This window comes from Neolewinella aquimaris, assembly GCF_014197245.1.
GTDB lineage: Bacteria > Bacteroidota > Bacteroidia > Chitinophagales > Saprospiraceae > Neolewinella > Neolewinella aquimaris.
Window position 1 is genome coordinate 487819 of record NZ_JACIFF010000002.1, and the last position, 55249, is coordinate 543067.

Sequence of the window (55249 nt, forward strand, 5' to 3'; positions counted from 1 at the left end):
CGTAGTTTCGACATCCCCCTTGGTTCACCTCCCTCTCCCGCCGGGCGGACGGACATAATTCTAGGATTCAAGGCCGGACTAATCGTACCCCTTTACCACGGTGAGGGCAAGGAAATATATTACTGATTTGGAGTGGTTATACCGTACCGGTCTGGGATTTTACCACCGAGGCATTCGCGTAGCTGCCCGTCTCGGCAACGTGCGGGCGGCAAAGTGGGTCCGTGGGCGACGGCGTGATCCACAGCCGCAGATTGAACGGATTCGCCGGTCGGGCAGGCCCATCGTCTGGCTTCACGCAGCTAGCCTCGGAGAATACGAGCAGGGCCGGCCGGTACTGCAACACCTGCGGAACCTGCGCCCTGATCTCGCCGTCGTTCTAACGTTCTATAGCCCAAGTGGATACGAGCGGTGCCAGAGTACGGAACTCGCCGAAGTGGTCGCCTACCTCCCCGCCGATTCCGCCAGAAATGCCTCGGAATGGGTGGCCATGCTGCGCCCGGAATTCGCCATATTTGTCAAGTACGAATTCTGGTTTTACCACCTCTCCGCTCTGCGAAGGGCTGAGGTACCCACCTTTTTGGTAGCCGGCAGTTTCCACCCGAACCAACCATTCTTCCGGTGGTACGGCAACTGGTGGCGAGAAATGCTGGGCTGTTTCACCCACATCTGCGTGCAGACGAGTCAGGACAAACTGCTCCTGGCGGAGTACGGCGTTACTAACGTGACCGTAACCGGCGACCCGCGTATCGACCGTACCCTCGAACTGGTTGCAACTCCCTTCACGGACGAGCGGCTCGATCGCTTTACGGCGGGTCACCCTACCCTCATCGCGGGATCGGTCTGGCCACCTGACGTGGACGCCATTGCCCGGGCCTGGCCTAGCCTGCCGCAGGAGTGGCGCCTCATTCTGGCTCCCCACCAGCTGAGTGAGGAAGAAATAATGTCGTGGCAGTCCCGTTTCGACGCCGATCGGTATACCGGTACCGAGACCGGGCGACGCGTGCTTATTCTCGACGCCATCGGAATTCTGAGCCGGGTGTATCGATTGGGAAAGGTCGCCTACGTTGGGGGGGGCTTTAAAACGGGCCTACACAACACCCTTGAGCCAATGAGTTACGGCCTGCCCGTCATATTTGGTCCGCGCTATGCAAAGTTTCCTGAAGCACGGGAAGCCATCAGCCGGGGCGGGGCAACCAGTATTCGGGGTGCTGAGGATCTGACCAAGGTTCTGCAACACCTCAGGGAAGAGGAAACGTACGAACGAAGCAGTGAGGCCCAGCTAGCGTACGCAGCCGAAAACGCGGGGGCGGGACAACGAACCGCGCGGCTTATCCTGCAACTGCTGATGCTTTTGCTGGTCGTTAGTCCACTCGGCGCACAGTCGTGGTCGGCCGCCAATCGCCTTTCCGCTACACTCGATGCCCTCTACACCAAATGCAACCTAATGGTGGCCTTTTCGGGGTCCGAATGGCGCCCGGGAATGTGCATCGCCGCGGCCGAAGTAGCTACGGGCGCCACCGTCTCCCTTCAACTGAACCTACAGGCCGGACAGAAGTACACCTTCATTGCGTCGGGGGAAGGAGGTACGACCGACATTGATTTGGCCATTCGCGACGCTTACGGTAAGGTGGTAGCTTCGGACACGGAGGCCGATTTCACCCCCATTGTCGACCTCACCGTCGGCGCCGCCGCCACCTATACGCTACAGCTTCACTTAGTAGGAGGTCGGGATACGACCTCAATGACGGCAGTAGGCATGCTTATGACATCCGGCACCCCCATCAGGGATACCGACTTTCGTCAGGTGAACCGTCGCTTCAATGCGGCCGCAGGTGCTGTACGGGCCGCAGGAGGTGCGAATCGGTTCGCGGATGATGCTAACTCCTGGTGCCTCTTTGGCTACCTACTCGGAGAGGGCCGTGGAGCCACGATCGAAAATCTACTTCTCGGTCCGGGCAACCACTTCATCGCCGCCACCACGGCCGATGAGAAGCAGGACATCGACCTCTATCTGGCGGACGACCAGTTCACTTTACTATCCAGCGATACAGACGGCGACGCTTACCCCATGATCGAATACCGAAACACCGAACCCGGCCCCTATAAACTACGCTTAGAAGTAGAAAAGGCAAGGGAACCAAGTTTGGTGCTCCTCGGCCGTTTTATCAACTAATCCGGACGCGATCATCATCGGTCCCCAAATCTGCTCCTCCCATGGCCCATATTCTTAAAGTAATTGAAGTCCTCAGCGAAAGCGCCAACAGCTTCGAAGAAGCCGTAGCGTCCGCCGTAGAGGAAACAAGCAAGAGCGTTCGCAACATTCAGAGTGCCTACGTACGCGAACAGAGCGTAACCGTGAAGAACGGCAAGGTCGACAAGTACCGGGTAAACGTGAAGATCACTTTCGCGGTAGACATGAGCAACCCCGACAACGCCTAGCCACCGCGTTCGGAATTGACCGGCAAGTCTGTACCTTGACGGGATGCCGATCATCGTTACCCTACTGGCCGTTGCGGCCCTGCTCGTCCTCATTGTATTTCTTAAATGGCACCCCTTCATCGCCCTCGTCGTAGTGGCGGTAGCCGCCGGACTCGGCCTGGGAATGTCAGCCGAAGCCACCCTCGCCGCCATAACTTCCGGAGTAGGCGGAACCCTGGGTGGGTTGGCCCTTATTCTGGGCCTCGGTGCGGCCCTGGGCGGCGTTGTTGCCGAAACGGGTGCGGCCCGGGTAATTACGGATCGATTGGTAGCCGGACGCCGGGGTTCCTCGGTAGTCTGGGGACTCTGCTTGGTAGGATTTTTAATCGGCATCCCGCTTTTTTACTCCGTCGGCTTCGTCATGATGGCCCCGATCATTTTCGCAACCGCCAAGAAGACGGGGCTCCCCCTCGTGATGGTAGCGGTAGCTTCCGTAGCCTCCCTTTCGGTTACCCACGGCTTCCTGCCGCCCCACCCGGCACCCGTACTCATTGCCGACACCTTCGGGGCGGATATTGGTAAGACCCTTGTGTACGGACTGATCCTGGCAATTCCATCCGTCATCATTGCCGGCCCCCTGTTTGCACGAACGCTGCGCGACATGCCGCAGACAACCGGAGCAGCCGTACTGGACGACGCTGAGTTCCCTGACCGGCTCCCCACTTTTTCCAGTGCGGTCTTTTGCGCATTGTTACCGGTATTGTTACTCGCCGGAGTAGCGATCGTAAAAACGGTCGACGACACCTTCGTTTCTTCTCCCCTTCTTTTTGTGGTGGGTGATGCTACGGTAGCCCTACTGATCGGCGTGATCGTTTCAATGGTTGTCCTGGGCCGTCAGACCGGACAATCCATTCCTCACTTAATGTCGCGAGTTGGAGCGCAACTGGCCCCCATGGCTGCAGTCTTGCTCATCATCGCCGGTGGCGGGGGATTCAAGCAGGTACTCGTAGACAGCGGCACCAGCGACTTCATCGTAGCTACCCTCGAGGGGTTCAACGCCCATCCCCTGCTCATTGCCTGGCTCATTGCCGCGGCACTCCGGATCACCCTGGGCTCCGCCACCGTAGCGGCCATCACGGCGGCGGGCATCGCATTACCCCTCGCAAGCAACGGCACCGTAGCCCCCGAATTGCTCGTACTCGCCACCGGAGCGGGAAGCCTCACCTGTAGTCACGTCAACGACACCGGTTTCTGGCTCTTCAAGGAGTACTTTGGCCTCACGGTCACCCAAACCCTCCGCAGTTGGACGGTCATGGAAACCATCGTCAGCCTCGTCGGATTGGCCGGTTGCTTTGCGCTGGATCTGTTTGTTTAGGTGGTGGGTTGTTGGGTTAGGGAGTTGTTAAGTTGTTGAGTTAGTGGGTTGTTGGGTTTTGCACGCCGCAATTCACCAACCCAACAACTCACCAACCCAACAACTCTCCCCCACTACCGCACCAGCCCGCACAATTCCTTCACCTCCCGCACCGTCTCTTGGGCCCGTTGGCGAATTTCGTGACTGCTCTGCTTGATTTGGTTTTTAACGGCTTTCCGGTCACTCTTGAGTTCCTGGTAGCGCTCGCGGATGGGAGTCGATACCGTAACAAGTCCGTCGGCTACGGCTTCCTTTAGGTCTGCATACCGGAGGCTTCCGCTTTCGTAGTCCTGAAGGAGGGATGCATGGGCTTCGTCCTGGCCGGAAGCGTCGAGGAGGCTAAAAAGATTAGCGACTCCGGCGGACATGGCTCCCGCGTCCCCGCCCTCACTTTGTCCGGTATCCGTGACGGCAGAGCGAATTTGCTTGCGAATGCGCTTCTCATCGGCAAAGACGTCGATGTTGTGTTTATCGCCCAAGCTGGCGCTCATCTTGCGACTAGGGTCGGCGGTGCTCATAACCTTGGGGACCTTGGTGTAGAGCGCTTCTGGGATGGGGAAAAATTCCTTTCCGGCGAAGTTGTTGAACCGCTGGGCGATGTCGCGCGTCAGTTCGAGGTGCTGCTCCTGGTCCTTGCCGACAGGGACTGTAGTGGCCTTATAGATCAGGATATCCGCCGCCTGGAGGACGGGATAAGTGTACAGACCGGCGGAGATAAATTCCTCGTTCTGAGCGCTTTTGTCCTTGAACTGCGTCATGCGGCCGAGTTGACCGTAGCTTGTAAAGCAGTTCAGGATCCAGTTGAGTTCCGCGTGTTCCGGAATGAGGCTCTGGATAAAGAGGTTTTCGATCTTGATGCCGCAGGCGAGAATACTGAAGCACGCCTCCCAGCTGTTCTCAATCAGTTTTTTGGCCTGAAAGGGCATCGACATGGCATGATAATTCGCGATCATGTAGATGCAGTCGTACTCCTCCTGCAGCAGTTTCCAGTTCTTCACCGCACCGAAATAGCGGCCGAAGTGGATTTTTCCGGTAGGCTGGATACCCGAGAGGATGGTTTGGCGGTTGCTCATGCCGCGAAGGTAAAGTGGACGGGCCGAACCAAACAATCGGCGCCGCCAAACATTCCTTGGGTTAATGGTAAAATCACTACTCATCCTGATCGCGCTCGGGGTAGGCCTTTTGCTCCCCCAACTCGACGACTACACCTACACCCTCCGGCCCTTCCTGATGGTCCTCCTGTTCTTCTCGTTCCTGAATGTGAAGATCGACCGCAGCATCTTCGCTTGGCAACAGGTTGCGATCGCCGTGCTCATGCCGGTCGTCGGGCTACTCGTGTACTACCTCGGCAACCTGTACACGGAAGAACTCGGGCTGACGCTGCTGCTCATGGGCCTGGCACCTACGGCAGTGATTACCCCGGTACTGGCCGGGCTGATGCAACGGCGGGCGGGGTACATGGTCGGTGCGATCATCGTCACTCACGTGAGTTTCGCACTTGTGGTTCCGGTGGTGCTGCCGGCCCTGCTTGGGGTTGAGCTGTCGTGGCGTTCGCTCGGCGAACTCGTCTATACCATCGGAAGTACGGTGGCGGGGCCGCTGGTACTGGGTCAACTGGCAAGGCGCTACGGGGGTCGGGTACTGACCGGACTGCGCCGGGTGGGGCCCTACTCCTTCGTCTTGTTTCTGAGTAACATCGCGGTGGCCAGTGGGAGCCTTTCGCACTATTTGCGGTACGAAAGCAGCGTGCCCTGGCAGTTTATTGTCATCGCCGCGGGCTGCATCGGGGTGCTTTTGGTGGTGAACTTTGCGATGGGTAGCCGCCTCGCACCTCCCGGCCACTGGGTAGAGGGAAGCCTAGCATTCGGGCGTAAAAACACCATGCTCTCCATTTGGATTGCTCTCGAATACATCAACCCACTGGTGGTACTAGGCCCGATGCTCTACATATTGCTCCAGAACATCTTTGTGGCGGGGCAGATTGTGGCCGTTGATCGTCACGACAAACGGGCGGGGACGGTGCCCCTGAAGTCGGAATAATGCGCCGATGGTGTGACGGTATGGATAAGGTTGATTCTCGATCCGATTCTAACGGATTAGGCCCGCTCCAGCGCCTGGATGCTCTCCTCGTAGCCTTTGAGCGTACGCGCCTGAATTTCGGCGGTAGCGTTGAGCACCTTAAGTTCCTCGTTCAGTTTATTCTCCCGGACAGGATCTTCCTTGAAGAATCTTCGCTTTCGGTTAATTTCCAGTAACTGTTGGATGGTCTGACTGAGCGCGATCTTTGTTTTGAGGTATTTATACTTCAGGTGTTTTCTTGTGCTCATTCGCTTGTTTAGTTTTGCTGGACGTCTCTCCAGTTACGACGAGAAAAGTAGGGAAAAATTGTCTGGCCAACAAATATTAAGATCCAATTTTTTCAGGCCTGCCGACAAACTAATGAACCCTAAAATTGAGACACTGGTTGCCCGAAAAATCAATTCGTGACGCGAATTTAACCCGGCTCATTCCCCCCGTCGAAACGGGTTGCGTTGCACCCATCCCTTCGCTTCAAACACGGCTGGCACAAAACGGGGTACCAGGGCATTCACCACGGGCGAGCAGAGGCGCAGCTGGGTCGCGAATCGCCGGGGTTCTGCACCGATCGAGCTTTTAATTTCCGGGGCGGTACGACCATAGTCCAGTTCCCGGTAACCACCCGAGAGTGCATCCTCCAGCAGATCAAACAGCATGTTGTGATACAGGTGGTGGCTGTACTTATACGACTCCCGTAAGCCGAGGTAGTGCGCCTGGTACAACGGACCATTTGCAATCGCTGAGGTAAATCCGACCAGCTGCCCGTCCGGTGTAAAATATCCGTGCACCTCCCCCACCCTCACCAGCCAGCTGAGGTAGGCAGGGGTAAGCGCGGTCAGGTTGAAGGCCGCCCCGCTCGTCGTCTCGCGGTACAGGGCGTACATCGCTTCGAGTCGATCCTCAGCCTCCGAATGCTGTATTCGACGCCGCGTAAGTTTACCCAGCTTACTCCTTGCCCTCCGGTAGCGAACGCGGTATTTGCTGGTCAGGCTCAGCTGGTATTCCTCCACTGAATTCCACTCCTGAAGGTCGAGAACCATGACCGGATCGACGGGCAGGGTGGTGAAGCCGCGTCGCGAAAGTTCCCGTTCACCGACCGAATCAGCCCGACATACATCTTTGACCAGCACCGCACGGTAGCCGGGGCGCTCCGCAAGCAGGGTATCCGTCGTTGCAGACAGCAGGTGTGCCAGTTCCCGCCCAGACAGCCATTCCGTGCCTTCCTGCGCCAGATCTCCCGAAGTGAGCAGTTGCCCGATCACCAACACCTTGCTCGTCAGGGGCGCTAGAATTCGCCGGCGGAAATTCCACCGCGAGGTGAGTCCCTTCGCTGTTTCGCTGACTTGTGCCCCCAGCCGGAAATAAAAGGATTGTACCGACAGCAGAATGCGCCTCCCGCTTGGGGTATGAGTTAGTATGACTGCCTCGGTAGTCATCCCCTGGGGGTGCGAGTTGAGAAACGCGAGGGTCGGTGCCCGCAGCCAAAAGTTATCGAGGCGCCGTGGTTCGGGCCAGCTTAGGGTAATTTCCCGTACGTCGTCGTATAGGGTCAGTTGCCAATCGGATAGGTTTTCCAAAGACCGCACCCTGCGCTTCCCGGTACGGGTTGCGGAGGGCAAAGACGGGCAGAACATACTCATAGACGCGATGCGGGATTTGGGATACAACGCACGGCACGGCGCAAAGGTCATACCAAATCAAGTCGACGGGGGTGTATCTTCGTGCCAATTAGTGTATACACATGATCAACCGAATCCTTGTTCCCGTCGATTTCAGCATCGGTTCCGCAGCCGCCCTCCGGTATGCCGAAGCCATGGCCGTCTCCGTGGGTGCCCGCGAGGTCAGGGCCATCCACGTCTTCACGCCCCAGACGGTTTCCGGCGACGCAAGCCTGGTCGCTCCGGTCGGTGAGTTAATGGACGCCCGGGAAGAAGCCATGCACGAATTTCTCCGCAACATACCGTGCCCGACGGGCATCCGGCGTCGCAGCGAACTGGTCCTCGGCTTTCCGGGCGACAAGATCGTAGAAGAAAGCGCTGCTACTGACCTGGTAGTTCTCGGCGCAACGGGAGATTCCGACATCCTCGAACAGGTCTTCGGCAGCATCGCATCCTCCGTTGCCCAACGCGCTAAGTGTCCGGTCCTGCTCGTGCCCAGTAAGGCGGTATTCGAAGACTATCGCCACATCCTGTACGCCAGCAATAGCCTCTCCCTTAGCCGGCGGGCCGTACTGAAGTTGATGGACTTCAACGAGCTCTTCCGCGCCCGCATCCACTTCGTCCACGTCAACGACGACAACAGCGAGCACCGCCGCGAACGTGAAAAGCTATTTGCTCCGCTCTTCAACAATCCCGATCCCGAATTTGCCTTCGAGATCGTGGAAGTAACGGCCGAATCGGTGCAAAAAGGCCTGGTAGATTACCTCCGCGCCAATCCCGTCAAATTGGCCGTTATGGTCACCCAACACCGCGGCTTCTGGGAACGGCTGTTCCACCACAGCAGCACGAAGCAAATGATCCTGCACCCGGAAGTGCCGGTGTTGATCTTCCATTTAGAAGAGTAATAGTCAGCCTCGCCTGGGTAAACGCGCTAACTCTCCACCCGCAAGTTGTCGATGATGAAGTTCTGCCGCGTCGGCGTATTCTTCCCCATGTAGTAGCTGAGTAGATCCTCGATGTTGGTGTTGTCGGCCATGACGACGGGCTCCAGGCGGATGTCGTCACCAATGAAGTCCTTGAATTCATTCGGACTAATCTCCCCGAGACCCTTAAATCGGGTGATCTCCGCCTTGCCGCGAAGCTTTTCGATGGCCTCCTGCTTTTCCTCCTCGCTGTAGCAGTAGTAGGTTTTCTGCTTGTCGCGCACCCGGAACAGCGGCGTTTCCAGAATGTAGAGGTGGCCCTTCTCGACCATATCCGGAAAGAATTGCAGAAAAAAGGTCAGGAGCAACAGACGGATGTGCATCCCGTCGACGTCCGCATCGGTTGCGATCACGACCCGGTTGTAGCGGATCTCGTCGATGTCGTCTTCGATGTTGAGCGCATGCTGGAGCAGGTTGAATTCTTCGTTCTCGTAAACGACCTTTTTCGTGAGCCCGTAGCAATTCAGCGGCTTACCGCGCAGCGAAAAGACCGCCTGCGTCTGCACATCCCGCGCCACCGTGATCGACCCACTAGCGGAGTCTCCCTCGGTAATGAAAATGGTCGTGCCCAGGCGGGTTTCCTCATCTTTCGTCTTACCGTCACTAAAGTGAGCCCGGCAATCGCGCAGTTTTTTGTTGTGCAGGTTGGCCTTCTTGGCGCGCTGATTGGCCAGCTTTTTGATGCCGGCAATCTCCTTGCGCTCCCGCTCCGACTGCTTGATGCGCTTTTCCAGCGACTGGGCGATGGTCGGGTTCTTATGCAGAAAATTATCCAGGTGCTCCATCAGAAAATTCTTCAGGAAGGTCTGGACGGTCGGCCCCTTGGGGCCCATATCGGTACTGCCGAGCTTGGTCTTGGTCTGCGATTCGAATACAGGTTCCTCCACCTTGATAGCGATGGCCGCAATCACGCTGGCGAGTATATCCTTGCGGTCGTAATTTTTATTGTAGTGTTTCTGGACGGTTTCCACCAGCGCCTGCCGAAACGCGATCAGGTGAGTCCCCCCCTGGGTGGTGTGCTGGCCGTTGACGAAACTGAAGTAGGTTTCCCCGTACGCATTGCCGTGGGTTATGGCCAACTCGATGTCGTCGCCCTTCAGGTGAATGACGTCATAGCGGAGTTGCTCGACGTTGGTCTTACGCTCCAGCAAGTCGCGCAGCCCGTTCTTCGAAACCAGCGTCTTACCGTTGAAGTTGATCTTCAGTCCGGCGTTGAGGTAGGCGTAGTTCCAGAGCTGGTTCTCGACGAAGTCGGTTCGGAAACGATACTTCTTGAAGATGTTGCCGTCCGGCACGAAGCTGACAAAGGTGCCGTTCTGCTCGCCGGTCTTGGTTGCCTTATGTTCCTTCACCAGATTGCCTTCCGAAAAATCGGCCTGTACGAGTTTCCCCTCGCGTACCGCGTACACCCGGAAATCCTCCGAAAGGGCGTTGGTGGCCTTCAGTCCCACCCCGTTGAGGCCGACGGCCTTCTTAAAGGCCTTGCTGTCGTACTTGCCCCCGGTGTTGATCTTGGAAACCACGTCGACCACTTTCCCGAGTGGAATGCCCCGGCCGAAGTCCCGCACCTTTACCGTGCCGTCTTCAATAATCACTTCGATCTGCTTGCCGTGCCCCATGACGTACTCGTCGATGGAGTTGTCAATCACTTCCTTCAGTAGAATATAAATTCCATCGTCCGGACTGGAACCATCGCCCAGCTTACCGATGTACATACCGGGCCGCATGCGGATGTGCTCCTTCCAGTCGAGGGAGCGGATGTTGTCTTCAGTATAGGTCGCTTCTGCCATTTAACGCTGCTGTTCTTACCGGACAAACATACGAAAAACCGAGAATATTATCAAACAATTTGTTTTACGTGCCCCGTTTCCCCCATCCCCCCAGCAAACAAACAATACCCGCGTTTCAGACTTTTAGAAATGATGAACATTACCCCCACCCCACGCCATTCCCATGGCCGACCGTAGCATTCCTTTTCGCTGGTGGTACCTGCTGCTTTTGCTGCCGGTCCTCCTTTACTTCGGCGCACGCTGGTACGTAGGCTATCGTATCGAAGAAGCCATTGAAGCCGCAAATGAGGGGGAAAACTCCCTCGCGCTAGCCGACTACAGTTTCGGATTCTTCCCCATCGAGGCTTCGGTACGGGGGCTAACCTTCGACCAAACGCTCGATGCACTACAAACCACCGGACGGCTTAGCCAGGGCACGGTCAGCGGCCTGAACCTGTGGAGCCTGTTCGGCGACGACCCCATTGCCGTCAACCGCATCACCCTGCAAGGATTTGACGTAAAGCTCGTTCGCACGGGCCTGCGCGATCGCCAGGGCAGAAAGAGCAATTTCGCACTGGAAGTCGGGGACGTAAATCTCGACAGCGTGTTCTTGGAAATTGACGACCGGGCCGGAAGCCGCCACTTGACCGTCGCCAATCTGGATCTTGCCATGCAAACCTTCCAGTTGCCCTTTCGCCCCACCCAGATCAGCAACCTTAGCCTGTCCGCCGACTCCTCCCTGTACCGAAACTACCAGGACAGCATGTCCGTCCTGGCTACCGATATCGGGTACGACACGAACGCCGAGGCCATACTGGTATCCGAAGTGCGCTACCAACGCAGCGACAGTACCGACGTCCGCGCGGGCAAGGTGAGGCTCACCGGCCTGAACGGCCAGGACCTTGACGGCACGCTATCCATCGACAGCCTTTCAATTGCCACGCTGGGCGGCGGCGCGCGGGTGCAGGGAAAACGGCAGGAAGCAAGCGACTCTGGTGAATCCACCCCCATCCGCCTCGGTAAGTTGTCGCTTCCCGATGTCGACCTGAACGTATCCGGCGCATTCGGAACGATTCGCTTTGCGGGAGAGCTCACTGCTGACGAACTGCAGTACCAGGATAGCTTTAGCCTGCAATCCGCCCGGCTTTCCGGACAAACCGTCACTTACCATCGGGGCACCGATCTAGCCATCGAGACAACTGGCGCCCGCATCGAGCAGGGCCCGCTAACATTTCCACTCAAGAATGGGTTGCCGGGACTAACCTCCATCGACATTCCCGACTTCAAGCTCACTACCGACGGTCAATCCATCAACCTTACGGCTCTGGCCTACCGTAGCGATTCTGCAACCGTCACCGCGAATCAACTGGAGCTCGACGGCAGTAAAGTGAACGGTAGCATAGCCTCCCTCCGGATCACCGGCCTGGACCGGAACGCACTACTAGCCGGCGAACCACTCACCATCCCGGTCGCGGTACTTACCGATTCCAGGTTGAACGTGAGGCAGCAAAGTGGGGCTAACTACCAGCTAGATATTCCTACCGTTGAGTTCAACGACCTAGTGCGCAACGACGGCCTGCGTGTAGAAAGAACCAGAATTTCCAACGCCACGGTAACCCGCCGCACCGCCAGCGGAAAGGAGGACCTGGTAGCACGCGGAATCTATGTCGATCAGCGCGGTGTTTCTACTCCATTTTCCGCGAAAAACCTCGGGAAAAGTACGCTCCGGGCCTCCGAAGTAAGAATGATCGGCGACCGAGAACCCATCGACTACCACTATTCGAACCTGGCCTATAACAGTCGGGCCGGAACGCTCTCTCTCGATAGCCTCAATCGCATCAACCGACTATCACCGGGCGAGGTATTCTCTCAGAAAATAAGTAAATCGTGGCTGTCCTTCAGTTTTGATGGAATTCATGCAGAGGGTATCGATCACGGAGCGCTGGTAGCCGGAAAACTTATTCAGGTAGATTCGCTTTCCGCACGCGATTTTCGCCTGCGCGTGGTCGAGGATGTATCCTTAGAGCTGCCAAGTAAGGAGAAGTTGATGCCGATCGAGGCGCTACGCTCGATCGGTCCGCGAATCGTTCTCAACCGGGCCCAGCTATCTTCCACCGATATTGCCTACGGAGTCGTGGATTCCGTTCTACAGCCTAAAACGATCCACTTCAATTCGGGAACCGTGCGCTTTTCAGGTCTGGACACGGAAATCAGCACCACCGACTCCCTACTCGTCAGCCTGGATGCCACCTTCGAACAAACTACTCCGCTTCACGCCGAATTTGCCCTCTCCCGCGACAGCAGTGGACGCAACTACGCCGTGCGCGGACAAATGGGCAGCTACGACCTAAGCCGGATCAATCCCCTCATGGAAGTCGCCGCGAATGCCGTCGTCGAAACCGGCGTAATCGACAGTCTCAGCTACCACGGCCGCCTACAGGACGAGGTGCTCACCGGCCAAATGACCCTCCTCTACCATAACCTTGACCTGAAAATCGTCGGCAGTGGCGCCTGGATCAAAAACCTGCTCTCCGGCGTAGTCATGAAGGATTCCAACCTGCCCGGAGAAGATTTCCGCCAGGGCCAAATGTACCACGAGCATCCCTCCACCAAAAGCTTCTTCAATGCCTACTGGAAAGGCCTAGTCAGCGGCATGAAATCCTCCGCACTATCCGACATCGCCCTACAGAAGGAGTTGGATTAGAATTTCTTAGTCGTCGGACGAGCCTCGTGCCTCGGCCGGCCGACGACCGCGACCTACTATCCGCGAATAAATCTGCGTAATCTGCGGTGCAAGACGTACCTGAAGCCTACTTCGCCAGTATCTCTCCGGTGTCCTGATGCTTGCGTCCTCTCCGTTTCAGTTTGCGCGTATTGACGTCACCGTTTCGACTGAGCAGTATGGCAATCGGACGAGTTTCCGGAAACTGGGCACAAACGATGATGATGGCCACCGTAATGGGAACGCTAAGCAGCATCCCCACGATACCCCACAGCATCGACCAGAGGATAAGGGACAAGACAACCACTAAGGGACTGATATTGAGGGTGCTGCCCATCAACCGGGGCTCGATGATGTTTCCCACCAAGATTTGGATGACCGTTACCCCGAGAACCACTACCAGAAACGGAGTAAGGCTGTCGAACTGCACGAGGGCCAGCAGCGCGGGAAGGGCCGTAGCGGTGATGGATCCGATGGTAGGAACAAAGTTGAACAGGAAGATCAGAAAGGCCCAGAACAGCGCATAGTCCAGTCCAATGATGCGAAACACCACAAAGCTCAGCAGCGCGGTGGCAATACTGGTGAGGGTCTTGACGCCCAGATAGGTACGCATGGCGGTATTGATCTCCGCGAGGACGTAGGTGAAGCGAGTACTGCCCTCCATGTCGAGGCCCAGCGCCCGCATCTTCCGGGGAAAGCTTCCCTGCTCCACCAGGAAAAAAAGAACGTACAGCAACACAAGGGCTACCCCCTTCGCCGCACTCGTGACCCCGGCAAACACCAGGGCGAAATTGCCCAGTAGCTGCTGTCCCAGTTTCAGGTCCACAATACTCGGCGGGGGTCGGTCGATGTGGAATTGCTCGTACATCCGCGCGATCTGGGCTTCGATCCTCGGCAGGTAGATGTCGCTTTCCTGTACAAAGCCGTTCACGGTGTTGACGATCATATCGGAAATCGCGTACAGCGTCAGGCCAATGAAGATCAACGACATCAGCAGGGTGACGGAATTCGGTAGCCGGGTACCCACGAACGGCAGGTGGCGAAACTGGTCGTTGAGCGCATTGACCAGGTACCACAAAACGAGGGCGACGAAGATGGGCACCAGGTAGCTTTTGCCCACCACAATCAGGGTCAGGATCAGGCCGATAGTGACCAACCAGGCGGCGACTCGGAAAATGGACATGCGGTGCGTTGGCTGTTTACAGGGGTAACGAACAAGGTACACGGATTGTGTTGACTTGTCTCCTTAGTTTGTGCTTTGCTCCCGCGCGCCCGCCCACTTCTCCTTCGGCTTACGAATATTCGCTATTTTTGCCCGTCTGCCCATATTCGGGCCGACATCATGTAAAAATCAAGCACCTCTATGAGCGGATCTAAGATCACCATTGCCAACGGCAAACTCAACGTACCCAACGACCCCATCATCCCCTTCATCGAGGGCGACGGCATCGGACCCGATATCTGGGCCGCCGCCAGCCGCGTACTCGAAGCCGCCGTAGAAAAAGCCTACAACGGAGAGCGCTCCATCGTCTGGAAGGAAGTACTGGCCGGCCAGAAGGCCATGGACCAGACCGGCGAATGGCTGCCCCAGGCCACCCTGGACGGCATCGAGGAATACCTCGTCTCCATCAAAGGCCCCCTCACCACGCCCGTCGGCGGCGGCATCCGCTCCCTCAACGTGGCCCTGCGGCAGAAACTTGACCTATACGCCTGCGTGCGTCCCGTGCAGTACTTCACCGGCGTACCCAGCCCGGTCAAGAACCCCCAGGATGTGGACATGATCATCTTCCGGGAAAACACCGAAGACATCTACGCCGGCATTGAATTTGCGGAAGGAACCGACGAGAACAAGAAGTTCCTCAACTGGCTCAAGGAAAATTACCCCGACAAGCACGCCAAGGTGCGCTTCCCCGACACCACCGGCATTGGCATCAAGCCCGTGAGCCAGGAGGGTACCCGTCGACTCGTCAAGGCGGCCATCCAGTACGCCATCGACAACGGCAAGGATAGCGTGACCCTCGTCCACAAGGGCAACATCATGAAGTACACCGAGGGCAGCTTCCGCGACTGGGGCTACGAAACCGCGGCCAACGACTTCGGCGCTACCCCCCTCGACGGCGGCCCCTGGCACACCATCACCACCGACGACGGCAAGAAGATCACGATCAAGGACGTCATTGCCGACGCCATGCTCCAGCAGATCATCCTGCGCCCCAAGGAATACGGCATCATCGCCACCTTGAACCTGAACGGCGATTACATCTCCGACGCCCTGGCCGCCCAGGTCGGTGGTATCGGGATCGCACCCGGTGCAAACATCAACTACACTACGGGAATTTCGATCTTCGAAGCGACCCACGGTACCGCGCCGAAGTATGCCGGCCAGGACAAGGTCAACCCCAGCTCGGTCATCCTCTCCGGTGAGATGATGTTCCGCTACATGGGCTGGCCCGAAGCCGCCGACCTCATCATCAAGGGAATTGAGGGTGCCATCAGCAAGAAGCGCGTCACCTACGACTTTGAGCGGCAGATGGACGGCGCTACTCTACTCAAGTGCAGCGAATTCGGTGATGAGATCATCGCCAATATGTAGAAGTGAATCTGAGCTGATTTTTAGATTCTAGGAGGGTCGTTGCCGCAAGGCAGCGGCCCTTTTTTACTCACCCCGGTATCGATCTACCCACCAGCTCCTTTACCGCCATGCTCATCAGCAGTTGTTCCTCTTTTTCGTTGAGGTCGTCGGGGATGAACTCGAAGGCACGCTGGCTGAGGGGGTCGTCGGCTTTGCCGGGCAGTTTGGTCAGGGCTCCCACTTCGCGGTTGCCAACGCTGACCGGGAGATAGTTGTCCTGGCTGGTGGTAGCGATGCGGGCCAATTCTTTTCCGGTACGTTCACCGAGCAGGACCTGGTCCTTAATGATGCCTACGGGCTGGTCGTCGATTTCGAGGGTGGTTTTTCCTTTCTCGGTCCAGTAGACGTAGTCGTGATCGGCCGTACGGGCGTACAGTAGTTCATTGACTTGCTTGCCGAGGTAGCGGCGGTAGCTGTAGCTCACGACCGGTTCGTGGAAGATGGTCGTGAAGGTGCCCTTGGCCGTGGTGCCGGTACCGGTTTTGAGCACCTGCTTATCCTGGGTGAGACTAAACAGATCGAGCTCCTCCTTACTCATCTTTACGAGGTTTGAGCTCCACCCATCCATGTCTTCCTTCATTTCGCGCAGGACCTGATTGCGGCGTTTTTTGGAAGGCATGCGGTTGCGGCTCCACTGATTGTACATGTACACCAGGGCTACGATCAGCAAAATGGAAAGAATGAGTAGGGGAATCATTGGGGCGAACTTATGGATAGGTAACAATTCGGGTGGGTCAACGGGTTCAGGCGTTGGTAGATTAGGGGCGGGCGTTGGTCGGGGAGTCGGTTACGCTCCACGCGCAAATTTTTGAACGCCCTCGCGGTGTGGGTAATTCGGCCCTATAGATAGTACCGTATTACCTATTTTGCTTTCAGTTTAATCACCGCTCCCGCGTACCCGCCCTAAACTGATCTGCTATGGAACATTCCGCTCCCTACCTGCTGGACGATCTGGTTGAGGCCGTACGGAGTCGTGCCGGCGAACATAAAAAGTGGACGGACGCGCTGCTTGTACAGGCGTGTGAGGCGTACGCCACCTACTTTACTGACCTCCAACAGGATCCCCATCTGGAACCACCCTCCTCCTGGGATGCGGAGTACGATTTGCTGTTACTGACGCTGTGGGATGTGATCGTAGATCGCGAAATCACCGGAGTGGACGACATCTGGCTGGAAGGGGCAAGCGGGAAGGCGACCAGTCATGAAGACTTATACATTCAGATCTTCCGCGAACTGATCGAGGAAGTCAGGCTAACGACCAGTGACCGTGATTCGAGGGCTTTTCTGGAAGCTGACTGGGATAAGCAAGTAGGTACCCCGGAAGACTCCTTTAACCAGTCAAAACTTGTCGAGGAAGAGGTGGGCATTCGATTCCACTACGAACCTCGGGCCGACTTACCCGTCGATATGAGTATTATTTTGGAAAGCGCGTCGGCGTCCGCTGCCGATATCGATACCCTAATTGCTGAGGTCGTACGCCTTCGGCGCGAGAATCCCGGTAGCCTGTCCCACGCGGAAACCGAGCTTACCGTACGACTGGCCGTTGGGGACATTGCGGGTGCAGTGACGCTGGCCAAGGAACTCCGGACGGAATTCCCGGAAAGTATATTGATTATCTATGTGCTCGTTGAAGCCGCTCGATCAGGCGATACGATAGCCAGCATAACCGAGTCCTGGGGCAACCCGCCGGATGTCCGTCGGGCCTTCCCGAACTGGCAATCGGGCATCAGCATCTACGACTATTCCCTCTACGAACAGATCTCGATCAGGATAGACTGTTCCGCCGGACGCTACGTAGAAGCTCTGGCGCGACTGGAACGCTTGATCAAGTTGGACCTCGATGGAGAAGTGATTGAGGAATTGCTGGAAACCTACTTCGAGTATCACTTACACGATCAGGTCATGGGGAATCACGTTATGCCGAATACGTGGGAGCCGCCGCCCCTCAACCCGGCAGCGCCCCGGGCATCCCAGCTTGTCAGCGAACACTGGCCCAGCTTCGCGGATTTCGTGACCAAGCAAGCCATGCGCAGTTCCGGAATGGACGATTTCGACCTGGACGTACCCGAAGGCAGCTACCAAATCAAGGTGACGCTTCAGGGAATCCGACCGCCCATCTGGCGCAGACTCATTGTTCCGGCAGCGATCTCCCTGGCCGATCTCCACCGGGTCATTCAGGCGGCCATGGGGTGGGATGATGCCCATCTCCACTCTTTCCAGACCACCCAATCCACTTACTCCCCGGAGGATACGGAATATAGCGACAACTACAATGGCCTGTACCTGAACATCCTAATGCAGAAGCCGAAACACAAGATCTCCTACGAGTACGACTTCGGGGACAGTTGGCACCACGAGATCCTACTGGAAAAGGTTCTCCCCGACCCGGTAGACCAGGTCACTTGTACCGCCGGCAAACGCGCTTGCCCACCCGAAGACAGCGGTGGCATCGGCGGCTACTACAATATGCTGCAAATTATGGCCGGCCCCGAAACGGAAGACAAGGAAGCACTGCGCGCGTGGCTGGGTGACGACTTTGAGCCGGAAAAATTCAGTGTGGACGAGGTGAATATTCGCTTGCGGTCCATATCGTAGATCGTAAGCAAGCCAATCAGGCATGCACACCGACGGAAAACACAAAATAATAGATGGCACACCTCACCCTTCTCCGCGCCGACATCACCACCCTTACCGTCGACATCATCGTCAACGCCGCTAACTCTTCCCTCCTCGGCGGCGGGGGCGTCGACGGAGCCATTCACCGGGCGGGCGGTCCGGCCATCCTCGAAGCCTGTAAAAAGATCGGCGCCGAGCAGGGTGGCTGCCCTACCGGAGAGGCCGTCATCACTACCGCCGGAAAGCTACCGGCGAAGTACGTTATCCATACCGTAGGGCCGGTCTGGAACGGCGGCACCAACGGAGAGGATGCCCTACTGGAAAGCTGCTACCGCAACAGCCTGCAGTTGGCCGAAGAAGTCGGCGCTACTTCCATTGCCTTTCCCAACATCAGCACCGGCGTATATCACTTCCCCAAGGAGCGGGCGGCGGAGATCGCAGTACGGACGGTCCGGGCCTTTCCCGTAAATTCGATCGAAGAAGTTTCTTTCGTGTGCTTCGATGCTGAGAATTATAATATTTATGAGCGGTTGATGGCGTAAGTCTACTGCAACGCATTGACCTTATGCTCGACCAAAATCTGCGAAAATCCGCGAAGACAATCTGCCTAAATCTGCGTTGAAAAAAGAGTCTCGGACCAGAGGTCGCCCGACCTTATGCTCCACCAAAATCTGCGAAAAAATCTGCGCCCTCTGCGTAATCCGCGGTGAAAAAACCCACCCCCCCCTCACCGACTAGCCTCATAAAACTGCACCACCTCCGGATCCACCATCACATCCCTTAACCCCAGCGGATGACGGAGCACGATGCCCTCAAGGGTGCGGCACCTACTGAGCGCCACGTACGTCTGCCCGTGCTCGAAGGCCCCCGAACGCCCCAGGTCGACAATGATCTTATCGAAGGTCTTCCCCTGCGATTTGTGGATGGTCACGGCCCAGGCCAGGCGCACCGGAAGCTGGCGGTAGGTACCCAGGGTTTCGGTCCCGATCTTGCGCACGTCGGTGGCGTCGGCGGTGTAGCGGATGATATCCCACTCGTCGTACTCCACTTCCACCTCGCTCGGCTTGCCGTTCTCGACAATTTCGATCTTGACGGATTTGGCCTTGCACTCCAGTACCGTACCGATGCTGCCGTTGACGAAGCGGCGGTCGGGGTCGTTGCGCAAGGTCATCACTTGAGCACCGGCTTTGAGGCGCAGCAACTGGGGGACAGGAAACAGCTTTTCCGGGAAATTTCCCTTCACTTCGGCCGTATACAGGTGCTCCGGACTATTCAATTCCGCGAGGGCGTTGGCGTTGATTTTCGTGACCGTAGCGTTGCGGGCGGCCAGGGTGAGGTAATTGTCGCCCGGCTCCGGCTGAAAATCGGGGAGGTAGCGCCCGTTCAGGTCTTCCAGTTCATCGCGATCTACGGTGGCGTTGCGAATGCTTTCGAGCAGGCGGAGGAAGTGGCGGCTGTCCTGACGGTATACCTTGTTGAGCTCGATCGTCTCCAGGTCGATGTGGTCCATCGCGTCGGCACTGAAGAAGTACGGACTGGCGTAGCGCAAACTAAAGAACTCCCGCTCGGCCTCGCTGCTTACCACCGGCGGCAGCTGGAATAGGTCGCCAAACAGGATCAGCTGCACCCCACCGAAGGGTTCTCCGTTTTCGCGGTTTAGCTTTAGTCCGTAGTCGATGGCTTCCATTACGTCGGCCCGCACCATACTGACCTCGTCGATCACCAGCGTCTCCAGGTTCATGAAGAGGCGCCGGTTGCGGCGGTTCGGGCGGATGTCGCGGGACTGCAGCAGCCGCGGCGGAAAATTGAAGAAGGAGTGGATGGTTTGTCCGCCCACGTTCAGCGCGGCTACCCCGGTCGGTGCCAGCACCACCACATTTTTGCGCGTGCTGCGCTTGAAGATCTGCAGCAACGTCGATTTGCCCGTTCCGGCCCGGCCGGTGACGAACAGATTGGCACCCGCTTCCATTCGCTCCAGGGCGTAGTTGAATTCGTTACTCAGTTGCAGGGGCTCGGGCATGGCGCGAAGGTAGGAAGATACCGTACTTTCGCCCCATGCAAACCTCCCGCTTCCTGGTTCTGCTGGCCGCCGTTTCCGGATTGGCCGCACTCGGACTGGCCACCGCCCATCTCCTGTTGTCGATCGACTACGCCCTCCCCTTTTCGGTCGGTACCATGTTGCTGTTCGTCCTCATTTGCGTCGGCCTTTTTTTCCTGGGGCGGCGGAGCGCAGGAGCGGAGAATAAACACCTGTTCAGCAATGTTTTTATGGGAGCCACCATGGTGAAGATGCTGCTCTGCGGCATGCTCGTGGTTACCTACGTGCTGCTGGGTGCTCCCCCGAATAAGCTCTTCATCGTGCCGTTCTTCTGGCTGTACATCGTGTATACGGGCTTCGAGGTGTATTTTTTGATGAAGCTGTCGGCCATTGTGGCAAAGTAAGGTCGAGCGGCTTTTGGTTCAAGACGTTTCACCACGGATGGCCACTGATTCTCACGGATTTACGCACGGATGGGGATAGGCCAGGTCGGGCAGCCTCTGGTCCGAGACGGTAAAGGTTGCTGTGCAACGGGGGAGGCTAACCGCAGATTACGCGCAGATGTAAGGTTGAGGTATTGTGATCGCGACCGCGGCAGGATGCCACGAACCGGGGTGGCCACTTGACCTGGCAGACCTTGCACTGTCTTACCTTTGCTCCAATGAGATTTACCCTTTTCTTACTTACCTCCTTGCTACTGAGTTGCACGAGTCCGGCGGAAGGCCCCGTCGAAGCCACCGCTGCTCCTGCGCCCCCGCCCACCCCTGTTTCCGCTGCCGCGGCTGAAAACGACAGCATTCCCGCTATACCCAGCTATACCTACCTGACGGGTAAATTCGACCCGACCGAGCACCCCGATTTTGTGAAGGTCGCGGGGAAGTACACCGACGGCGATCCGTACGTGCTGCAGAAGGATACTTACGCCGCCTTCGAAAAAATGCACGCTGCGGCACTCAATGATGGCGTCAAGCTGATCATCGTATCGGCTACGCGAAACTTCGCCCGCCAGAAGCAGATTTGGGAGGCAAAATGGAACGGCCAGCGCCTGCTGGAGGGAAAAGAACGCGCCGACGAAGCTTATCCCGACCCCGCCGACCGCGCACGCGCCATCCTGCGCTACTCCAGCATGCCCGGCACCAGTCGGCACCACTGGGGGACGGACATGGACCTTAACGCCCTCAACAACGGGTATTTCGACGACGGGGAGGGACAGCGGATCTACGCCTGGCTCACCGCACACGGCGCGGACTACGGATTTTGCCAGCCCTACACCGTGAAGGGTACCGACCGGCCCAGTGGCTACGAGGAGGAACGCTGGCACTGGAGCTACCTGCCCCTGGCCACCCAGCTGACCGATTATGCCGCTACCGAGCTGAGGGACGAAGACATCAGCGGGTTTGCGGGCGCGGAATCGGCCCCCCGGATCGAGGTCGTACGCAATTACGTCCTTGGCGTCAACCCTGCCTGCAAGAAATAAATACGGGCACCGGGACAAAGAATCCGGCCGACCACCCCATGCCGGGGGGGATCGGACTAAACTTATGCCAGGGTACCTTACGTTTACCTCACACATTAAGACTCGCCCATGGAACTATACGACATCAACCGCTACGCCCTCATTGTTACCCCTAGCGAAGCCCTGTTGCGCTGGGCCATCCGGGAGGACGCCACCATCGAGGAGGACATCGATTTCGATGACACTTCCGACCTCACCACGGTCTACCTGATGCCCGACTTCGACGAAATGGAGGAGGCCGAAGACTGGCTGGAGAAAAACTTTATGCCCATCCTCGAAAATTTGCTCAGCGAGTGGGTCGAGGACGACAGCAACTGGCCCGACAACCTGGCCTTCAACCACTTCGAAAAATTCAGTGATTACACCATCACCAATATGGTGATCGATACCCAGGACGCCAGCTACGACCAGGAGGAAGATTAATGCAGTATCAACGCCCCCCAGAAGCCATTGCCGATCTGGTCAACCTGAAGCCCGATCCCCTCATGCTGTTCGGGCCGAACCCCGACTACATCATCATTGCCGACCGGCCGATGTACCCCAGCATCGAGGAGCTAAGAGAGCCGAAGGTAAAACTGGCCGGACGGCAGATCAATCCCGATTCCTTCACGCCCTACGGAACGCGCGGCTTCCATAATCCGCGGCTGCACCAGTTCTCAACCGGCAAGGACCATTACTTCAACGGCCTGCCCGAAAACGGAAGCTTCCGCTACTTCACCTGGTCGCCCGACGGCAACCGCATCGCCTTCTGCCTGGTCACCGACCACGGACTCCAACTCTGGACGGCCGACCGGGAATCCCTCGAATGCTACGCGGTAGGCGGCAACGACATCAACAACAGCCTCGGCGGAGCGCCCTACGATTTCATCGGCAACGACCGCTTCCTCATCAAACGGCGGATCGCGGGAGCCAGGAAACCGGAAATGAGTGAGTCGGCCACCGGCCCGAACGTACAGGACTCATCCGGCAAGGAAGGAGCGAACCGCACCTACACCAACCTGCTGGAGAACGACTACGACGTCGCCCTGTTCCGCTACTACGCCACCGGTCAGCTCTACCTCCACCGGCTCGATACCGGAGAGGAGCGGGAGTGGGCGGAACCCGGCATCATCGCCGGGCTGGGAGATTCGCCGAACGGGAAGTACTTCGTGATCACCTACGTGGTCGAGCCCTTTAGTTTCAACGTTCCCTACGACAAATTTGCCGACCGGGTACTGCTGCTCGATCAGGCTGGCTTTCCGATCCGTGAATTGGCGTCCCGACCCACGGTCGAGCACCTGCCACCGGCATTCGGTGCCGTTATCACCGAGCCGCGGCGCTTTAACTGGCGCAGCGATCACCCCGCACAGCTGTACTGGACGGAGGCCATCGATGGTGGCGACCCCCGTATGGACGTCGAGTACCGCGAGCAACTGTACTACCTGGAAGCACCCTTCACCGGCGAGCCCCAGAAGAGCATCCGCCTACCCATGCGTTTTGGTGCCCTGCGGTGGGGCCGCAGCGATCTGGCCATCGTGGTCGACTGGGAGTGGGCCACCCGCCGCCAGGTGACGCGCCGTTGGTATCCCGACGATCCCTCCCGTGAGCCGGAAATTCTGTTCGACCACAACTGGGAGGACAACTACAACGACCCCGGCGGCGTCGTGACCGTCTCCTCTCCGAGCGACCACAGCCTGCTGTTGACCCGCGACGACGGACAGACCCTGGTGATGGTCGGCAACGGCCACAGCCCCGACGGCCCCCAGCCCTTCGTTGATGGCTTCAACCTGATCACCCACGAAAAAACGCGGCTCTGGGAGTCTACCCCGCCCTACTTCGAGCGCCCCCTTTTCTTTCTCGATCAGGATCCGGAATACTTCCTGCTGGCCCGCGAACAGTCGGACGAGCGGCCCAACTTCTTCCTCCACCACCTCGTCACGGGAGAAGAGATGCGGGTGACCAGCTTTCCCCACCCCTACCCCCAGCTTCAGCACACCAACTTCGAACTGGTCACTTACGAGCGGGCCGACGGGGTGCAACTGAGCGGCGAGCTGCATACCCCGGAAGGTTTTCAAGCGGGCACCGATGCCCCGCTACCCATTTTGATGTGGGCCTACCCCCAGGAGTACAAAGATGCCGACAAGGCCGGTCAGGTGACCACCAGCAAGCACCAGTTTCGGCGCATCAGTCCGCTTTCCCCCTTGCCATTCCTGGCCGTGGGCTACGCGGTTTTTGACGACTTTGCCATGCCGATCGTCGGCGAGGGCGACGAGGAACCCAACGAAACCTTCATCGAGCAGGTCAGGATGAACGCCGAAGCCGCCGTACAAAAGCTTGTGGATATGGGCATAGCCGATCCCGACCGCATTTTCGTGGGCGGACACAGCTACGGCGCCTTCATGACCGCCCACCTACTGGCCCACACCGACCTCTTCGCCGGAGGCATCGCGCGCAGCGGGGCCTTCAACCGTACCCTGACGCCCTTCGGCTTTCAGGCGGAGGAACGGACCTTCTGGCAGGTTCCCGATACCTACGTGCGTTTGTCGCCCTTCGTGCATGCGGACAAGATTGACAGCCCGTTGCTCCTGATTCACGGAGAAGACGACAGCAACAGCGGCACCTATCCCGTGCAGTCGAAACGTATGTTTACGGCACTCGATAACCTCGGGAAGACGGCGCGCCTCTGTCTGCTTCCCTACGAAGATCACGGCTACGCAGCCGAGGAGAGCATTCTTCACATGCTCTGGGAAATGCACCGGTGGATGGAGCGGTACGGCCGGCCCGATTCGGAAAGGCGGGGACACGGCCGCCAGGGTGAGCGGCAAACCGTAAGTTTGTCGGAATAAACCCATTCCCGTGCGCCTAACTTGTTTTCTACTTCTGTTGGCCCTACTCAGCGGTTGCCGTACCACCTTTACCTCTACCCTTCCGGATACGGCGAAGTGGGAAAAGATTACCCTCACCTTCCCCGGTCCGGAAACCAGCGAGGCGGCGGCCGATAACCCCTTCACGCATTACCGACTCGACGTCACCTTCACCAACGGGGAGCACCGCATTACCGTACCGGGATTTTACGCTGGCGACGGCCGGGCAGCCCATACGGGTGCGGAAAATGGCAACATATGGCAGGTACGTTTCCGTCCCGACCTCGAGGGGGAATGGACCTACGCCGGAAAATTGATCAGGGGAACGGACGCGTACTTGGGCGGGGACGCAGGAGCTACGAAAACCGTAAAGAGCTACGAGGGGGCATTCTTCGTCGGTAACGCCGAACCGGGTGAGAACGGCCGGCTTATCCGCGATCATCCCCGCTACCTGCGGTGGGCCGAATCCGGCGACTACTTCCTTAAAACCGGGGTGGACAGTCCGGAAAACCTGCTCGGCTACGCCGATTTTGACGGAACCTACCGGTACAGCGACGACTTCCGCGAGGGGGAAAGCACCGCCGAGGGCCTCCATACCTACGCCGCTCATTTGGACGACTACGGCACCCGCGACCCCGCCTGGAAAGACGGAAAGGGGAAAGCCCTGATCGGCGGGCTCAACTACCTCGCGTCGGTGGGCGTCAACAGCATCTACTTCCTCACGCTTAATATCGGCGGCGACGGCAGGGACGTTTGGCCATACACGAGTCATGAAGTCTTCGATCGCTTCGACGTCAGCAAGCTCGACCAATGGGAGATCGTCTTCGACCACGCCGACAGCCTGGGGATGATGCTGCACTTCGTTCTGAACGAAACCGAGAACGAGACTTTACTCGATAATGGCGATACCGGTCCGCTGCGGCGCCTCTACTTCCGGGAAATGGTCGCCCGCTTCGGTCACCACCGCGCCGTCACCTGGAACCTCGGGGAGGAAAACGGGCCGAACGAGTGGTCGGAAACTTACCAGGACAACCGGCAGCAGAGCGACGTGATCGCCTGGTTTGCCGAGCACGATCCGTACCGCAACTACGTCGTACTGCACACCCATCCGGGGGAGGCCGCCTTTGCCGAGATATACGAGCCCCTGTTGGGGAACGAACAGTTGGGTGGACTGGCCCTCCAGCTCGGCAACCCGTACTCCGCCAACGAAGTAACGCGCAAGTGGCTCGACCTATCCGCCGCCGCGGGAGCCCCCTGGATCATGACCGTCGACGAGGTAGGTCCCTGGTGGCGCGGCCTCGACCCCGATAATGCCACACCGAACAACCAGGACAGCCTGCGCGCCCTTACCCTCTGGGGCAACCTCATGGCCGGCGGCGCGGGAGTAGAGTGGTACTACGGCGCCCGCAGCCCCCACAACGACCTGAACCTCGAAGACTGGCGCAGCCGGGACCGTGCCTACCGTTGGACGACCCACGCCCGCAAGTTTTTCGAGCGGCACCTGCCCTTCGGGGAGATGGAGGGACGGAATGAGCTGTTGGCTTCCGAAGCTCAGTTCTGCTTCGCACGGGAGGGGGAGGTGTACGTCGTATTCCTGCCCTTCGGCCGACCGGCGACCCTGGACCTGAGTGGTACCGAGGGAGAATTTACCGTGCAGTGGTATGATCCCCGCAAGGGAGGTGAGCTGATCGACCACGGCGAGCTGGTGAGCGCGAGTGACGGTCAGGTGGGACTGGTGCCGCCCGGCGAAGGAGACTGGGCGTGCTTACTGAAAAAGCGTCCGAAAGAATAAGTCAGCGGAACCTCAGGCTCAGTACCCCCAGTACCGCCTCCCGGATAATGGACTTGTGCATCTTGCTCTTCCCGGCGATGCGATCGGTGAAGATGATGGGTACCTCCACGATGCGGTAACCGAGCTTGCGGGCCGTGTACTTCATCTCGATCTGGAAGGCGTAGCCGATGAAGCGGATCTTATCGAGATCCATTGCCTCCAGCACCGGGCGGGAGTAGCACATGAAGCCGGCGGTGGGATCCTTGATGGGCATCCAGGTGACCATGCGCGTGTAGAGGCTGGCCCCGTAGGAGAGGATGATGCGGTCCATGGGCCAGTTCTCCACGCTTCCGCCCTTCACGTAGCGGCTGCCTACGGCCACATCACCCGGACCGTCGTGGCAGGCGTCCCGTAGGCGAATAAGGTCGGCCGGCGTGTGGCTGAAGTCGGCGTCCATCTCGAAGAAGTACTGGTAGTTGTCGGCCTGTTTCAGTCCCCACCGGAAGCCGTCGAGGTATGCCGTGCCGAGGCCTAATTTTCCGCTTCGCTCGAGCAGATGCAATTTGCCGGGGTACCTTGGCTGCAGCTCCCGGATGATGTCGGCGGTGCCGTCGGGCGATCCGTCGTCAACGATGAGTAGGTGGAAGGGCTGAGACAACCCGAAAACGGTTTCCACCATACGTCCGATGTTCTCGCGTTCGTTGTAGGTGGGAATAATGACCAGGCTGTCGCTCAAGGGGAGGTACGATTGAGGCGCCAAAGATAGGATAAGGGTATGAAAATAACGTTAGACCGCTGCTTCCCCATCCTTCTCGGGATATTACTCGCTTCTTCCGGGCTGGCGGCCCAGGGACCGATCAGCGGATTTCCGACGCCGAAGGGCGAAGTGGCCATTTCTCCCGGTTACAGCGTGGACAAATACAAGAAGTACTTCGGAGAAGGAGGCACAATCGAGGATCGGGAAGTGACCACTACCAGTTACAGCCTCTTCGTCGAGGCGGGCCTGAACGAACAAACCTCCCTGGTCGCTACCCTACCCTACCTACGCACCAACGACCGCCCCGGCAGCCTGCAGGACGCCTCCCTTTGGATCAAGTATATGAACCTCGATCGGCGGGAACGGGTCGGCAATCAGCGGGTCTTTACCGCTATCGGCCTTAGCTTCCCCGTCGGCAATTACGAAACCACCGGAATCGCGGCACTGGGCCAGCGGGCCACCGTATTCCAGGGCCGCCTGGTCTACCAGTACCAGTTCGACAGCGGATTTTTTCTGCACGCCCAGTCGGGAATCGACTTCCAGTTCGCTCCCGAGAGCCGCTCCAGCTGGCCCGTACTACTGCGCACCGGCTACGGCACCAAGTACGTCTACGTGGAGGGATGGGTCGAATTCATCACTGCCCTGGAAAGCGGCACGGCCGTCCAGACCGCCACGGCGGGTACCGGAAGCAGTTGGCGCAGGATCGGCGGTACGGTGTATGTTCCGGTCGTGAAGTGGGCCGGTGTCGTGTTGGGTGGTGCGTACGTCCTCGGCGGGGAGTACATCGGCAGGAGCACGCGGGTGAATACGGGGGTGGTGGTGAAGCTGTAATGTCGTCGGCCGTCGTCGGCCGACCGAGGCACGAGGCTCGTCCGACGACTTGCTTCCTGAGGTTGGTGTTCCACCCATTTCGGCATACTGGCCCTACTCGGCGGATGAGCTTAGGCTCGGCCGACGAGGGGCAACGAGGCGTCGTCGGCCGACCGAGGCACGAGGCTCTTCCGCCGACTTGCTTCCTGAGGTTGGTATTCCACCCATTTTGGCATACTGGCCCTACTCGGCGGACGAGCTTAGGCTCGGCCGACGAGAGGCAGCGAGGCGTCGTCGACCGACTGAGGCACGAGGCTCGTCCGCCGACTTGCTTCCTGAGATTGATATTCCACCCATTTTGGCATACTGGCCCTACTCGACGGACGAGCTTAGGCTCGGCCGACGAGGGGCAACGAGGCGTCGCCGGCCGACCGAGGCACGAGGCTCGTCCGCCGACTTGCTTCCTGAGGTTGATATTTCACCCATTTCGGCATACTCGCCCTACTCGGCGGACGAGCTTAGGCTCGGCCGACGAGGGGCGATGAGCTATTCAATATCTCCGCCACATGCATCACCCTCACCGGTAGGCCCTCCCGCCGTATAAGGCCCTCCATGTGCATCAGGCAGGACATATCCCCGCTCGTAATGACTTCAGCCTCGTGCCGTAGGTGATCGGCGAGGCGATCGCGTCCCATCTTCGTCGACAACTCAGGTTGGTTTACGCTAAAGGTGCCGCCGAAGCCGCAGCATTCGTCCACGCGGTCGAGGGGGACCAGTTCGACGCCATCGACCATTTCGAGGAGGTAGCGGTAGTAACTGAAGGCTGCCCCCACCCGCTCGGAACTCTCCCCCAACCGCAGGCCGCGTAGGCCGTGACAGCTGTTGTGAACGCCTACCCGCGCCGGAAAACGCGCATCGAGTTGTTTGACTCCCACCACGTTAACCAGGAAATCGGCTAGCTCGAAGGTGCGCTCGCGCAGTTGCCGCACCTCGTCCGTTTGCTCCAGCGTATCGTAGTGGTGCTTCACGTGGTACACGCAGCTCCCCGACGGACACACGATGTAATCATACCCGCGGAAGGTTTCCACAAAGTGCTCGTAGATCGGGCGTGCTTCCTTCTCCATCCCACTGTTGGCCAGGGGTTGGCCGCAGCAGGTTTGCTCCCGGGGATAAGCAACGGTACAGCCCACTTTTTCGAGCAGCTCCAGGGTGGCGATGCCCGCCTTGGGGTAAAATTGGTCGATGTAGCAGGGGATGAAGAGGCCGACGGTCATGAGGGAGGGAATGAAGGGAGGAGGGGGGAAGGGATTGAAGGTAGGAGGGATTGAGGGGGGGGAAGGTACCCTCCTTCCGTAGCATGACCATCCGGTGGTGTGCTGCTTTGCGTGTCCTTTCCTTGATTTATCGCTCTACGCCGCCGTATTCGAATTGGAGCTTTTCCAGTTGTAGGAGGAGTCCTGCGAGGGCCTCACGGACTTCACTTAAGTTAGCGGATACGACGGTGGCGTAGGCGGCATCGACGAAGAGGTGGTCCTGGATGCCGTCCAGCTCGTCCGGGCCCTGGGCTTCGATGGCGGTGAGTTGTTGCCGGATGTAGTTGCTGAGGCGCTCGTGGCGCTCGTCCCAGAAATCCTGGAGGATGCGGTGGGGCTTTTTGCGGATCACCTCCTGTCGCTCGACCAGATGAGTCTTTAGTCGGAAGATCGTATCCGTGCCATTGAAATTTACCTCGATGGTGTTCTCACGGGGGCCCTTGCGACCGCGGATGCGGTTGACGAGATTGCGGTCCTCGTCGTAGAAGTTGACGCTGCTGAATTCCTGGTTGCTGAGTCCGCGAAACTGCTCGATGGTGACCAGTACGCCGCGGAACTGACTCAAGTCCTTCTCCAGTTCGTAGTAGCTTTCCTGTACTGGGAGCAGTTGTTCCTCCTCCTGGACGTGCCGGATGCGTGTTTCCTCCCGGACGTCGTCTTCGAACTCCCTCACTTCTTTCTTCAGGGCCGACAGGTTCACCGCTACCGAGTAGCCGTGTTTGCGGACGGCGTCGACGATCATTTCCCGGATTACCTCCCGCTGCTCGGGGCCGTTCCAGAGGCAGTGTTCGAGGAGGAAGCAGTCCATGAGGTCCACCCGCTTGCGACCGTGGAGGTAGGCGGAGGTGCGCAGCAGGCGGACGGCTTTTTTCCAGCGCCGGTCATAGATGTTGATCTGGCTGGCGGCGTGATTGGGTCGGGCGTTGTACTGCTCGATCTTGTAGAGGAGCAGCTGCAGGGTGTTAAGCACCTCGGCGGGCACTTCCACGGCGTCGATGGCAATGGACCAGCGGTCTAGTTCCTCTTCCGAAAGCTTGGTGGCGGTGGGGATGTTGTCTTCGTAGACGTCCTGGGTATCGACCACCATCTTCACGAAATTCTGGTACTGGCTGATCTTGCTGAGTTCGAGGCGGACGAGGAAGCGGTCCCAGATCGGGGCCAGGTTTGCGCTGCGGGGCGGCAGTTCGTTGCTGGCGGTGATGATGCCGCGGATGTTGACCTTCATATCCTCCTCCCCGTTGCGGTAGATTTTCTCGTTGAGGATTGTGAGCAGGGCGTTCTGGATGGCGGGGCCGGCCTTCCAGATTTCGTCGAGGAAGACGATGTTTGCCCCCGGCAGGTAGCGGTCCGTGAGGCGCTCGTACTTGTCCTCATCACGGAGTTTCTTGATGGAGATCGGGCCGAATACCTCGTCGGGGGTCGAAAACTTCGACATGAGGTACTCAAAACTCACCCCGTCGCGGAAGGCATACTTGAGTCGACGGGCGATCAAACTCTTCCCGACACCGGGGGGGCCGAGCAGGAAGATGCTCTCTCCGGCCACCGCGGTAAGCAGGGCCAGTCCCATGGCGTGATCGCGTTCGTAGAGGCCGGCCGTGAGGGCATCGAGCAGGGATTCGGTGCGGAGGCGCAGGTCGGTATCGCGTTTAACGGTCATTGCGGGGGTAACGACGGGGACGGCGGAAGGGTTGTAGGAAAATACAGGAACGGCTGCCGGGGGAATTACCCACCGACAGCCGTTCGCTGATCAATCCCCGGGGGGGACTGCATTATGGACGTCCTTACTGGTCGCCGTACTTCTCCAGGCGGTATTCTGCCTTCAGTTTTTCCTTACGCCGCTTCACGCTGGGCTTGGTAAACTCGCGGCGATTGCGGAGTTCACGGATTACCCGGGTGTTGATTGATTTGCGCTTGTAGCGCTTGAGGGCACGGTCGATATTCTCTCCCTCGCGTACGTTAATAATTAGCATTCAGCGATCATATTTTGTAATTGGAGCGCAAAGATACGGGTTGTTTCTGGAAGGACCAAGTGGCCCCCTGTTTTTAGTCTTAGACTCCCGCTTTGATTTCCAGCACGGTTTTTCCGACTTCGGTGCGGTATTTCAGGTGCTCGACCTTCAGTTTGCTGAGCAGTACCCGTGGGTCGGGCATGCTTTCGGAAGTATTGGCTGCGGGCGGGGGCGCAGGAGCAGTGTCTTTCGGAACGGCGGGCTGGCGAAGTTGGCTCAGCACCTCGTGCAGTCCCATGTTAATGATGTCGTCGGAGAGGGCAATCTGTCCCTCTACGTGGGTGCCGTTGAGGTCGGCAAAATCGGTTTCGATCAGGTGCTTGAGTACGGGATGCATAGGATGGTAGCTTACTGGGCGTTTAGATGGAGGGATAGGATGAGGCGGTTGGCTTCGCTGGTGACCTGCAATTTATTGATCAGCGGTACGAGCTGCTGGTACCCCAGATGGGTCATCAGGGCCGGGACGTGGATGCGGACGTAGCTGCTGCTCACATCCACTCCCTTGGGCAGGCGCGACTCGATCTGGCCCTGAACCAGATTGATCAGGGGCTTATCGAGAAACTTGAGTCCGGAGACGATGTCGAAGCTTAGCCACGGCTGATCCGGAAAGGAAACGGCTGGTCCCGGGACCAGCATCAATTGCCGGCTCACCGTACCGATCACGGGGGCGTTGGCGGACAGGTGTACCCTAAATCGGTTTCCCGCTTCGGGATCGATGTATAGTTCCCGGATCGGCGTGCCGGCGGGGCGGGCGGCCAGCACCTCGTTGAGCAGGGCACGGGTGAGGGGTAGCGTGATCTTCAGATCCGTATCCGCCAGCGCGGCGGACGGATTCCGTAAAAGGGCGTTCAGGGAGGGTGAGGAAGGCATCGGCATAGTGCAATAACCGGAATGGACCGGACGGGTTCGAGCGTCCATCTATATAGACGGGAAGTTGCGTTAGCCGCCTCCTACGTAGCAAAATCAACGCCCGAACGGAGCTGTTTTATGGTTCATTCTATGATCCGGGCGGATTACTCGACAATCCGGCGTTTCGTCCCTATGTGTTTGCTGAACGGGTTGCGGGGTCTCACGTTTGGTTAGTAGAATATATCCCGCACCATGAAGCCACTATATACCGCTCTTCTCATTTTACTCTGCACCTGCGTCCGCGCCCAAACGGATGCCGTGCCCCCCGAGATGGCCCCCAATACGGGTGGCGTTGGCGGACAACTCCGCGATGGCAGTAGTGAAGAACCGGTCGGTTTTGCCAATATCGCGGTCTATCGGATTGAAAACGGCGAGTTGGTTGGCGGTACCACCAGTGACATTGACGGCAAGTTTACGATCAAGGACCTGCCCTACGGAGATTACCGGCTCGAAGTGACCTTTATCGGGTACGAGGGGGAAGAAATGATGCTCGAACTGAACGATTCCGAACGGTTCCTGCGGGTGGGCGACATCACCCTGGAGGCCGGTGGTGCCACTGATCTTGATGAAGTGGTCGTAACCGCCGATCGCGCCATCATGGAACTCGGTCTCGACCGCAAGTCCTTTAACGTAGAAAAAAGCGTGGCGGCTAGCGGCGGATCGGCCGAAGACCTGCTGCGGCAAATCCCGAGCATTACGGTCGACCTGGAGGGCAACGTAAGTTTACGCGGTAGCGGTGGCGTGCGCTTTTTAATTAACGGTAAGCCCAGCGGACTGGTGGGCACCGACCCGGCCACCTACCTGAAATCTTTGAGCTCCAGCAGCATCGAGCGGGTGGAGGTAATCACCAACCCAGGTGCCGCCTACGACCCGGAAGGCACCGCCGGCATCATCAACATCGTCCTCAAAAAAAAGCAGGACGACGGCTTCAACGCAACGGTAAACCTCAATGCCGGTACCGGAAACAAATTCGACGGCAATCTCGACCTCAACTGGCGCCAGGGCAAATTCAACTCCTTCGCCGGGGTGAGTGGCCGCTACGATGAGCGCTTTTTCCGGGGCTTCCGCGACCAGACGGGCACCCTGGGCGACAGCACCTTCAGCCGCTACTTCCTCTTCGAGGGCGACCGGCTGCGCAAGTCGCAGATGTTCAAGCTCGGCACCGAGTACAACATTAGTGAGCGCGGTGTGATCGGACTACAGGGCAACATCCAGTTCGAACAGGGGGAAAGCAACAACCTGCGGACCACCGACTTCTTTAACAACGAGGGCGGACTGGACCGTACCAGCGTCCGTACCGAATTTGAGCCGGAAACCGAGAACGACTTCGAGGTACAGGCCACCTACTTTACGACCTTTAAAAAGGAGGGCCGCCAACTCTCCTCCAGCTTCCAGTACAGCGAGAACGATGAGGAGGAGATCGAGAACTACAACGAAATCCTCAACGACGCCTCCGGCATCGTGATCGGCACGGACCAACAACGGGCCCCCACCCTAGAGAATCGCCAGCGGTATCTCGGCCAGCTCGATTACGAGCAGACCATAGGCGACTTTAAGTTTACCACCGGCTGGCGCACTACGCTGGAGCGCACCGAGCAGGACGCCGCCTTCCAAACCTTCGATACCGGCAGCTTCGAGAACGTAGATAGCCTGAGTAATCTCTTCCGCTACGAAGAAGACGTACACGCCGTTTACGCCACCTTCGGCGGGCAGGTAGACAAAATCCGCTTCAACGTTGGGCTGCGGGCGGAGCAAGCCAATACCAGCAGCATCCTCCTCGAGCCAAACGCAGAAGACTTCACGAACAACTACTTCAAGGTCTACCCCAGCATATTCGCCGGCTACGAATTCGACGACAACACTACCCTACAGGCCAGCTACAGTCGGCGCATCGAGCGGCCGCGCGGCTACGCTCTTAACCCCTTCGTGGATCGCGGCGACCCGTTTAACCTGCGCAGCGGCAACCCCTTCCTGCTGCCCGAATTGATCAACAGCTTCGAGCTCAACGTACAGCAGCAGTACGGTAAGGGCACCTTCACCGGGGGCGTCTACTTCCGCCAGCTCAACGACATCATCAGCAGGATCACCCGCGTGCTGCCCGGCGGCGTGAGCCTGAGCACCCGCGACAACCTCGACCGGGGCCGCGATTACGGCATCGAATTGATCACTACGTACCGTCCGACCGACAAACTCGACCTCACAGTGAGCGGCAACGGCTACCGTTCGGAAATTATCGGGAACAACCAGGACGAGAACATCGACCAGAACGGCTACCTCTTCAGCGGCAACGTGCAGGGCAGCTACGAGCTACCGGGCAAAGTACAGGCCCAGTTCACCTACTTCTACCGCTCACCGGGCGTACGGCCGCAGGGGCGCATTCAGGCCATTCAGAGTCTGGACCTCGGTTTTCGGAAGGAGATCCTGGACGATAAGGGAGCCATTACGTTGCGGGTCACCGACCTGTTCAACCAGCGCAAGTACCGCTTTACTACCGAGACGGGCGGCATCACCACCGTCAGCGAATTTCAGCGCGAGAGCCGCATCGTGTACCTCGGTTTTCAGTACAGCCTGAACCAGCTTTCGCGGCAGCGGAACAACAACGGACGTCGGGGAGACGGCGGCGGCGAAGACGACTTCTAGTTGGTAGCGGATATCCAGCCAAGCTCCTGGAGGAAAAGATCGCTGGCCTCCATGGTCGAGCGGAAGTGGTCGGCGTTCTGGACGTTAAAGAAGCCGTGGCGACCGCCCTCGTACAGCTTCAACTCGCACCGTCCGCCAACCCGCTCGATGGCCATGCAGTAATATTCCGCCGTGGTGACGGGAATCAGGTGATCGGCGGTGCCGAGCAGAAATAAGGTCGGCGGAGTGGAACTGTCGATGTTATGCAGGGGCGAAAAATCGGGGTAGGCCTCCCCTATTCTTTCGTAGCCGTAGCCGGCGGGACCGTTGTCCACGACCGGATTGTAGAGCAACAGGGCATTTGCCCGGCTGCTGACGGAAAGATCATCTTGCGGATCGTTGTACTCTTTCACCATGGCCGTCGCCGCAGCCAGGTGCCCGCCCGCCGAGCCGCCGCCCGCGGCGATTTTTGCGGTATCCAGTTGCCACTGCTCGGCGTGGGTCCGGACGTAGCGCATGGCGGATTTGGCGTCCATCACCGAGGTAAAGGGCGTGGTGCCATGGCTATTTTTCGTGCGGTAATCCGCCAGAAAACACACGACCCCCCGTCCGGCAAAGTAATCGGCCTGCGGGCGAAAGTGCTCGCGGCTACCCGAATTCCAGCCGCCGCCGAAGAAGAAAACGATGGCGGGATAGGAACCTTGATCAGTAAAATTATCCGGGAGGATCACCTCCAACTTCAGTTCGGAAGTATCGAGTTGTTTGTAGGTGACCACTTCCGTTTGCTGCCCCCAGGCCGAGGAAGAGATCAGAAGGAAGACCAGCAGCTTTAAACTTCTCATGTAGTGCGATTTGCCGCTGAATTTACGGTACCCCAGTAGAATGGCTCCAGCGCAATCAACGCACGGTAAAAACCCGCCGCCCCACCGGCCGGCCATCCTGGACCACCAGTAGCCAATAAGCGCCGGCGGGAAAACTAGTGGTGGCTACAGTTGCGGATCGACGCACGTCGGCCACCTTATAGATTTTGGCACCGGTCAGGCTCACCACTTCTAGGTTGTACGACCGATCGCTCTCCGGCAACGCAACCGTAAATTCATTGCTCGCGGGATTGGGATAAAGCCCAATCTCAAGATCAAGAGAATGCACATCACGCGTACCTACCATTAGCTCGGGTGCATCGACAAAAGTGCCGCAGCGACGATCGCCCGAACGCAGGTAGCGCAGGCTCGCCCACTGGGGTCCGGCCTGACCGGATATACTATCCAAATGCACCGGTACGAACTGGGTGTAGACCGGACCCGGTCCCCCGTCCACGTGAGAATCATCCAACCCGCATTGTTCCCCCGGCGGGAAGGTCACCGGCGTACTGGCCCGCAGTTGGAGTAGTCCGCAGCGATTTTCGGAGAGTTTGCTCTTGGCCAGTCTGCGACTCTCCGAACTACCCGGGCTGATCAGGACCTGCCCGGGCTGTACCCCGGTGAGGGCGTCGGGCACCCGGTCGATCGTGAAGTCAAATACGGTATCCAAATGAACGGGCCGGTACCCGGCTGATCCGGTCGTGTAGTCGTAGAAATCACCCCGGGCCCGGTAGGCGTAGATCCCCGACTGGGTGGTATCGACTTCCAGAATCGTAAAACTGGAATAGCGGCGACCAAAGGGGGTCGCGCTCCCGAAGGGTTCGGTGAGGTAATTGTAGGACTCTATTTGAAACGTATCCCCGACCGCGGCCAGTCCGTAAGTTTCGGGTTTCGGCAATTGCTGACCGGCTTCCGGGGCATTCATTCCGGCCAGTTCGTAGGTTGTTCTTTCGAAAAGCACCTGGTGAAATCGGATGCCGGTGACCAGTCCGTACTGCCGGCTGATTGCTACTTCTCCTCCCACGGGATCACCCTGCTCGGTAGTGAACGCGATACGCTTGATTACGTCGGGTAGTCCCAGTACGGTGGCGGAATCCACCCCGATCACTTCGGCCATTATTCGGTAGGGGCCGTCGACGTAGGCGAGCCAGCGCTGCCCCACCCCGGCTCCCTGGTACAGGACGAACGGCTCATCCAGCTCATTGTACATGACGGTACTATCCGCCGTCTGGCACACGGAATCACCGAAAGCGAAGGCGACTTCACAGACGTAGACCGAGGGCATATGATAACCGCCCAGCGTAGTGTACAAGGCTTCACACGACGCTTCTTCTACCCGCAGCCCGTAGTACTGGCTATCGAAACCGTAGGGGTGCCCAAAATATTCCGCCCGTTCGTACAAATACTGCACCCCCGGCCGGAACAACTGATAATCGCTCTGGGCGCGGACGCAGGAGCCAACTAAAAGCAAAAGAGCGAAGTAGATTGGTTTCATAAGCGGTGTTTCCCCGCTAAATATGCTGCCTTTACCGCCGCCGAGTCAGGTGGGTGGCGTAAACATTTGTCGGACGCTTACCTTAGTGCCTAACAAAGTACCCATATGAAAAAGATCGGCATCCTCTACGGACGCGAGCGCTCCTTTCCGCCCGCCGTCATCCAACGCATCAACGACAAGAACGTAGACGGCATCATGGCCGAACCCGTGAAGATCGATAAGGTAGGACAAGGACTCAATCCCGGCTACGCCGTCATCATCGACCGCATCAGCCAGGACGTACCCTTCTACCGGGCCATGCTCAAGAACGCCGCCGCCACCGGCACGGCCGTCATCAACAACCCCTTCTGGTGGAGTGCCGACGAGAAGTTTTTCAACAACGTAGTGAGCGTCGGCCCCGCCGGCGTGCCCGTCCCCAAAACCGTACTCCTCCCCAGCCACGACCACCCGGACGACACCACGGACGCCAGTTTCACCAACATGGCCTACCCCCTCGACTGGCAGAGCATCTTCAACTACATCGGCTGGCCCGCCTTCATGAAGCCCCACTCCGGCGGTGGCTGGAAGAGCGTATACAAGCTCAACGGCCCCGACGAACTCTGGAAGGCCCACGCCGAAACCGGTCAGCTCGTCATGATGCTCCAGGAAGCCATCGACTTCACCAGCTACTTTCGCTGCTACTGCATCGGCCGCAAGTACGTGAAGATCATGCACTACGAGCCCCGCAACGAATTCCTCGACCGCTACAAGGTCAAGCACGACGTCAGCGACGAATTGCTCAAGACCATCCACGACTACGTCATCAAACTCAACGAGTGGCTCGGCTACGACTTCAACACCGTTGAGTTCGCCATCCGCGACGGCATCCCCTACGCCATCGACTTCTGCAACCCCGCCCCCGATGCCGATAAATTCAGCGTCGGCGAAGAAAACTTCGAGTGGGTCATCGAAACCGCCGCCAACTACGCCATCGACCGTGCCCAACGACAAGAACCCGGTCGCGACAACCTCACCTGGGGCGAGTACATCCGCAGGTCGGTGGATGGGAGCTATGCATTCGGAAAATAGGGGCGCTCGCGAAGCGAGCTTTAGTACGTTAGTCCGCTCGCTAGGCTCGCTGGTAGTCGCGCTGTCGCGCGGTTAGTCTCGTTCGCTATGGCTCACTGGTAGTATCCTGACCCTCATTGCGTCACCGCAAACCCGGCAGCTCGATGGGTGAGACCAACGTACTACCAGCGAGCGCAGCGAGCGGGACTAACGAACTACCAGCGAGCGCCCCGAGCGGGACTAACGAACTACCAGCGAGCCCCGGCGAGCGGACTACAGTACTAACCGCGAGCCCCAGCGAGCGACTACCAGCGAGCGCAGCGAGCGAACTACCTCCCCTTATCCACAAACAGCCGCTGATCCAAAGAGTACCGCCCCGGCCCGGCAATCAATATCACGATGGCAGCAATAGCATAGTGTAGCGGTCCGGCGATTTTGCCCCACTCATGTCCATTGGCGGCATGTACCAGGAAGGCAGCGACGAGCATGGTGATCAAGTAGGGAACGGTAGCTAGGCGGGTGAAGAAGCCAATGGCAATAAGAATACCACCGAAAAATTCGGCGGAGCCGGCCAGCACCAAACTGGGAGCGGGACCGATTCCGAACGGATCGGCAAATTTGAAGTTTCCGTTTACTACTTTGATGACCTTGCCGAGGCCGTGGGCGAAGGCCATTTCCAGCCCGAACCAGAGGCGTAGGATGAGGAGGGCTAGGTCGATATTTCCTTTCGTCATTTTATGAGGCTTTCTTGATACACAGGTAATTTACAGCATCAGGCAGACGCTGTATTGGTCCGCACTGGAGCGATAAAGTCAGTTTTAAAGGCAGTCCAGAGCGCGCCGGCCGGACGGTTGTCCCCGTCATTTTTCGTTTGCTCGATGAACTCGAGGCTGTCGGCGATGAGGTAGGTCGTACCCGCCAGGGTAAGGGGGAAGTAATTGGCTACCTCGACGTGAATACCCAGTCGCTGGAGATCGTAGCCAAACAGTACGACCTTTTTCACACCAGTTTGCCGGATCAAACGCGCCAGATCGAGTTCACGGTCGGCCGGCCATTCCAGCAGGTGCAGCTGTTTGCCCGGCTCGTCGTAGCCAGCGGCTCCGAGGATGCGCCCCAGAAAGGCCCGTCGCGCCAGGGCTCCGTAGTAGAGCACCATCAGTTCCAGGTCGCGGGCGGGGCCAAGCTTTTCGAGCGCTTCAGTCGTATCGGGTTGTCCGATCAGGTCAAATGCGAGCATGCCCAAAGGTAACCGGTGGCGTACTCCTACCGAAAAACATGACCCATAAATCGTAAATCGTAAATTGTGCCGCTTTACCTTTAGCCTGCGAAAACCGCCCCAACCATGACCACCACGCAAATTCGTACCGAGCGCGTCCAACAATCCCGCCTCGAGACCGTCGACTTCAATCACCTCCCCTTCGGCAAGATCTTCAGCGACCACATGTTCGTGAGCGACTACCGCGATGGTGAGTGGACCGACGATCGCATCGTGCCCTTCGGTCATTTTACGATGCACCCCGCCAGCATGGTCCTGCACTACGGTCAGGCGATCTTCGAAGGAATGAAGGCTAGCAAGCACGCAGACGGTACTCCCCTGCTCCTGCGCCCCGACGAGCACGCCAAGCGCATCAACGCCAGTGCCCGCCGCATGATGATGGCCGAATTCCCCGAGGAACGCTTCGTGGAGGCCGTCAGCCAGCTGGTCGCCCTCGACAAAGACTGGATCCCCCCCGCCGAAGGTAGCGCCCTCTACCTGCGTCCTTACATGTACGCTACGGACGAGTTCATCGGCGTGCGTCCCAGCGAAACCTACCGCTTCTGCATCTTCACCGCGCCCGTTGGCCCGTACTACGCTAAGCCCGTCCGGCTGGTGGTCGAGCAGGAGTTTGTACGTGCCGTCCCCGGCGGCACCGGTGAGGCCAAGTCGGCGGGCAACTACGCCGGTTCCCTGCTGCCCGCCCACCTGGCACAGCAACGAGGATTCGACCAAGTTGTATGGATGGGCGGTCCCGACCGCACCCAGATTCAGGAGGTCGGCACGATGAATATCTTTTTTGTCATCAACGGCGAGGTCATTACCCCGGCTACCGACGGCGCGATCCTTAAGGGCATCACCCGCAAGATGTTTATCCAGATCCTGAAGGACAAGGGCATCCCCGTCACCGAGCGCGTCATCGAAATCGACGAGGTCGTAGCCGCTTCCGATGCCGGTCAGCTGGAAGAGATGTTCGGTGCCGGAACCGCCGCCGTGGTCAGCCACGTCTCCGAGCTTCAGTACAAGGACAAACTGATGACCCTCCCCCCCGTCGAAGGTCGCAAGATCGGCCCCATGCTGAAGCGCCACATCGACGGCCTCCGCGTCGGAAAGGTCGAAGACACCCACAACTGGCTCGTCCGCGTCTAGTACAACGCTGCCTCCCGGCAGCGATGTCCGCAGCGGTCTCCCCCGATAGCTATCGGGGCGAGGTCTGCAGCCATCCTACTCCTCCCCCTCCAGCCCCGAGGTCACCACCACCTCCAACTCCCCGTTCTCCCCCCGCACCAAAAAGTACCCTTCCAGCGCTTCTTCCCGTTCGATCAGCTCCTGCGCTCCCGCCGGCCCCAGTACCATACACACCGTAGCGAAGGCGTCGGCCGTAGCGCAGTCATTGGCTAGCACACTCGCACTCAGCAAGCGGTTCCGCTCCACTTGTCCCGTCTTCGGGTTGATCGTGTGGCTGTACTTCTCACCCTCCACCTCGTAGTAGTTCAGGTAATTCCCGCTGGTGGCGATGGCCCGGCCTTTTTCCAGTGGCAGGGTGCCTGCGGCGGAAACTTTGTCGGCGTCCTCTTCCGGTAGCCGGATCCCGACGGTCCACGGTACTCCGTTTTTGGTTCCGCCCGCCCGCATTTCACCGCCCACGTCGACGAGGTGGTTCGGACTGCCCCGCTCCGTCAGTAACGCGGAAATCAGGTCGACCCCGTAGCCCTTCGCACTCGCGTTCAGATCGAGCTGTACGCCCGGCTTTGCTTTGTGCAGGAAACCCTCGTCGAATCGGATTTTATCGAAACCTACCTGGGCCCTCACACTGTCCAATTCCACCGTATCGACGGTTGCCGATTGCCGGTGTTCCGCGCCGCCAAATCCCCAAAATTTGACGAGGGGCGCCACGGTGGGGTCGTAAGCTCCATCGGTTTTCGCCACCACTTTTGCCGCCAGTTCGAGGTTGGGCAGAAAGTGCTTCGTATCCGCTAAGCTCACCCCTTTAGCGCTGCGGTTGAAGGCATTGATCGTGCTTTCCTCCACCCACGGCGACAGTTCCAGGTTATAGGCCTCCAGGAGGCTGTCGACGCTCCCCCGTAGGCCCGGTATCGTCTTTCCCAGGTAAGTGATGCGGTAATAGCTGCCCATCGCCTCCCCGTTGATCCGGTGCGCGGGAAGGTAGCCGTCATCCTCCAGGGCGTTGCATCCGCTAACCAGCAGAAACAAAAAAAGGAGGGCGGGGACGCAGGAGCGGTGAATCATATTCAGCAAAGGTACTGCGGTAGTCGATTCCTGCTTGGCGCACGATCATGAATTGGCCGTATCGGAGGTCCGTTTTGTGCGCTGTGAGGTTACCATCAGAGCCGGATGATGTACTTCCAAATTACCCCTTAATATGCCGGGATTCTGAATACATGTCTCTAATATGTGTAAACACACGATCTTATAGACAAGAAGGGACTAAATCCCACCATCGCTCGCTATTTTACCAGTGGCCGAGGGCGGGCGCGCCGGTGCGATGCAAACACCAAAAGAGCAACATTATGAGGTATGTTCCCTCAATCCCTCCTACCCTCAATCCCTAATCCCCCTACCACCCCGGCAACAGATTCAGTCCGAAGCTCCAGCTGGCCCCCTTCAATAGCGGACGGGCGAAGTAGGGCTCCACGACCAACTGCCCGAAGACATTGATCCGGGTACTCACACCCGCCGTGAAGATGGGCTTAACGCCGGGACTAACCAGGAAGGGCTCGCCCGTATTGGGGTTGATGAGTATTTCTCCGTTCTCATCGAGGGTGTACGTAGGCCCGTTAAATTGGCCGATGTCGGAAAACGCCATCCCTCCGTCGACGAAGAAGTTGAGGTCGCTGAAGAGGAATTTGGACTTGATCAGCGCGATCTGCTCCGGTCCGGTGAAGGGGATGCGGAGTTCGACGTTACCGACAATAAGCTTACTGCCGATAAGCTCGTCCAGGCTGCGCCCCGCACCCTCCAGGGTATTTACGGCATCGTTCGCGTTGAGGCCACGCATATACCAGGGGCTGCCCACGTAGAGGGGGAAAAGATCGTTGCCCTGGCTGCCATAGCGGCCGTAGTGGAGCCCCCGAAATGCCAGGGCACCTTTGCCAAACCAGATGTAGCGACGGTAATCCGCGTTCACGGCCGTGAAGTTGAACTCGCCCAGGTACTGGTCTGCCCCCAGGCGGTACCGGTGTCCCCGGATCGGAGCGGTGAGACCAAAGTTGGAATTGTCGCCTACCAGGGCTACCCCGCCGTTGATCAGGTTGAAACTTTCACTTTCCAGATCGCGCCGACGCTCGGGCTGGACATTGGCCTGAATCGGGTAACCCGTGATGGGATTGTAGTAGCGGGCATACTGGTCTACGCGGTTGTTGTAGAGGCTGAAGCTCAGACTACCTTCCAGGCGTAGATTTGTATTAAATGCCAGGGATGCGAACCCGCCGACCTGATTCTGGTAGAGCCGTTGAATCAGGTAGGGGGCATTAATAAGTTCGGCATAATCATCCTCCGAAACCTGGATGGAGTCGAGGAAAGGCTCCATCAGACCGAAATTACGGTAGGGAATACGGCTGAGGCTAAATCCGTAGTTGACCTTTGTCTTGCGGTTCACCCAGGCTACGCTGCCCCCGAAATCGGTGATCTCTCCGTTCATTGACAGCCCGGTAAAGAGTTGGTTATTCCCGAGGATATCACTGAAGAGCAGTTGCACGCCGCCGGCCAATCCGGAAGTAGTACCGAACACCTGGCTGGTACCGACGCCGCCGCCCGCCCCACCGGAAGCGTAATCGAGCTTAAACTTCGGCTTGTAGGGCTGCCGGGTAATCTCGTCGGACGAGATGACGCTCTCTTTGTCCATATTCGTCAGCAGCTCATCGACAACGAGGTTGGCGCGGCGATTAAGGCGCGGCAGGGTGGCGGGCGTTAGGTCGACCGAATCTTTGCTAACGGCCACGGCGGTCATCCGATCGATCGGAGTGCCGAAGATCTTGTAGCCCTTCTGGTTGAAGTAGGTGTACAGCAGGCGGTTGTTGCGCCGGTCGATGCTCATGGCGGGCGCATAGGTTGTGATGCCCGATACACCGGTGAGAAGGTCCGTCATGCGAGCTACGCTGTCCTGGGTTAGGTCGTAGCGATAAATGTTTCGGAAACCATCCCGGTTGCTGAGGAAGTAGAGCATGCCGTCGGCACCCTCGACGGGGTTGAGGTTGTCGGCACCGGGGAATACGTTGATCTCGCGGCTTTCGCGGCTCTCTACATCCAGGGCAGCCAGGTTAAAGCGCAGGGCACCGTGGGGCCGCTCCTTCAGTTGCAGGCCGCGGGCATCGGTACTGAAGTAGATGGTCTTACCATCGGCCGACCAGCTGGGGTGAATTTCGCTGTATACGTCATTCGTGAGTTGGGTAACGCGACCGCTGCGCACGTCGATGCTGTATAGGTCGGTTTGCCCCTGTACAAGTCCGGATACCACAATCGATTTTCCGTCCGGCGACCAGGCTGGAAAACTGAAGGCAGGAACTTCAACCGGACGGATCTCCCGCTCGGCCTTTCCCTTCTCTACGTCGGCAATGATGATGATATTCTGCCCCTTGCTCGTAGCGGTGTAGGCGAACTTCTTGCTGTCGGGACTCCAGGTGCCGCTGTTTTCGATGTAGCTCAGTGCGTCGATGTGGCTGCCCAGGGTGGAAGACTTGATCTTGCGAATTTTCTTTCCGGTACGGGCATCGGCCAGAAAGAGGTCGATGTTGAAAAGGTCCTGCTCGGACAGGTAGATCATGTACTTACCGTCCGGGCTGATCTCGGGAGAAATATTGATGCGGCCGCCGTTGTTGTCGGGACCGACCAGTTCCTTACCTACGAAGCGATCGACCTTCGCGTCGCCAATCTGAGCTCCGTAGGTTTTGCGTAACGCATCTTCCCATAGGTCGCTGAAGTCCTTGAATTTATAGCCCAACACCAGTTCCGTAGCGCGCTCGATCCCCCACTTTGCTGTGGCGCGGAAGTACGGGTTGATGATCTCGTCTCCCTGCAGACCGGTAACGAAGGACCAGAAGGCCTGCCCGTAGCGGTAGGGGAAATACTTGCCGCCACTCAGGTCCTTAAGGCTCGGAATATCGTCGTTGAGCACGGCATCGCGCATCCACATGGCGGTAAAGGGATCAACCGAACCGATACTCAAATACTCTGCGAGACCCTCCACCATCCACAGGGGGAGTTTTTGCAGGTCACGGAGGCTGGTGCTGTCTCCACGGATCACCATGTCGTACTGGAAGGCGTGCACCAATTCATGACCCAGTACGTGGTGGGTCTGGGCATTAGTCTGAGCTACGGGCAACACCACTCGGTTCTTGAAAGCTTCGGTCACCCCGCCGGTTCCTTCACCAATCATGCCACTGATGGCATTCGTTTGCTGGAAGTCCGCGTGGTTGGCGTAGATGATCATCGGGTTTTTAAACGCGATGGTGTCGCGGAGTACGAGTTGGTGTACCCGGTACCATTCTTCGCTATCGGACAGAAAATTCTTCAGCCACTCTTCGTTGTCGATATAGGTGTATAGTTCGAAGTGCGGCGATTGGTAGACGTCGTACTCAAACTTTTCGTAGTTCGGCTTATTCTGCCCGAACGAATTAAAGCCCTGCGCGGACACCAGTAGGGGGAGCGCGAGGAGCGCTGTCGTCAATATTCTGTGTATAGCTTTCATGTGATTCTGCACTTGGTGTTGGGAATGGCTTCCGTACTAAAAACACCGGGCAGACGTGCAGACCCCTAAGCTTTGCTGGCGAAAGAGCCTTAAAAAAATGTTATAATCCAGTACGACGCTGCCTCCGGCAGCGCAAGTAAAATGCGGTCTCCGACCGCGAAGCATCAGCCCGGTTCGTGGCGTCTCGCCGCTGTCCCGGTTCGTGGCACGGTTCGTGGCGTCTCGCCGCGGTCCCGGTTCGTGGCACGGTTCGTGGCGTCCCGCCGCGGTCACCATCGGGCAAAACTTAAGCAATACCATATACCCCCTCCTTTCAACTACTACTTATGGGAAAAATGACCGCGGCGGGACGCCACGAACCAACACACCGCGGCGGGACGCCACGAACCGTCACACCGCGGCAAGATGCCACCAACCGGGGGGGGCGCATCAAGATGCCACGAACCAACACCCGCACGCCCGCCCAAACCAATGTCAGCTTTTGCCGTTGCAACTGACAATGAACGCTTCCAATCCTGCCGCCGCCCCCGTTGGGGAGTTTAATTCCGCCTACCCGGACCGCTATCTGCCCATTGCCGAATACGGCATCATCGGGAACCTGCACACGACCGCGCTGGTGAGCGTAACCGGAAGCATCGACTTTATGTGCCTGCCACGCTTCGACTCCCCCACCGTTTTCGGCCGACTGCTGGATGCGGACGTGGGAGGATTTTTCAGCTTCTCCTGCGTAGCCGACGACACCAAGAACAAACAGCTGTACCTGCCGGGGACGAACATCCTAATCACCCGCTTCCTGAGCGAGGACGGCATTGCGGAACTGACCGACTTCATGCCCATCGTCGACGGGGAACGGGATTTCGCGGTGTTTCGGCGGCTGAAGGGAGTTTACGGCCACCACCGGGTTAAATTTGACCTGCAGGCGCGCTTCGGCTACGGCAAGCGGGGCTGTATCGCGGAAAAAAACCCGGAGGGGAGGGGCTACCTGATCCGCGATCCGGAGGGCGAACAACCTACGATGCTGCTGCTGACGGACGCCGAACTGGAAATTACGGACACCGGACTGCGGGCCATCATCGACCTGCACCAGGGCGACAACATCGACTTCATCCTGACCCTGAACGAGGGCATCGACTTCGACCTCGACTGGATGCAGTGCTTTACGGAGTGCCGCAAGTACTGGACCACCTGGTCGAAAAAGTGCCGGTACGAGGGATTTTGGAAGGAGGCGGTGCTGCGGTCGGTCCTTACGCTGAAGCTGCTGACATCGGCCCGCTACGGAAGCACCATCGCCGCCGCCACCTTTGGCCTGCCGGAGAAGATGGGCGGGGCCCGCAACTGGGATTATCGCTACACCTGGATCCGCGACGCCGCCTTTACGATGTACGCTTTCTTGCGCTTGGGCTACACCCAGGAGGCGGAACACTTTATGGACTGGATCCGCGACAAGTGCATGGATCACCTCCAACTGATGTACGCCATCGACGGGGAAACCGACCTCGAAGAGTGTACCATGGAACACCTCGAGGGCTACCGCGGCAGCAAACCGGTACGGGTCGGAAACGGCGCCCACGACCAGAAGCAACTCGATATCTACGGCGAGCTGATCGACACCATCTACCTGTACAATAAGGCTGGGGGCAGCATCACCAATAAATTCTGGACCTCAATCACCAAGTTGGTAGATTACGTGATCGTCCACTGGCGCGATGAAGACCACGGAATTTGGGAAGTGCGCAGCGGCAAGCAACGCTTTCTCCACTCCGCCGTCTGCTGCTGGGTAGCCATTGACCGCGCCATGAAGATCGCCGAGAACCGGAGCCTCCCCTACCCGATGGCCGAGTGGCGCAAGGTCCGCGACGAGATCTACACCGAGATATACGACGGCTTCTGGAACGAAGAGCTGCAGGCATACGTGCAGTTTAAAGGGAGCGACACCCTCGATGCGAGCGCCCTGCTGATGCCGCTCCTGCGCTTTGTTTCCAGTCAGGAACCGCGCTGGCTCAGCACCTTCCAGGCCATCGAAGAGAAGCTGTCGGCCGACGTACTCATCTTCCGCTATAAGCTGGAGCACGGGGCCACGGACGGACTCGAAGGAGACGAGGGGGCCTTTGCCATCTGTTCGTTCTGGTACGTCGAGTGTCTGGCGCGCATCGGACAGGTAGACAAAGCTACGGTCGTCTTCGAAAAAATGCTGGGCTACGCGAATCACCTGGGTCTCATGAGCGAGGAAATCGGGTTACACGGAGAGCAGCTGGGTAATTTTCCGCAGGCATTTTCTCATCTGAGTTTGATTTCGGCGGCGTTCCAGATTGAGAAGAAGAATAGGTAAGGGGGAGTCTCGCTCGCTGCGCTCGCTGGTAGTCGCTCGCGGGGGCTCGCGGTTAGTACGGTAGTACGGTAGTACGGTAGTTACTTGTAGCCGGCGGCCTGGAGGGCGAAGAGTTCGGCGTAGCGGCCGTCGAGGGCGAGGAGTTCTTCGTGGCTGCCTTCTTCGACCAGTCCTCCGTATTCGAGGAAGAGGATGTGGTCGGCCATGCGGACGGTGGAGAAGCGGTGACTGATGAGTACGGCGGTTTTGCCTTCGATGAGGGCGGTGAAGCGTTGGAAGACCTCGTACTCGGCGCGGGCGTCGAGGGCGCTGGTGGGTTCGTCGAGGATGAGGAGTTGGGCATCGCGCATGTAGGCACGGGCGAGGGCGATCTTTTGCCACTGTCCGCCGCTGAGGTCAACGGCTCCGGCGAAGCGGCGTCCGAGGAGTTGGTCGTAGCCGCCTTCGAGTTCGCCGACGACTTCCTCGGCGAGAGACTTGCGGGCGCTGTCTTCGATGCGGTCCTGGTTGAGCTCTTCTTCGATGCGACCGACGGCGATGTTCTCGCGGGCGGTGAGTTGGTAGCGGAAGAAATCCTGGAAGATGACGCCGACGTTGTCGCGGAGGGAAGAAAGCTCGTACTCGCGCAGGTTACGGCCGTCGAGTAGGATGCGACCTTCAGTGGGTTCGTAGAGGCGCGCGAGTAGCTTTACGAGGGTGGTCTTTCCGGCCCCGTTCTCCCCCACCAGGGCTACCTTTTGGCCGAAGGGAAGTTTGAAGGAAAGGTTACGGATGGCATATTTCTCCGTATTTGGGTAGGCAAAGCTTACGTTCTGAAATTCCCAGCCGATCCGAATGGGTTTGGGGAAGGGCAGTGCTCCTTTTTTGTCGGCGATCAGGGGTCTGATGGCGAAGAAGTCGAAAAGATCCTGTAGGTAAAGCGCATTCTCCCCGATGCTTGAAAAGCGGGACAGGATGGTTTGTAACCCGCCCTGCATCCGCTGGAAGGCTCCGGCCAGGAATGTGAGCGATCCGACGGTGATCACACCACTGATGGTCTGCATAATGATGAGCACGTAGGCTCCGTAGTACGTCAGGGAGCTGATCGCAGAGAAGAACGCCCCCCAGCTCGCCCGCTTGATGGCCAGGGTGCGGTTGGCGTAGAAGTACTTCATCGACAGCTTGTGGAAGCGGTTGGTGATGAAGTCGGCCAGCCCGAATATCTTGACCTCCTTAGCCGTAATGTCACTGGCACCAATGTAGCGCAGGTAATCGAGCTCCCGCCGCTCCGGCGTCCAACTGCGGGTGAGGCTGTACACTTGTTGATTGAAGTAATTCTCCTGAATGAAACTGGGGATCACGGCAACCACGAGCAACAGAATAAGCCAGGGATTAAAGGCCGCTACGCTGATGCCCAGCACGACCAGGGTGACAGTACTCTGAAACTGCGCCAGCATCTGCGACATCAGCGTCGACCGGCTCGTCGTCTGCCGCCGCGCCCGCTCCATCTTATCGTAAAATTCGGAATCCTCGAAGTGGTACAGATCGAGGGTGGCCGCGTGCCGCATCAAGTCGACGCTGGTCTGATTGGTATAAAGGTCCCCCAGTAAGCTGTCGACCAGACTGATGCCCCGGCTCAGCAAATCGGAGGTAAGGGCAAGCAACAACTCCAGTGCCACCATCTGCCAAAGAAAAGTGGTATCGCCACTACCGTCAATAATTAACAGTACCTCGTCAATGATCAATTTACCCACGTACAGAATAGCCGTAGGAAGTGCCGACTGCAGCAGTCTCAGTACGATATTCGTGATCGTGAGCGACGGGCTCGTCCGGTAAATCAGCCGAAAAAAAGGTGGAAGATTACGCAGGGCCGTCAACTGATCCCGCCACGTCCTTTCCTCCTCCTTTGCCTTCCCCGCCTTTCTTCCTAATGCCATGCAGGCTTAACATTCCGGCACACCGGTAGTTCTCAATCCCTCACCCCCCTCAATCCTTCACTCCCCTCAATCCCTCAAACCTTCAATCCCTCACCCCCTAATCATCCTTCTTCTTAAAATCCCCCCGCTTCCAGCCGTCAAAAAACTGCTTCCATGCAACGGGACTAAAAATATTCATGGGCGGCTTCTGTCCGATGTAGTACGTCTGACGGGCCTGCTGACGGAGGTAGTAGCTGCTGTTCTCCGCACCCGAGCGCGGAACCGTCTCCTGTAGTCGTTCGAGCTTGTCGGCCGAAAGGTTCTCCGAGGCGCGGGATTGCAGTTCCGGCGTTACGTCCATGGCCAGAAACTCGAGCTTGAAGTGGTCGCGGCTCGGCCAGGGGAAGACCACGGCTTCGGGCAGGTCGATGGCGTTATAGGTCATTAATTGGACCAAACTGTACTTATCGTCCTCCAGATTTGGATCGATCACGAACTGCACGTCGTCATAACCCAGTGCACTAAACAGAATCGTGTCTCCCTTATGGGCTACGATGCTGAAGAAGCCCTCCAGGTTGGCGTAGGTGCCGCGACCGTCGCTCTTGATCAGTACGGTAGCGTAGGGCACCGGCTGGAGCTGACTGGTGGTCCCGTCGAGCACCATGCCCGAAAATTGCACCAGGGGCTCCCCGTTCTGGTCGACGAGCTGGGCGCTGGCGGTAGACCCGAGGCCGAGAAAGAGACAAAAAGCGAGCAGGTACTTCATATTCGGGTTGACGTAAATCGAACTAAGGACGCGGTAGAGGCCCGTGCGGTTGGGCCGCGGCGGTAATTCCGCAAGTTAGGGTATGCTTTTAACACACCTTAACGCGCATAGATCATTCCAGCGCAAGGTCGAGCACCTCCACCATGTTCTCAACGTAACTCACTTCCATGCCCTTCAGGTACCGCTCCTCGATCTCCCGCACGTGGCGCTCGTTGGCCTTGCTCAGGATGACCTGTTTCATGCCGGCCCGACGCGCCGCAAGTAATTTTTCCTTGATTCCACCCACCGGCAGCACGCGTCCGCGGAGGGTAATTTCGCCGGACATGGCCAGATACGGTTTGATCGGGCGATCGGTGTAGGCACTGGCCATCGCGGTGAGCATGGTGATACCGGCACTGGGACCGTCCTTCGGCGTAGCTCCCTCGGGAACGTGCACGTGCAGGTCCTTTGACTTGAAGGATTCCGGATCGATACCGATCCGCTCGGCATTGGCGCGCAGGTAGGAGCGGGCGGTGGTGGCGCTTTCCTTCATGACGGCACCGAGGTTACCGGTCTGCTGCAACCCACCCTTTCCGGGACTCAAGCTGGCCTCCACGAACAGAATTTCTCCGCCAACCTGCGTCCACGCAAGCCCAATGGCGATTCCCGACTGGCGGCCGACGCGGTAGGGTTCCCGCTCGAAGATGCGTGGACCGAGTACTTCCTCCAGGCTCTCCTTTTTGATCGTAACCTGTTCCTCCCCCTCCATGGCGATGCCCTTGGCGGCGTGACGCATCAGTCCCGCGATCTGGCGGTCCAGCGTCCGGACGCCGCTTTCGCGGGTGTACCCTTCCACTACCTCACGGAGCGTAGTCATGGGAATCTTAACCTGTTTTGCCTTCAGGCCGTGCGACTCCCGTTGCTTTGGCAGGAGGTGACGGCGGGCGATTTCGAGCTTCTCCTCCGTCGAGTACCCGCTCAATCGGATAATCTCCATCCGGTCCCGCAGGGCGGGCTGAATGGTTTGCATACTGTTAGCCGTAGCGATGAACAGCACCTTACTGAGGTCGACATCCAGATCGAGGTAGTTGTCGTGGAACGTGCTGTTCTGTTCGGGATCCAGGACTTCCAGCAGGGCGGAAGACGGATCGCCGCGGTGGCTCTGCCCGATCTTGTCGATCTCGTCGAGGATGAAAACGGGATTGGCGGATCCCACCTTGCGCAACGACTGTACGATGCGTCCGGGCATGGCTCCGATGTAGGTCTTGCGGTGGCCCCTGATCTCGCTTTCGTCGTGGAGGCCGCCCAGGCTGATGCGTACGAACTTGCGGCCCAGTGCGTGAGCGATGCTCTTGCCGAGACTGGTCTTGCCGACGCCGGGAGGGCCGAGCAGCAGCAGAATCGGTGCCTTCATATCGCCCTTCAGCTTGAGCACGGCGAGGTGACCGAGAATACGGTCCTTTACCTTTTCGAGACCGTAGTGGTCGTCGTCGAGCACCTTCGAGACCGTCTTCAGGTCGAAGTTGTCTTCCGTGTAGTCCTGCCAGGGCAGATCGAGGAGCATCTCAAGGTAGGAGAGCTGCACGCTGAATTCGGCTACCTGGGGGTTCATTCGCTTCAGGCGCATGATCTCCCGGGTGAAGGTTTTGCCCACCTCCTCCGGCCACTGTTTCTTGTCGGCGCGGGCCTCCAGCTCCTGTATTTGTTGCTCGTTCGGGTTCTCGCCGAGCTCGTCCTGGATCGCCTTGATCTGTTGATTGAGGAAGTACTGCCGCTGCTGCTGCTCGATATCTCCCCGGGTCTTGTTCTCGATCTGGTCGCGTAACTCCAGGATCTGCAACTCCCGCTGCAATTCCTTCAGGACGCGTTCGGCCTTGCTGCCCAGGTCGCTGGTTTCCAGTAGTTCCTGCCGGGTTTTCATCTCTCCGTTCAGGTTGCTGGCGATGAAGTTGAGCAGCTGACTCGGCCGACTGATGTTGTCGAGCATCACCCGGGCCTCGGTGGGGATATTGGGGCTCAGTTCCACCGCCCTGACCGCCATATCGCGGATGCTGTCAATGGTCGCTTCGAAGGTCATGGCCTCGGAAGGCTCACCGTACTGCAGGGGTTCGATCGTCCCCTCCATAAAGGGCGTCTCGGCGGTGGTAGAAGTGCGTCTGACCCGTTGTCCGCCGCGCAGTACGGCCGTCAGACTGCCGTCGGGCATCCGCAGCATTTTGATGATGCGAGCCAGGGTACCAACGTCGTAGAGATCGCTCACCTTCGGTTCTTCCACGTCGAGATCGCGCTGGGCGAAGACCGCGACCAGCCGGTTGCTTTCCATTGCCCGGTTTACGGCGCTGATCGAGCGGTCGCGGCCAATGTTGATCGGCGTTACGATGGTGGGAAACAGCACGGCATTTTTGAGTGCCAGAATGGGTATGGGACTAGGGGTGTCGCCGTCAACCAGTTCCTCGTCTCCATCCTCCAGCCCAATAAAGGGCAGCATGTCCTGATCGTCGTCAAATCCTCGGTTATCCATCTTAATCGTAATCTTGGGTAGGCTCACGGGCTCGATTTAGGGATACTAATGCAAATATCGTACCAAGCCGTGGGCGGGGGCGCAGGTGCAAAGGTAATTGTAAAGAAGCGGACCTAGTGGCTCCTACCCTATTGCTCTACGGTAAACCTGCGCAGCTTCGTTTCCAGGGTAGCTTCCTGGTACAGAACGTCCCACCCGGATACCTCCTGTTTACTGGCCCGGTCGAGGAGAGGGCCCCATGCGTTGGCGTCGGGAGTATCGGTAACTATATCGGTCAGGCCCACCCGCCGGAGCGCCCTCATCTTACACACTTGCTCGCCGAAGGGGCGGGGCTCCGGCCGGCTGATGAAGGGCACGCGGGCCGCACCGATCTCCATCATGGTATTGGTGCCGCCGCTGCCGACCACCACATCCGCCGCTTTTAGGTACGGGAAGGTATCGGCTACCATGCCGATACGGCGCAGGTTTACCGGACTGCTATCAAAGGCATCGGCTACTTTACCGATCAGGAGAAAGCGCCAGTCGGGGTTGGCCCGCGCGGCACTTACCCATTCACTTAGCTCCTGCGCCCCGCCGCCCAGGCCGTTAATGACGGTGGCCACTTTGCTGTCTTGATCTAAGCCGAGTTGGAGTCGGCAGTCCCGACGGCTCTCCTTACGGTGGTCGTAGCGGCTAAAGGCTCCGAGGTAGGTCGTCTTTTGCCGCACCCACTCCGGCGTATGCTCGTCTTCCAACTGGGGAGGAAAGGGCGCGATGAGGCGATCCGCTAACCGAAAGGCGGCCAGGTGAGCGGGATCGTCCCGGTAACCGTGCAGCCGTACCAGTGCGACCCGTACGCCACACAGACGAACAAAGAGTGCGATCTCTACCGATAGGTCGATAATGAACCACGCCGGACGGTTGCGGGCGATAAAGGCCGACAGGATAGCCATCCGCTGCTGGGCACCGGACAGGTCGACGGGGGCGTAGTGCACTACCTGGTTTTCCAAAATATCCAACTGGGGATCCCGGTCGGGAGAGACGTCCGGTGGCAGGGGGTGCACCTTACCGCCGGTCCAGTCGGTAAAGCGATCGGCGGCGGAAGTAAGAACGTGGATGGGCGTATCGGCAGGCAGATGGGCTGCCAGCAGGCGCGTGCGGTTGGCGTGGCCGCTGCCGTGGTGGTGAACGTAGAAGGCAACCGGCCTAGGCAACAACGCTCACGGTTGGTGGCCCGACGAGGGGGCCGGCGGATACCGTATTGATCTTCTTAGCCTGGGGAACGAGTTTGCGGTAGATCCTTTCGTAATCCGAGATCATGCGTTCGATGGCGAAGTAACGTTCGGCGCGGCGGCGGCATTCGGGACGGTTCAGTCGGGCCGCAACGGGCATTGCGGCAGCCATGGCGGCGATGTCGCGTTTGGGTACGATGACGCCGCAGGAGTCGTCGATGATCTCACCGGCAGCCCCGCTATCGAAGGAGACGATGGGGGTGCCACAGGCCAGCATCTCGGGCAGGACCAGGCCGAAGGGCTCATCCCAGGTGGAGGTGAACAGACCCACCGCGGCCCGACCGGCTTCCCTACAAATGGCGGCGTGGTCGAGGTGACCGATGTACTGAATATCGTCGTCGAGCAGCGGTTCTACCTCACGGGTGAAGTATTCGTTGTCGTAGATCGATCCCGCCAGGCGGAGTTTGAAGCCGGCACGCCTGGCGGCGCGGATGGCATAGTCGGGGCCCTTTTCGGGACAGAAGCGGCCGAACCAAAAGGCGGTGCGGTCTTCACCGGCTTCGGTAGCCTGCCACCGCTCGATCTGGATGCCGTTGTGCACGATGCGGCAGTGGGTGATGCTGTCTTCCCACTGTTTGGCGATGCTCTCACTGACGGCCACGAACTGGTTGCCGAGGTAGGGGCGGGCCAGCAATACGCCGCTGCGGAAGGAGGCGAAGGGCGGGCAGTGCAGGGTGGTCACCATCGGGCACTCGAGGGTGTGTGCCAGCGACAGGGGCAGAAAGTGGAGGCTGTTGTTGTGTACGACGTCGAAGTTTCCCCGCTGAATCGCCGTAACGATCTCCATGTAGGCGTGGAACTTATTGACGAAATCGCGGCCGAACCCGGGTTCTTCCTCGAACAGGTCGATGCCCTCCATGCGGTCGATCGCTTCGAGCGTAGGTTGTACGACGTTGAATTCCGGATCGGAGTCCGCGAGGGCGAAGAGGGTTACTTCGTGACCGCGGCGCATCAGTTCCTGGGTCAGGCAATGGGTATGCATCTCAAGTCCCCCGTGAAAGGGTTCTGAAATGGGGAACTTTAGGTGTGCTATGATGGCTATTCTCATCTTCGATTGACTAAATACCAGATCTGTATGTGCATATTCCAACTCTGGTTTTCGCCGGGTGGTTCCAGAATTTTACGGATTTCCGAAATTTGGCCATCGGCTCCCGCCCCAGCAGTTCCCCGGGTAAGGTGTACACGTAAGGTGAATAAAGAATCTTCTTCCGCGCTGTAAGCTCATTTCCCTACGTGGAGTAGTTTAGTTGC

44 protein-coding genes (1 of these 44 cut by a window edge) are annotated in these 55249 nt (G+C 58.4%); 20 read left to right on the plus strand and 24 right to left on the minus strand.

Annotated elements, in window-relative coordinates; all coding sequences use genetic code 11:
* The 4 genes in view from GGR28_RS06535 to GGR28_RS06550 are tightly spaced (at most 43 nt apart) and all read left to right on the plus strand, a layout consistent with a single transcriptional unit that may run on beyond the window.
* On the plus strand, window positions 1–126 hold the end of the coding sequence (locus tag GGR28_RS06535) for a hypothetical protein (RefSeq protein WP_183494936.1). It extends 624 nt beyond the left edge of the window; 126 of the gene's 750 nt are visible here — the last part of the coding sequence; its start codon lies off the left edge, out of view; the stop codon is at window positions 124–126.
* Window position 127: 1 nt separating this feature from the next.
* Entirely contained in the window at window positions 128–2173 is a 2046-nt protein-coding gene (locus tag GGR28_RS06540) for a 3-deoxy-D-manno-octulosonic acid transferase (RefSeq protein ID WP_183494937.1), read from the plus strand.
* Between the two features lie 41 nt (window positions 2174–2214).
* A complete protein-coding gene (locus GGR28_RS06545; protein WP_183494938.1) occupies window positions 2215–2439 on the plus strand; it encodes a dodecin family protein in 225 nt (74 codons plus the stop codon).
* Window positions 2440–2482: 43 nt separating this feature from the next.
* Entirely contained in the window at window positions 2483–3793 is a 1311-nt protein-coding gene (locus GGR28_RS06550; RefSeq protein WP_183494939.1) for a gluconate:H+ symporter, read from the plus strand.
* A gap of 113 nt (window positions 3794–3906) precedes the next feature.
* On the opposite strand, the gene trpS is transcribed toward GGR28_RS06550, so the two are convergent.
* Complete coding sequence (gene trpS / locus GGR28_RS06555; protein ID WP_183494940.1) at window positions 3907–4905, minus strand: tryptophan--tRNA ligase; 999 nt, start codon at window positions 4903–4905, stop codon at window positions 3907–3909.
* 64 nt (window positions 4906–4969) lie between these two features.
* On the opposite strand from trpS, the gene GGR28_RS06560 reads away from it, so the two are divergent.
* Complete coding sequence (locus GGR28_RS06560; protein ID WP_183494941.1) at window positions 4970–5872, plus strand: hypothetical protein; 903 nt, start codon at window positions 4970–4972, stop codon at window positions 5870–5872.
* Between the two features lie 56 nt (window positions 5873–5928).
* On the opposite strand, the gene GGR28_RS06565 is transcribed toward GGR28_RS06560, so the two are convergent.
* Together GGR28_RS06565 and GGR28_RS06570 are read right to left on the minus strand one after the other, a co-directional pair.
* On the minus strand, window positions 5929–6159 hold the full coding sequence (locus GGR28_RS06565) for a hypothetical protein (protein ID WP_183494942.1): 231 nt from the start codon (window positions 6157–6159) through the stop codon (window positions 5929–5931).
* A 177-nt stretch (window positions 6160–6336) separates the two neighbouring features.
* Window positions 6337–7485: a GNAT family N-acetyltransferase gene (locus GGR28_RS06570; protein ID WP_183494943.1), complete on the minus strand. Its 1149-nt coding sequence runs from the start codon at window positions 7483–7485 to the stop codon at window positions 6337–6339.
* Between the two features lie 164 nt (window positions 7486–7649).
* On the opposite strand from GGR28_RS06570, the gene GGR28_RS06575 reads away from it, so the two are divergent.
* Window positions 7650–8471 carry a universal stress protein gene (locus GGR28_RS06575; protein WP_183494944.1) on the plus strand — a complete coding sequence of 274 codons (822 nt, stop codon included), beginning with the start codon at window positions 7650–7652 and terminating at the stop codon, window positions 8469–8471.
* 26 nt (window positions 8472–8497) lie between these two features.
* On the opposite strand, the gene GGR28_RS06580 is transcribed toward GGR28_RS06575, so the two are convergent.
* Window positions 8498–10339, minus strand: coding sequence for a DNA topoisomerase IV subunit B (locus GGR28_RS06580; RefSeq protein WP_183494945.1), 1842 nt, complete (start codon window positions 10337–10339; stop codon window positions 8498–8500).
* Between the two features lie 163 nt (window positions 10340–10502).
* On the opposite strand from GGR28_RS06580, the gene GGR28_RS06585 reads away from it, so the two are divergent.
* Window positions 10503–13022 carry an AsmA family protein gene (locus GGR28_RS06585; protein ID WP_183494946.1) on the plus strand — a complete coding sequence of 840 codons (2520 nt, stop codon included), beginning with the start codon at window positions 10503–10505 and terminating at the stop codon, window positions 13020–13022.
* Between the two features lie 106 nt (window positions 13023–13128).
* Here the strand turns inward: GGR28_RS06585 and GGR28_RS06590 are convergent, their stop codons facing one another.
* Window positions 13129–14223, minus strand: coding sequence for an AI-2E family transporter (locus GGR28_RS06590; protein ID WP_183494947.1), 1095 nt, complete (start codon window positions 14221–14223; stop codon window positions 13129–13131).
* 180 nt (window positions 14224–14403) lie between these two features.
* Between GGR28_RS06590 and icd the strand changes: the two genes are divergently transcribed.
* A complete protein-coding gene (gene icd / locus GGR28_RS06595) occupies window positions 14404–15633 on the plus strand; it encodes an NADP-dependent isocitrate dehydrogenase (protein ID WP_183494948.1) in 1230 nt (409 codons plus the stop codon).
* 67 nt (window positions 15634–15700) lie between these two features.
* On the opposite strand, the gene GGR28_RS06600 is transcribed toward icd, so the two are convergent.
* The gene (locus GGR28_RS06600) at window positions 15701–16369 is read right to left on the minus strand and encodes a hypothetical protein (protein WP_183494949.1); all 669 of its coding nucleotides are present in this window, start codon (window positions 16367–16369) and stop codon (window positions 15701–15703) included.
* Window positions 16370–16590: 221 nt separating this feature from the next.
* Between GGR28_RS06600 and GGR28_RS06605 the strand changes: the two genes are divergently transcribed.
* Window positions 16591–18267: a plasmid pRiA4b ORF-3 family protein gene (locus GGR28_RS06605; RefSeq protein ID WP_183494950.1), complete on the plus strand. Its 1677-nt coding sequence runs from the start codon at window positions 16591–16593 to the stop codon at window positions 18265–18267.
* Between the two features lie 53 nt (window positions 18268–18320).
* Window positions 18321–18830, plus strand: a complete 510-nt coding sequence (locus GGR28_RS06610; RefSeq protein ID WP_183494951.1) for an O-acetyl-ADP-ribose deacetylase — start codon at window positions 18321–18323, stop codon at window positions 18828–18830.
* A gap of 185 nt (window positions 18831–19015) precedes the next feature.
* On the opposite strand, the gene GGR28_RS06615 is transcribed toward GGR28_RS06610, so the two are convergent.
* Window positions 19016–20308 (minus strand): ATP-dependent DNA helicase, encoded by a 1293-nt coding sequence (locus tag GGR28_RS06615; RefSeq protein ID WP_183494952.1) that lies wholly within the window; start codon window positions 20306–20308, stop codon window positions 19016–19018.
* Window positions 20309–20343: 35 nt separating this feature from the next.
* Between GGR28_RS06615 and GGR28_RS06620 the strand changes: the two genes are divergently transcribed.
* The 5 genes from GGR28_RS06620 to GGR28_RS06640 all read left to right on the plus strand — a co-directional run bounded on the left by GGR28_RS06620 (window position 20344) and on the right by GGR28_RS06640 (window position 26477).
* Window positions 20344–20730: a hypothetical protein gene (locus GGR28_RS06620; protein ID WP_183494953.1), complete on the plus strand. Its 387-nt coding sequence runs from the start codon at window positions 20344–20346 to the stop codon at window positions 20728–20730.
* Window positions 20731–20987: 257 nt separating this feature from the next.
* Window positions 20988–21803: a M15 family metallopeptidase gene (locus tag GGR28_RS06625; protein ID WP_183494954.1), complete on the plus strand. Its 816-nt coding sequence runs from the start codon at window positions 20988–20990 to the stop codon at window positions 21801–21803.
* 108 nt (window positions 21804–21911) lie between these two features.
* Window positions 21912–22265: a hypothetical protein gene (locus GGR28_RS06630; protein WP_183494955.1), complete on the plus strand. Its 354-nt coding sequence runs from the start codon at window positions 21912–21914 to the stop codon at window positions 22263–22265.
* Complete coding sequence (locus GGR28_RS06635) at window positions 22265–24667, plus strand: alpha/beta hydrolase family protein (protein ID WP_183494956.1); 2403 nt, start codon at window positions 22265–22267, stop codon at window positions 24665–24667. Before GGR28_RS06630 ends, GGR28_RS06635 begins: the two co-directional genes overlap by 1 nt.
* 10 nt (window positions 24668–24677) lie before the next feature.
* Window positions 24678–26477 (plus strand): DUF5060 domain-containing protein, encoded by a 1800-nt coding sequence (locus GGR28_RS06640; RefSeq protein WP_183494957.1) that lies wholly within the window; start codon window positions 24678–24680, stop codon window positions 26475–26477.
* A 1-nt stretch (window position 26478) separates the two neighbouring features.
* Here the strand turns inward: GGR28_RS06640 and GGR28_RS06645 are convergent, their stop codons facing one another.
* Window positions 26479–27192: a polyprenol monophosphomannose synthase gene (locus GGR28_RS06645; protein WP_183494958.1), complete on the minus strand. Its 714-nt coding sequence runs from the start codon at window positions 27190–27192 to the stop codon at window positions 26479–26481.
* 39 nt (window positions 27193–27231) lie between these two features.
* Here GGR28_RS06645 and GGR28_RS06650 point away from each other — a divergent pair, with 39 nt between their 5' ends.
* Complete coding sequence (locus GGR28_RS06650) at window positions 27232–28044, plus strand: transporter (protein WP_183494959.1); 813 nt, start codon at window positions 27232–27234, stop codon at window positions 28042–28044.
* A gap of 497 nt (window positions 28045–28541) precedes the next feature.
* Here GGR28_RS06650 and GGR28_RS06655 read toward each other — a convergent pair whose 3' ends face one another.
* From GGR28_RS06655 to GGR28_RS06675, 5 genes are all read right to left on the minus strand, one after another.
* Window positions 28542–29297 carry a (Fe-S)-binding protein gene (locus GGR28_RS06655; protein ID WP_183494960.1) on the minus strand — a complete coding sequence of 252 codons (756 nt, stop codon included), beginning with the start codon at window positions 29295–29297 and terminating at the stop codon, window positions 28542–28544.
* Between the two features lie 127 nt (window positions 29298–29424).
* Window positions 29425–30993, minus strand: a complete 1569-nt coding sequence (locus GGR28_RS06660) for an AAA family ATPase (RefSeq protein ID WP_183494961.1) — start codon at window positions 30991–30993, stop codon at window positions 29425–29427.
* A 124-nt stretch (window positions 30994–31117) separates the two neighbouring features.
* Window positions 31118–31306, minus strand: a complete 189-nt coding sequence (gene rpsU, locus GGR28_RS06665; RefSeq protein WP_099105555.1) for a 30S ribosomal protein S21 — start codon at window positions 31304–31306, stop codon at window positions 31118–31120.
* Between the two features lie 79 nt (window positions 31307–31385).
* Window positions 31386–31682 carry a hypothetical protein gene (locus GGR28_RS06670; RefSeq protein WP_183494962.1) on the minus strand — a complete coding sequence of 99 codons (297 nt, stop codon included), beginning with the start codon at window positions 31680–31682 and terminating at the stop codon, window positions 31386–31388.
* A gap of 11 nt (window positions 31683–31693) precedes the next feature.
* A complete protein-coding gene (locus GGR28_RS06675) occupies window positions 31694–32215 on the minus strand; it encodes a hypothetical protein (protein WP_183494963.1) in 522 nt (173 codons plus the stop codon).
* A gap of 231 nt (window positions 32216–32446) precedes the next feature.
* On the opposite strand from GGR28_RS06675, the gene GGR28_RS06680 reads away from it, so the two are divergent.
* A complete protein-coding gene (locus GGR28_RS06680) occupies window positions 32447–34894 on the plus strand; it encodes an outer membrane beta-barrel family protein (RefSeq protein WP_183494964.1) in 2448 nt (815 codons plus the stop codon).
* Here GGR28_RS06680 and GGR28_RS06685 read toward each other — a convergent pair.
* Window positions 34891–35715 carry an alpha/beta hydrolase gene (locus GGR28_RS06685; RefSeq protein ID WP_183494965.1) on the minus strand — a complete coding sequence of 275 codons (825 nt, stop codon included), beginning with the start codon at window positions 35713–35715 and terminating at the stop codon, window positions 34891–34893. The two genes, GGR28_RS06680 and GGR28_RS06685, sit on opposite strands and share 4 nt — an antisense overlap.
* A 55-nt stretch (window positions 35716–35770) precedes the next feature.
* A complete protein-coding gene (locus GGR28_RS06690; protein WP_183494966.1) occupies window positions 35771–37228 on the minus strand; it encodes a T9SS type A sorting domain-containing protein in 1458 nt (485 codons plus the stop codon).
* A gap of 105 nt (window positions 37229–37333) precedes the next feature.
* On the opposite strand from GGR28_RS06690, the gene GGR28_RS06695 reads away from it, so the two are divergent.
* A complete protein-coding gene (locus GGR28_RS06695) occupies window positions 37334–38296 on the plus strand; it encodes an ATP-grasp domain-containing protein (RefSeq protein WP_183494967.1) in 963 nt (320 codons plus the stop codon).
* A 308-nt stretch (window positions 38297–38604) separates the two neighbouring features.
* On the opposite strand, the gene GGR28_RS06700 is transcribed toward GGR28_RS06695, so the two are convergent.
* A complete protein-coding gene (locus GGR28_RS06700; protein WP_183494968.1) occupies window positions 38605–39009 on the minus strand; it encodes a DoxX family protein in 405 nt (134 codons plus the stop codon).
* A gap of 38 nt (window positions 39010–39047) precedes the next feature.
* Window positions 39048–39512 (minus strand): hypothetical protein, encoded by a 465-nt coding sequence (locus tag GGR28_RS06705; RefSeq protein ID WP_183494969.1) that lies wholly within the window; start codon window positions 39510–39512, stop codon window positions 39048–39050.
* A 105-nt stretch (window positions 39513–39617) separates the two neighbouring features.
* Here GGR28_RS06705 and GGR28_RS06710 point away from each other — a divergent pair, with 105 nt between their 5' ends.
* Window positions 39618–40679 carry a branched-chain amino acid aminotransferase gene (locus GGR28_RS06710; RefSeq protein WP_183494970.1) on the plus strand — a complete coding sequence of 354 codons (1062 nt, stop codon included), beginning with the start codon at window positions 39618–39620 and terminating at the stop codon, window positions 40677–40679.
* A 75-nt stretch (window positions 40680–40754) separates the two neighbouring features.
* On the opposite strand, the gene GGR28_RS06715 is transcribed toward GGR28_RS06710, so the two are convergent.
* Together GGR28_RS06715 and GGR28_RS06720 are read right to left on the minus strand one after the other, a co-directional pair.
* Entirely contained in the window at window positions 40755–41780 is a 1026-nt protein-coding gene (locus tag GGR28_RS06715; protein WP_183494971.1) for an FAD:protein FMN transferase, read from the minus strand.
* Window positions 41781–42108: 328 nt separating this feature from the next.
* Window positions 42109–45216 carry a hypothetical protein gene (locus GGR28_RS06720; protein WP_246416384.1) on the minus strand — a complete coding sequence of 1036 codons (3108 nt, stop codon included), beginning with the start codon at window positions 45214–45216 and terminating at the stop codon, window positions 42109–42111.
* 502 nt (window positions 45217–45718) lie between these two features.
* Here GGR28_RS06720 and GGR28_RS06725 point away from each other — a divergent pair.
* The gene (locus GGR28_RS06725; RefSeq protein ID WP_246416386.1) at window positions 45719–47566 is read left to right on the plus strand and encodes a glycoside hydrolase family 15 protein; all 1848 of its coding nucleotides are present in this window, start codon (window positions 45719–45721) and stop codon (window positions 47564–47566) included.
* 80 nt (window positions 47567–47646) lie between these two features.
* Here GGR28_RS06725 and GGR28_RS06730 read toward each other — a convergent pair whose 3' ends face one another.
* The 5 genes from GGR28_RS06730 to GGR28_RS06750 form a co-directional block, all read right to left on the minus strand.
* Window positions 47647–49482 (minus strand): ABC transporter ATP-binding protein, encoded by a 1836-nt coding sequence (locus GGR28_RS06730; RefSeq protein WP_183494973.1) that lies wholly within the window; start codon window positions 49480–49482, stop codon window positions 47647–47649.
* 97 nt (window positions 49483–49579) lie between these two features.
* The gene (locus GGR28_RS06735; protein ID WP_183494974.1) at window positions 49580–50227 is read right to left on the minus strand and encodes a carboxypeptidase-like regulatory domain-containing protein; all 648 of its coding nucleotides are present in this window, start codon (window positions 50225–50227) and stop codon (window positions 49580–49582) included.
* Window positions 50228–50339: 112 nt separating this feature from the next.
* Window positions 50340–52727 carry an endopeptidase La gene (gene lon, locus GGR28_RS06740; protein ID WP_183494975.1) on the minus strand — a complete coding sequence of 796 codons (2388 nt, stop codon included), beginning with the start codon at window positions 52725–52727 and terminating at the stop codon, window positions 50340–50342.
* Between the two features lie 128 nt (window positions 52728–52855).
* On the minus strand, window positions 52856–53920 hold the full coding sequence (locus GGR28_RS06745; protein WP_183494976.1) for a hypothetical protein: 1065 nt from the start codon (window positions 53918–53920) through the stop codon (window positions 52856–52858).
* On the minus strand, window positions 53913–55046 hold the full coding sequence (locus GGR28_RS06750; RefSeq protein WP_183494977.1) for a glycosyltransferase: 1134 nt from the start codon (window positions 55044–55046) through the stop codon (window positions 53913–53915). The genes GGR28_RS06745 and GGR28_RS06750 overlap by 8 nt, the downstream gene beginning before the upstream one ends.
* Between the last annotated feature and the right edge of the window lie 203 nt (window positions 55047–55249).

Bases quoted from the DNA above. Each gene is read 5' to 3' on its own strand.
- GGR28_RS06685 (WP_183494965.1), bottom strand. From the start codon at position 35,715: ATGAGAAGTTTAAAGCTGCTGGTCTTCCTTCTGATCTCTTCCTCGGCC.
- GGR28_RS06730 (WP_183494973.1), bottom strand. From the start codon at position 49,482: ATGGCATTAGGAAGAAAGGCGGGGAAGGCAAAGGAGGAGGAAAGGACG.
- GGR28_RS06580 (WP_183494945.1), bottom strand. From the start codon at position 10,339: ATGGCAGAAGCGACCTATACTGAAGACAACATCCGCTCCCTCGACTGG.
- GGR28_RS06700 (WP_183494968.1), bottom strand. From the start codon at position 39,009: ATGACGAAAGGAAATATCGACCTAGCCCTCCTCATCCTACGCCTCTGG.
- GGR28_RS06675 (WP_183494963.1), bottom strand. From the start codon at position 32,215: ATGCCTTCCTCACCCTCCCTGAACGCCCTTTTACGGAATCCGTCCGCC.
- GGR28_RS06655 (WP_183494960.1), bottom strand. From the start codon at position 29,297: ATGACCGTCGGCCTCTTCATCCCCTGCTACATCGACCAATTTTACCCC.
- GGR28_RS06545 (WP_183494938.1), top strand. From the start codon at position 2,215: ATGGCCCATATTCTTAAAGTAATTGAAGTCCTCAGCGAAAGCGCCAAC.
- GGR28_RS06565 (WP_183494942.1), bottom strand. From the start codon at position 6,159: ATGAGCACAAGAAAACACCTGAAGTATAAATACCTCAAAACAAAGATC.
- GGR28_RS06710 (WP_183494970.1), top strand. From the start codon at position 39,618: ATGACCACCACGCAAATTCGTACCGAGCGCGTCCAACAATCCCGCCTC.
- GGR28_RS06630 (WP_183494955.1), top strand. From the start codon at position 21,912: ATGGAACTATACGACATCAACCGCTACGCCCTCATTGTTACCCCTAGC.
- GGR28_RS06735 (WP_183494974.1), bottom strand. From the start codon at position 50,227: ATGAAGTACCTGCTCGCTTTTTGTCTCTTTCTCGGCCTCGGGTCTACC.
- GGR28_RS06620 (WP_183494953.1), top strand. From the start codon at position 20,344: ATGCAAACCTCCCGCTTCCTGGTTCTGCTGGCCGCCGTTTCCGGATTG.
- GGR28_RS06590 (WP_183494947.1), bottom strand. From the start codon at position 14,223: ATGTCCATTTTCCGAGTCGCCGCCTGGTTGGTCACTATCGGCCTGATC.
- GGR28_RS06625 (WP_183494954.1), top strand. From the start codon at position 20,988: ATGAGATTTACCCTTTTCTTACTTACCTCCTTGCTACTGAGTTGCACG.
- GGR28_RS06550 (WP_183494939.1), top strand. From the start codon at position 2,483: ATGCCGATCATCGTTACCCTACTGGCCGTTGCGGCCCTGCTCGTCCTC.
- GGR28_RS06605 (WP_183494950.1), top strand. From the start codon at position 16,591: ATGGAACATTCCGCTCCCTACCTGCTGGACGATCTGGTTGAGGCCGTA.
- GGR28_RS06600 (WP_183494949.1), bottom strand. From the start codon at position 16,369: ATGATTCCCCTACTCATTCTTTCCATTTTGCTGATCGTAGCCCTGGTG.
- GGR28_RS06690 (WP_183494966.1), bottom strand. From the start codon at position 37,228: ATGAAACCAATCTACTTCGCTCTTTTGCTTTTAGTTGGCTCCTGCGTC.
- GGR28_RS06695 (WP_183494967.1), top strand. From the start codon at position 37,334: ATGAAAAAGATCGGCATCCTCTACGGACGCGAGCGCTCCTTTCCGCCC.
- GGR28_RS06615 (WP_183494952.1), bottom strand. From the start codon at position 20,308: ATGCCCGAGCCCCTGCAACTGAGTAACGAATTCAACTACGCCCTGGAG.
- GGR28_RS06670 (WP_183494962.1), bottom strand. From the start codon at position 31,682: ATGCATCCCGTACTCAAGCACCTGATCGAAACCGATTTTGCCGACCTC.
- GGR28_RS06560 (WP_183494941.1), top strand. From the start codon at position 4,970: ATGGTAAAATCACTACTCATCCTGATCGCGCTCGGGGTAGGCCTTTTG.
- GGR28_RS06610 (WP_183494951.1), top strand. From the start codon at position 18,321: ATGGCACACCTCACCCTTCTCCGCGCCGACATCACCACCCTTACCGTC.
- GGR28_RS06575 (WP_183494944.1), top strand. From the start codon at position 7,650: ATGATCAACCGAATCCTTGTTCCCGTCGATTTCAGCATCGGTTCCGCA.
- GGR28_RS06705 (WP_183494969.1), bottom strand. From the start codon at position 39,512: ATGCTCGCATTTGACCTGATCGGACAACCCGATACGACTGAAGCGCTC.
- GGR28_RS06680 (WP_183494964.1), top strand. From the start codon at position 32,447: ATGAAGCCACTATATACCGCTCTTCTCATTTTACTCTGCACCTGCGTC.
- GGR28_RS06650 (WP_183494959.1), top strand. From the start codon at position 27,232: ATGAAAATAACGTTAGACCGCTGCTTCCCCATCCTTCTCGGGATATTA.
- lon (WP_183494975.1), bottom strand. From the start codon at position 52,727: ATGGATAACCGAGGATTTGACGACGATCAGGACATGCTGCCCTTTATT.
- rpsU (WP_099105555.1), bottom strand. From the start codon at position 31,306: ATGCTAATTATTAACGTACGCGAGGGAGAGAATATCGACCGTGCCCTC.
- GGR28_RS06635 (WP_183494956.1), top strand. From the start codon at position 22,265: ATGCAGTATCAACGCCCCCCAGAAGCCATTGCCGATCTGGTCAACCTG.
- trpS (WP_183494940.1), bottom strand. From the start codon at position 4,905: ATGAGCAACCGCCAAACCATCCTCTCGGGTATCCAGCCTACCGGAAAA.
- GGR28_RS06660 (WP_183494961.1), bottom strand. From the start codon at position 30,993: ATGACCGTTAAACGCGATACCGACCTGCGCCTCCGCACCGAATCCCTG.
- GGR28_RS06585 (WP_183494946.1), top strand. From the start codon at position 10,503: ATGGCCGACCGTAGCATTCCTTTTCGCTGGTGGTACCTGCTGCTTTTG.
- icd (WP_183494948.1), top strand. From the start codon at position 14,404: ATGAGCGGATCTAAGATCACCATTGCCAACGGCAAACTCAACGTACCC.
- GGR28_RS06750 (WP_183494977.1), bottom strand. From the start codon at position 55,046: ATGAGAATAGCCATCATAGCACACCTAAAGTTCCCCATTTCAGAACCC.
- GGR28_RS06715 (WP_183494971.1), bottom strand. From the start codon at position 41,780: ATGATTCACCGCTCCTGCGTCCCCGCCCTCCTTTTTTTGTTTCTGCTG.